The organism is Mesorhizobium sp. M4B.F.Ca.ET.214.01.1.1 (assembly GCF_004791545.1).
Classification (GTDB): domain Bacteria; phylum Pseudomonadota; class Alphaproteobacteria; order Rhizobiales; family Rhizobiaceae; genus Mesorhizobium; species Mesorhizobium abyssinicae.
Genome location: NZ_SRUX01000005.1, coordinates 61,439 through 119,109 on the forward strand (window position 1 = coordinate 61,439; position 57,671 = coordinate 119,109).

44 protein-coding genes (2 of these 44 running past the window's edge) are annotated in these 57,671 nt (G+C 65.6%); 19 read left to right on the forward strand and 25 right to left on the reverse strand.

Translation table 11 applies throughout. The annotated features are described in order from the left end of the window. The 4 genes in view from EN857_RS11925 to EN857_RS11940 are tightly spaced (at most 29 nt apart) and all read left to right on the forward strand, a layout consistent with a single transcriptional unit that may run on beyond the window. Nucleotides 1–624: the 3' portion of an ABC transporter substrate-binding protein gene (locus EN857_RS11925; RefSeq protein WP_127310480.1), read on the forward strand. The gene continues 438 nt to the left of window position 1, outside the view; only the last 624 of its 1,062 coding nucleotides appear in the window; its start codon lies beyond the left edge, outside the window; it ends in the stop codon at nucleotides 622–624. 29 nt (nucleotides 625–653) lie between these two features. Further along, nucleotides 654–1,523 (forward strand): ABC transporter permease, encoded by an 870-nt coding sequence (locus EN857_RS11930; protein WP_127310479.1) that lies wholly within the window; start codon nucleotides 654–656, stop codon nucleotides 1,521–1,523. Continuing rightward, nucleotides 1,523–2,311 (forward strand): ABC transporter permease, encoded by a 789-nt coding sequence (locus EN857_RS11935; RefSeq protein ID WP_127310478.1) that lies wholly within the window; start codon nucleotides 1,523–1,525, stop codon nucleotides 2,309–2,311. The genes EN857_RS11930 and EN857_RS11935 overlap by 1 nt, the downstream gene beginning before the upstream one ends. Then, entirely contained in the window at nucleotides 2,311–3,378 is a 1,068-nt protein-coding gene (locus tag EN857_RS11940) for an ABC transporter ATP-binding protein (protein ID WP_127390968.1), read from the forward strand. Before EN857_RS11935 ends, EN857_RS11940 begins: the two co-directional genes overlap by 1 nt. A 75-nt stretch (nucleotides 3,379–3,453) precedes the next feature. Here EN857_RS11940 and hutH read toward each other — a convergent pair whose 3' ends face one another. Both hutH and EN857_RS11950 read right to left on the reverse strand, forming a co-directional pair. Next, complete coding sequence (gene hutH, locus EN857_RS11945) at nucleotides 3,454–4,935, reverse strand: histidine ammonia-lyase (protein ID WP_127390969.1); 1,482 nt, start codon at nucleotides 4,933–4,935, stop codon at nucleotides 3,454–3,456. Continuing rightward, a complete protein-coding gene (locus EN857_RS11950; RefSeq protein WP_127390970.1) occupies nucleotides 4,932–5,933 on the reverse strand; it encodes an ornithine cyclodeaminase family protein in 1,002 nt (333 codons plus the stop codon). The genes hutH and EN857_RS11950 overlap by 4 nt, the downstream gene beginning before the upstream one ends. Nucleotides 5,934–6,045: 112 nt before the next feature. Here EN857_RS11950 and EN857_RS11955 point away from each other — a divergent pair, with 112 nt between their 5' ends. Beyond that, complete coding sequence (locus EN857_RS11955; protein WP_127390971.1) at nucleotides 6,046–7,494, forward strand: DHA2 family efflux MFS transporter permease subunit; 1,449 nt, start codon at nucleotides 6,046–6,048, stop codon at nucleotides 7,492–7,494. A 64-nt stretch (nucleotides 7,495–7,558) separates the two neighbouring features. Here EN857_RS11955 and EN857_RS11960 read toward each other — a convergent pair whose 3' ends face one another. The 11 genes from EN857_RS11960 to EN857_RS12010 form a co-directional block, all read right to left on the reverse strand. Further along, nucleotides 7,559–8,446, reverse strand: a complete 888-nt coding sequence (locus EN857_RS11960) for an amidohydrolase (RefSeq protein ID WP_187331267.1) — start codon at nucleotides 8,444–8,446, stop codon at nucleotides 7,559–7,561. Next, the gene (locus EN857_RS11965) at nucleotides 8,446–9,624 is read right to left on the reverse strand and encodes a VWA domain-containing protein (protein WP_127390973.1); all 1,179 of its coding nucleotides are present in this window, start codon (nucleotides 9,622–9,624) and stop codon (nucleotides 8,446–8,448) included. The genes EN857_RS11960 and EN857_RS11965 overlap by 1 nt, the downstream gene beginning before the upstream one ends. Before the next feature lie 89 nt (nucleotides 9,625–9,713). After that, a complete protein-coding gene (locus EN857_RS11970; RefSeq protein ID WP_127390974.1) occupies nucleotides 9,714–10,595 on the reverse strand; it encodes a MoxR family ATPase in 882 nt (293 codons plus the stop codon). 7 nt (nucleotides 10,596–10,602) lie between these two features. Continuing rightward, nucleotides 10,603–11,607 carry a molybdopterin cofactor-binding domain-containing protein gene (locus tag EN857_RS36145; RefSeq protein WP_127390975.1) on the reverse strand — a complete coding sequence of 335 codons (1,005 nt, stop codon included), beginning with the start codon at nucleotides 11,605–11,607 and terminating at the stop codon, nucleotides 10,603–10,605. Between the two features lies 1 nt (nucleotide 11,608). Further along, nucleotides 11,609–12,976, reverse strand: coding sequence for a xanthine dehydrogenase family protein molybdopterin-binding subunit (locus tag EN857_RS36150; RefSeq protein WP_127390976.1), 1,368 nt, complete (start codon nucleotides 12,974–12,976; stop codon nucleotides 11,609–11,611). A gap of 13 nt (nucleotides 12,977–12,989) precedes the next feature. Then, entirely contained in the window at nucleotides 12,990–13,472 is a 483-nt protein-coding gene (locus EN857_RS11985) for a (2Fe-2S)-binding protein (protein ID WP_135858667.1), read from the reverse strand. 114 nt (nucleotides 13,473–13,586) lie between these two features. Beyond that, nucleotides 13,587–14,381 carry an FAD binding domain-containing protein gene (locus EN857_RS11990; protein ID WP_128346635.1) on the reverse strand — a complete coding sequence of 265 codons (795 nt, stop codon included), beginning with the start codon at nucleotides 14,379–14,381 and terminating at the stop codon, nucleotides 13,587–13,589. A 15-nt stretch (nucleotides 14,382–14,396) separates the two neighbouring features. Continuing rightward, the gene (locus EN857_RS11995; RefSeq protein WP_127286803.1) at nucleotides 14,397–14,840 is read right to left on the reverse strand and encodes an SRPBCC family protein; all 444 of its coding nucleotides are present in this window, start codon (nucleotides 14,838–14,840) and stop codon (nucleotides 14,397–14,399) included. Between the two features lie 124 nt (nucleotides 14,841–14,964). Then, nucleotides 14,965–15,792, reverse strand: a complete 828-nt coding sequence (locus EN857_RS12000) for an AraC family transcriptional regulator (protein ID WP_127286804.1) — start codon at nucleotides 15,790–15,792, stop codon at nucleotides 14,965–14,967. 161 nt (nucleotides 15,793–15,953) lie between these two features. Next, entirely contained in the window at nucleotides 15,954–16,952 is a 999-nt protein-coding gene (locus EN857_RS12005; protein ID WP_127286805.1) for an ABC transporter permease, read from the reverse strand. Nucleotides 16,953–17,007: 55 nt separating this feature from the next. After that, nucleotides 17,008–17,751 carry an ATP-binding cassette domain-containing protein gene (locus tag EN857_RS12010; RefSeq protein ID WP_127390979.1) on the reverse strand — a complete coding sequence of 248 codons (744 nt, stop codon included), beginning with the start codon at nucleotides 17,749–17,751 and terminating at the stop codon, nucleotides 17,008–17,010. Between the two features lie 448 nt (nucleotides 17,752–18,199). On the opposite strand from EN857_RS12010, the gene EN857_RS12015 reads away from it, so the two are divergent. Next, complete coding sequence (locus EN857_RS12015; protein ID WP_126059019.1) at nucleotides 18,200–19,189, forward strand: sugar-binding protein; 990 nt, start codon at nucleotides 18,200–18,202, stop codon at nucleotides 19,187–19,189. A gap of 208 nt (nucleotides 19,190–19,397) precedes the next feature. Then, a complete protein-coding gene (locus EN857_RS12020; RefSeq protein WP_128347023.1) occupies nucleotides 19,398–20,177 on the forward strand; it encodes a FadR/GntR family transcriptional regulator in 780 nt (259 codons plus the stop codon). A gap of 117 nt (nucleotides 20,178–20,294) precedes the next feature. On the opposite strand, the gene EN857_RS12025 is transcribed toward EN857_RS12020, so the two are convergent. Next, nucleotides 20,295–21,233 (reverse strand): NAD(P)-dependent oxidoreductase, encoded by a 939-nt coding sequence (locus tag EN857_RS12025; protein WP_127310860.1) that lies wholly within the window; start codon nucleotides 21,231–21,233, stop codon nucleotides 20,295–20,297. A gap of 118 nt (nucleotides 21,234–21,351) precedes the next feature. Here EN857_RS12025 and EN857_RS12030 point away from each other — a divergent pair, with 118 nt between their 5' ends. Continuing rightward, nucleotides 21,352–22,248 carry an NAD(P)-dependent oxidoreductase gene (locus EN857_RS12030; protein WP_127394020.1) on the forward strand — a complete coding sequence of 299 codons (897 nt, stop codon included), beginning with the start codon at nucleotides 21,352–21,354 and terminating at the stop codon, nucleotides 22,246–22,248. Between the two features lie 102 nt (nucleotides 22,249–22,350). Beyond that, entirely contained in the window at nucleotides 22,351–23,127 is a 777-nt protein-coding gene (locus EN857_RS12035; protein ID WP_126059023.1) for a FadR/GntR family transcriptional regulator, read from the forward strand. Between the two features lie 20 nt (nucleotides 23,128–23,147). Here the strand turns inward: EN857_RS12035 and EN857_RS12040 are convergent, their stop codons facing one another. After that, nucleotides 23,148–23,435: a DUF3175 domain-containing protein gene (locus EN857_RS12040; protein ID WP_127285462.1), complete on the reverse strand. Its 288-nt coding sequence runs from the start codon at nucleotides 23,433–23,435 to the stop codon at nucleotides 23,148–23,150. A gap of 170 nt (nucleotides 23,436–23,605) precedes the next feature. Between EN857_RS12040 and EN857_RS12045 the strand changes: the two genes are divergently transcribed. The 7 genes from EN857_RS12045 to EN857_RS12075 all read left to right on the forward strand — a co-directional run bounded on the left by EN857_RS12045 (nucleotide 23,606) and on the right by EN857_RS12075 (nucleotide 31,618). Beyond that, a complete protein-coding gene (locus EN857_RS12045; RefSeq protein WP_127392708.1) occupies nucleotides 23,606–24,838 on the forward strand; it encodes an MFS transporter in 1,233 nt (410 codons plus the stop codon). A gap of 149 nt (nucleotides 24,839–24,987) precedes the next feature. Then, nucleotides 24,988–26,016, forward strand: a complete 1,029-nt coding sequence (locus tag EN857_RS12050) for a LacI family DNA-binding transcriptional regulator (RefSeq protein ID WP_127392707.1) — start codon at nucleotides 24,988–24,990, stop codon at nucleotides 26,014–26,016. Between the two features lie 305 nt (nucleotides 26,017–26,321). Continuing rightward, nucleotides 26,322–27,446 (forward strand): sugar ABC transporter substrate-binding protein, encoded by a 1,125-nt coding sequence (locus EN857_RS12055; RefSeq protein WP_127285459.1) that lies wholly within the window; start codon nucleotides 26,322–26,324, stop codon nucleotides 27,444–27,446. Nucleotides 27,447–27,527: 81 nt separating this feature from the next. After that, on the forward strand, nucleotides 27,528–29,072 hold the full coding sequence (locus EN857_RS12060) for a sugar ABC transporter ATP-binding protein (RefSeq protein ID WP_127285458.1): 1,545 nt from the start codon (nucleotides 27,528–27,530) through the stop codon (nucleotides 29,070–29,072). A gap of 13 nt (nucleotides 29,073–29,085) precedes the next feature. Continuing rightward, a complete protein-coding gene (locus EN857_RS12065) occupies nucleotides 29,086–30,066 on the forward strand; it encodes an ABC transporter permease (protein WP_127285457.1) in 981 nt (326 codons plus the stop codon). Continuing rightward, nucleotides 30,063–31,052 (forward strand): ABC transporter permease, encoded by a 990-nt coding sequence (locus EN857_RS12070; protein WP_127285456.1) that lies wholly within the window; start codon nucleotides 30,063–30,065, stop codon nucleotides 31,050–31,052. The genes EN857_RS12065 and EN857_RS12070 overlap by 4 nt, the downstream gene beginning before the upstream one ends. Before the next feature lie 77 nt (nucleotides 31,053–31,129). Continuing rightward, complete coding sequence (locus tag EN857_RS12075; RefSeq protein ID WP_127392709.1) at nucleotides 31,130–31,618, forward strand: gluconokinase; 489 nt, start codon at nucleotides 31,130–31,132, stop codon at nucleotides 31,616–31,618. Here EN857_RS12075 and EN857_RS12080 read toward each other — a convergent pair. The 10 genes from EN857_RS12080 to EN857_RS12130 form a co-directional block, all read right to left on the reverse strand. Continuing rightward, on the reverse strand, nucleotides 31,613–32,761 hold the full coding sequence (locus tag EN857_RS12080) for a hypothetical protein (protein WP_127392706.1): 1,149 nt from the start codon (nucleotides 32,759–32,761) through the stop codon (nucleotides 31,613–31,615). The genes EN857_RS12075 and EN857_RS12080 overlap by 6 nt on opposite strands. Before the next feature lie 224 nt (nucleotides 32,762–32,985). Beyond that, on the reverse strand, nucleotides 32,986–33,435 hold the full coding sequence (locus EN857_RS12085; RefSeq protein WP_013530871.1) for an Rrf2 family transcriptional regulator: 450 nt from the start codon (nucleotides 33,433–33,435) through the stop codon (nucleotides 32,986–32,988). Nucleotides 33,436–33,698: 263 nt separating this feature from the next. Next, entirely contained in the window at nucleotides 33,699–34,685 is a 987-nt protein-coding gene (locus tag EN857_RS12090; RefSeq protein ID WP_135858669.1) for a sulfate ABC transporter substrate-binding protein, read from the reverse strand. Nucleotides 34,686–34,834: 149 nt separating this feature from the next. Then, nucleotides 34,835–35,893 (reverse strand): sulfate/molybdate ABC transporter ATP-binding protein, encoded by a 1,059-nt coding sequence (locus tag EN857_RS12095; RefSeq protein ID WP_128346254.1) that lies wholly within the window; start codon nucleotides 35,891–35,893, stop codon nucleotides 34,835–34,837. A 66-nt stretch (nucleotides 35,894–35,959) separates the two neighbouring features. Continuing rightward, complete coding sequence (cysW, locus tag EN857_RS12100; RefSeq protein WP_127394232.1) at nucleotides 35,960–36,844, reverse strand: sulfate ABC transporter permease subunit CysW; 885 nt, start codon at nucleotides 36,842–36,844, stop codon at nucleotides 35,960–35,962. Next, on the reverse strand, nucleotides 36,837–37,688 hold the full coding sequence (cysT, locus tag EN857_RS12105) for a sulfate ABC transporter permease subunit CysT (protein ID WP_127311280.1): 852 nt from the start codon (nucleotides 37,686–37,688) through the stop codon (nucleotides 36,837–36,839). The genes cysW and cysT overlap by 8 nt, the downstream gene beginning before the upstream one ends. Before the next feature lie 75 nt (nucleotides 37,689–37,763). Continuing rightward, nucleotides 37,764–38,792, reverse strand: coding sequence for a sulfate ABC transporter substrate-binding protein (locus tag EN857_RS12110; RefSeq protein WP_126056369.1), 1,029 nt, complete (start codon nucleotides 38,790–38,792; stop codon nucleotides 37,764–37,766). Between the two features lie 230 nt (nucleotides 38,793–39,022). Further along, a complete protein-coding gene (locus EN857_RS12115; RefSeq protein ID WP_245518723.1) occupies nucleotides 39,023–39,802 on the reverse strand; it encodes a M15 family metallopeptidase in 780 nt (259 codons plus the stop codon). Nucleotides 39,803–39,962: 160 nt separating this feature from the next. Next, nucleotides 39,963–42,068 carry a penicillin-binding protein 1C gene (gene pbpC, locus EN857_RS12120; RefSeq protein ID WP_189521644.1) on the reverse strand — a complete coding sequence of 702 codons (2,106 nt, stop codon included), beginning with the start codon at nucleotides 42,066–42,068 and terminating at the stop codon, nucleotides 39,963–39,965. 198 nt (nucleotides 42,069–42,266) lie between these two features. Next, a complete protein-coding gene (locus tag EN857_RS12130; protein WP_135858671.1) occupies nucleotides 42,267–47,747 on the reverse strand; it encodes an alpha-2-macroglobulin family protein in 5,481 nt (1,826 codons plus the stop codon). A 279-nt stretch (nucleotides 47,748–48,026) separates the two neighbouring features. Here EN857_RS12130 and EN857_RS12135 point away from each other — a divergent pair, with 279 nt between their 5' ends. The 3 genes from EN857_RS12135 to EN857_RS12145 form a co-directional block, all read left to right on the forward strand. Then, nucleotides 48,027–49,955 carry an autotransporter assembly complex family protein gene (locus EN857_RS12135; protein WP_135858673.1) on the forward strand — a complete coding sequence of 643 codons (1,929 nt, stop codon included), beginning with the start codon at nucleotides 48,027–48,029 and terminating at the stop codon, nucleotides 49,953–49,955. Then, on the forward strand, nucleotides 49,955–56,005 hold the full coding sequence (locus EN857_RS12140) for a translocation/assembly module TamB domain-containing protein (RefSeq protein ID WP_135858675.1): 6,051 nt from the start codon (nucleotides 49,955–49,957) through the stop codon (nucleotides 56,003–56,005). Before EN857_RS12135 ends, EN857_RS12140 begins: the two co-directional genes overlap by 1 nt. A gap of 272 nt (nucleotides 56,006–56,277) precedes the next feature. After that, nucleotides 56,278–57,671 carry the 5' portion of an ABC transporter substrate-binding protein gene (locus EN857_RS12145; protein WP_127391206.1) on the forward strand. It continues 259 nt past the right edge of the window, so 1,394 of the gene's 1,653 nt are visible here — the first part of the coding sequence; it begins with the start codon at nucleotides 56,278–56,280; the stop codon falls past the right edge of the window.

Sequence of the window (57,671 nt, forward strand, 5' to 3'; positions counted from 1 at the left end):
CCCAAGCCACCGACAAGCATCGCCGAAATGTGGGATCCAGCGCATAAGGGCCGCGTCATCATCCGCGACGATGCCGTCGAGGCGGTGCAGTTCGGCGCCATTGCCAGTGGCCAGAACATCAACGACATCAAGGATATGGAAGCGGTCAAGGCGAAGCTCACCTCGCTGATGCCGCAGATCAAGACGTTCTGGAGCTCGGAGAACGACTGGAACCAGATGGTCGCCTCCAACCAGATCGACATCGGCACCTACTGGAGCGGCTCGGCCGACCGCGCCAAGACGCATTTCAAGCTGCCAGTTTCGCTGGTCATCCCGCAGGAAGGCGCCGTCGCCTGGCTCGACGCCTTCTCGATCCCGGCCGGCTCCAAGAATGTCGAGGGCGCCGAAGCCTTCATCAACTACATGATCGACCCGAAATTCTACGTCGAATGGGTCACCAAGGTCGGCGCGCCGGTGTCGGCAAACACCAAGGCGGTCGAGGCGCTGCCTGAGGATGCCTTCAACCGCAAGGTCATGGGCGATCCGGAGGTCGCCAAGCGCATCCAGTTCCAGGCGCCGGTCACCGACGAGCAGCGCGAGAAGTACCTGGCGCTCTGGCAGGAGCTGAAGGTCAACGTGAAGTAGTCGGCGTCTTTCGGGGAGGAGAGGCATCCATGGCTGACCAGCATGCGATCGGTTCGCGGCGCGGGCTGAAGCCGGCCCTGCCGCTTCTCCTTCCGGCCTATCTGTGGCTGACGGTGGCGATCTTCCTGCCGCTGTCGGCCATGGTCTTCTTCTCGTTCATGACCGACCTGCCGCTGGCCGGGAGGGAATGGGCGTTCACACTCGACAATTACGCGGCCTTCTTCTCGCAGAGCCTCTATCTGACGCTTCTGCTTGCCTCGCTGCGGCTCGGCCTCGAGGTCACCCTTTGGTGCGTGGTGATCGGTTATCCGGCAGCCTATGTGCTGGCCAAGGTGCTGAAGGGACGCAGCCGCGAGGCGATCTTCCTGCTCGTCATCCTGCCGTTCTGGTCGAACGGGCTGGTGCGCATCTTCTCCTGGGCGATGGTGCTGCGCGAGGGCGGCATCCTCGACACGGCGCTCAACGCCGTGCTGCCGTTCAAGATCAACATCGATCTGATGTATTCCTATCCGGCCGTCATCATCGGCCTGGTGCACTCCTATGTGCCCTACATGGTGCTGACCTGCTACCTGACGCTGCAGGCGATCGACGATTCGCTGATCGAGGCCGGCCGCTCGCTCGGCGCGTCGCGGCGGCAGGTTCTTTGGCGCGTGATCATCCCGCTGTCGATGCCTGGCCTGATCGCCGGGGCAGCGCTGATCTTCGTGCCCGTCGTCGGCTCCTTCATGGAGCCGCGCATCCTCGGCGGCCGCACCGGTACCTTCTACGGCACCGTCATCGAGGACCAGTTCGTCGCGGTCTTCAACTGGCCGCTGGGCGCGGCGCTGTCCTTCATCCTGCTCGCCGTCGTGCTGGTGATCCTGGCGGTGGCGTCGCCGATGCTGAAAAGGGCCGCCTGATGGCGACGACGCGCATCCTCGAATGGCTTGGGCGCTGCTACATCGTGCTGCTGCTCGGCTTCCTCTATCTGCCGATCATCATCATGGCGCTGATGTCGTTCAACGCCTCGCCCTTCTACCAATTGCCGCTCGAGTGGACGACGGACTGGTATGCCTCGCTCTGGCAGAACGACCAGCTGATTGCGGCGACCTGGAACAGCATCGAGATCGCGGTGATCACCACCGTCATCGCGACCGTGCTCGGCTCGGCCGCCTCGCTGGCGCTCTACCGCTGCGACTTCCCGGGCAAGAAAGTCCTGCAGGCGCTGCTCTTCCCGCCGATCGCCATTCCGTGGCTGATCACCGGCACGGCGATGCTGATCTTCTTCTTCGGCATCGGCATCGGCCGCGGGCTGGTGGCGATCCTGCTCGGCCATGTCGCGCTGGCGCTGCCTTACGTCATCGTGGTCGTGTCGGCCCGGCTGCAGACCTTCGCGCCCGAGCTGGAGGAGGCGGCGCGCTCGCTCGGCGCCAATCAGTGGCAAGTGACGAACCGCGTCACCTTGCCGTGGATCATGCCCGGCGTCATCGCCGGCGGGCTGTTCGCCTTCGCAGTGTCGTTCGACCAGTTCGTGGTTTCCTACTTCCTGTCGACGCCCGGCCAGACGACGCTGCCGGTCGAGATCTATGCCGCGATCCGCAAGGGCTTCACGCCCGAGATCAACGCGGTTTCCACCATCATCATCGTGGTCTCGATGGCGCTGATGCTGCTCACGGCGCGCTTCTTCAAATTCGGCGGAGAGAAATAATGGCAGGCGTTCAGGTCGCGAATGTCTCCCGCAGTTTCGGCGCGCACAGGGCGCTGGATAACGTCTCGATCGATTTTGCCGATGGCGGCTTCTATGCGCTGCTCGGGCCGTCGGGCAGCGGCAAGACCACCCTATTGCGGCAGATCGCCGGTTTCGATTTTCCCGACACCGGCCGCATCGCCATCGGCGGCGAAAGCGTCGAGCGCGTGCCGGTCGAGAAGCGGCGGATCGGCATGGTGTTCCAGAATTATGCGCTGTTTCCCAATATGAGCGTCGCCGACAACGTCGCCTTCGGCCTGTCGGTGCGCGGCGAGCCGAAGGCGTCGATCGCTGCCGAAGTGCAGCGCGCGCTCGACCTCGTGCAGCTCGGCAAGCTCGGCGGCCGTCGGCCGCACCAGCTCTCCGGCGGCCAGCGCCAGCGTGTGGCGTTGGCGCGCGCCATCGTCACCAAGCCGCGCGTGCTGTTGCTCGACGAGCCGCTCGGCGCGCTCGACAAGGCGCTGCGCGTCGACATGCAGATCGAGTTGAAGCGCATCCAGCGCGAGATCGGCATCACCACCATCTTCGTCACGCACGACCAGGAAGAGGCGCTGACGATGAGCGACCGCATCGGCATCCTGCGCGATGGCAGGCTGGTGCAGGAGGGGCCGCCGGAGGAGATCTACGACCGGCCGCAAAGCGAGTTCGCCGCGACCTTCCTCGGCGACGCCAACATCTTTCGCGGCGACGCGACCGGCAATGGGATCAGGCTGCCCGACGGCACGACGATCGCCGCTGCCTCTGGGCCTTCGCTGGCAGCCGGCGCCAGGGCGAGCTGCGCGGTGCGGCCGGAGCGGATCCAGATCTCGACCGGCGCGGCGAAGCCCGATGCGGACAATGCCAATACGCTCAAGGGACAGGTGTCCAAGCGTATCTTCGCCGGCAACAACAGCACCTATTTTGTCGACCGCGACGGCCAGACGCTGAAGGTGATCGTGCAGAACACCGGCGCCGAAAGGTTGGCTGAAGGTCAGCCGGTGGTGCTCAGCTGGTCGCCGGACAGTACTGTGCTGATCGCGGCGGGCTAATCGACGCCGTCGGGCGGTCATCTGAAGCGTGTCGCGCTGACGCCGATTCAAGAAACGCGGCTAACTCTTTGTTTTTCAGGCCCGCCAAGAGCCGTCGGCGAGCGCTGCGTAGAGCACGTTGGCGTTGGCCCCGAGCGGCCTGTCCTCCTTGAGCGCGGGGACATGCGTGCGGACAGAAGCGTGGATGACAGCGGTTGCCGGCGCCAGCGTGATCCCTTCACGCAGGTCAACGGCCTGGGCCGCCGCCATCAGTTCCATGGCGATCAGGCGTCGCCACAGTACGATCATGTCGGCGCATTTCGAAACCGCCAGAAGCGTTTGCGTGGCGTGATCCTCCACGCCTTCCGAGACCGGCAGGTAATCGAGCATCACGGGGTTGGCCTTATGGCGGATCGCGGCCAGGATCGCCGTAACGGTCTTCTGCAGAGGCACGAAGCCGGCGGAGGCGCCGCCGAGCGGCGACAGGTATTTGGGCAGGCTGTTGCGGCCCGAGCCGGTGAGCTGGATGAAGCGAGCGGCGCAAGCCCCCGCGCATTGCGCGATTGCCAGGCCAAGCGTCTCGAAGGCCAGCGCGAGTGACGCGGTGTGAAAGTTGCCGGTCGACAGCACTAACGCGTCTTCGACCAGCACCAGCGGATTGTCGGCGGCGGCGTTGAGCTCGATCTCGACCGCCAGCCTGGCATGATCGATCGCCTGGATCAGCGCCCCGTGGATCGAGGGCATGCAGCGGATCGACAGCGGATCCTGCAAGCTCGTCTGCGTCGTTTCATGATCGCGCGCGAGCAGGTCGCGCAGCGTCCTTGCCGCCAGCAATTGGCAGGCCGCGGGCCGCGCGACATGCAGGCGCGGATCGAGAATGGTGCGGTTGGCCGCAAGCGCTTCCATGGTCAGCGCGCCGGCCTGCTGCTGCTGTTCCATCGCCGACAGCGCGTCGACAAGTGCCAGTGCGCCGGCGCCGGTGGAGACCGCCGAAGCATTGATCAGCGACAAGCCGTCCTTCGGCGCCAGGCTGACCGGAGGGAGGCGCGCCATCATAAGCGCCTTGGCCGAAGGCATGCGCCGGCTTTGGTAGTCGGCGTCGCCTTCGCCGATCAGCGTGTGGGCGATCGCCGTCATCATCACCAGGTCGCCGGCGCCGATCGAGCCGAGCGCCGGCATCACCGGATGCACGCCCGCGTTCAGCATTTCGACCAGCGCGCTGAACACATGCGGCGACAGGCCCGAGCCGCCGGCTGAAAGCATGGCGATGCGGGCAAACATCGCTGCCCGCACGAGCTGGATGGGCAACGCGTCACCCACGGCGGCGCCGCGCCCATCGAGAAGCTGGCGCTGGAAGGCGCTGGCGTCGCCCTCGACTGCGGTGCCGAGATTGGCGCCGAGCCCGGTGTTCAGGCCGTAGATCTGCTGGCCGGCGGCGGCAGCTTCATCGAGGACTTTGCGCGCCTTGGCCAGGTGTTCCATGACGGAGGGCGTGACCTCCACCTTGGCCGCATTGCGCGCGGCAGCGGCGACATCCTCCATGCTGACGCCGGCGCCGGTGAGGACGAGCGGGGTCATGCGAAACGCAGCCTCTGGCCGACGCCTTGCGTGCCGGCCTTGGCCAGCATCGCCTTGCCGAGCGCGATGTCTGAGAGCGACAGGCCGCGATGCCAGAACAGGATGGTCTCGTCGTCGCCCTGGCGGCCAGGCTTCAGGCCGGCGGCGATCTGGCCGAGTTCGGCATGCAACGTCGCCTCGCTCAGCCGCCCGGTTTCGACATGGGCGCGCAGCGAGCCGAACTTGCCGCTCTTGCACTGGCCCCAATCGTCGACGACAATCTTGCCCATGATGTCGGTCAAGGACAGCTCCACCGCGCTCATCGTGCCATAGGGCACCACCAGCGCGCCCGGCTTGATCCATTCGGTCTTGAGCAGCGGCTGCGGTTCGTTGAGCCGCGAGGCCTCGACGACGATGTCGGCTCCGTGGACGCAGCTTTTCCAGTCGGCGACCGCGGTGACTTTCTTGCCGAGGTCGGCCGACAGTTTCGCCGCGAAAGCATCGCGGCTTTCCGGCCGGCGCGAATGGACGCGGATCTCGTCGAAGTCGAAGAGATGGTCGAGCAGGCGGACGTTCCAGTAGGCGGTGCCGCGCGCGCCGATATGGCCGAGCACCTTGGATGTCTTCTTCGCCAGGTGCTTGGCGCCGATGGCGGTGACGGCGCCGGTGCGCATGTCGGTGATGACGGTGGCGTCGAGGATGGCGCGCGGCGTGCCGGTGCGTGGATCGAACAAATTGAGGATGCCGAATTCCGAAGGCAGGCCGTGCAGATAGTTGTCGACGTAGTCGCCGACGATCTTGACGCCGGCGGCGTCGAGCGGCGCCACGTAGCCGCGCAAGACATTGAAATGGCCGTGGAATGACGGGTCCGGCTCGAGATGGACGCGCGGTTCGATCACCGTCTGGCCCTTGCCTTGCGCGACAAGGCCGGCCTCGACCGCGCCGATGATCTCGGCATCGGTCATCGCCAGCGCTTCGATATCGAGAGCGTTGAGATAGTCGATATAGATGGGCTTCATCCCATTTCCCCTCTTAGGCCCACTTTCCCATAACAGGCGGCGAGGCACCACAAAAGTTTGTTGGATAACCACTGGACTAGGCTGGTCCAATGCTGTTCAAACCAGGTCCGTCATGAGCAGCATCCCCGACAATCCGATGTTGTCCCAGCCGTCGACAGCCATGCCGGCGCGCCAGGCACGGCGCGTGGCGCTGATCGTCGCCGTCGCCTTCTTCATGCAGCTCCTGGATTCGACGATCATCTCGACGTCGCTGCCGCAAATGGGCCAGTCCTTCGGCGTGCCGGCGGTGGCGATGAGCATCGGCATCACCGTTTACATGCTGGCCATGGCCGTGTTCGTGCCGCTGTCCGGCTGGCTTGCCGACCGTTTCGGCGCGCGCAACGTCTTCCTGGTCGCCATCGCCCTGTTCACCCTGGCCTCGATCGCCTGCGGCTTCTCACATAACCTTTCGCAATTTGTCGCCGCCCGCGTCGTGCAGGGTCTTGGCAGCGCGCTGATGACGCCGGTCGGCCGCATCCTGGTGCTGCGCAATGCGTCGAAGTCGGAGCTGATCGCCGCCACCGCGCTGATCACCTGGCCGGCGCTGTTCGCGCCGGTGGTCGGACCGGTGCTTGGCGGCTTCATCACCACCTATCTCTCCTGGCACTGGAATTTCTTCATCAACATCCCGCTCGGCCTGGCCGGCCTGCTGCTGGTCGCCCGCTTCGTTCCGGGCGACCGCGAAGCCGAGACCAGGCCGCTCGACTGGCCGGGGTTCGTGCTCACCTCGCTCGGGCTCGCCGCGATGCTCTACGGGCTGGAGCGCATCGCGCATCCTGAGGACGGCGTCTTGCCGACCGTGGCGCTGATTGCCGCCGGCGTGCTGATCGGCTGGCTGGCGGTGCGGCACCTCGCGCGCACGCCGCATCCGCTGCTCGACCTCAGGGCGTTCAAGGTCCTGACCTTCGCCATCTCGACGCTGTCGGCCGGAACGATTTTCCGAGTGTCGATCAATGCCACCCCGTTCCTGCTGCCGCTGCTGTTCCAGGTCGGCTTCGGCTTGCGGCCGGTCGATGCCGGCTTGCTCGTCCTGGCCTATTTCCTCGGCAATCTCGGCATGAAGGCGGTGACGACGCCGACGCTGAGGCGTTTCGGCTTCCGTAGCGTGCTGGTCGTCAACGGCCTGATCGCCTCGCTCGCGGTGATGGCCTGCGCGGCGATCTCGCCTGAAACGCCGCAGGCGCTGGTGGTGGCGCTGATGCTGGTCGCCGGCCTGTCGCGTTCGATGCAGTTCACCGCGCTCAACACGCTGGCTTTCGCCGATATCTCGGGCGCGCAGCGCAGTTCGGCGGCGACGCTGTCCAGCATGCTGCAGCAGATATCGATGCTGTTCGGCGTGGCGGTCGCGGCGGCGGTCCTCAATCTGTCGCAGATCGCGAGGGGCGGGGCAGCACTCGATCTGATCGATTTCCGCATCGCCTTCCTGGTGGTCGGCGGAATCGGCCTTGCGGCCGCCTTCCGCTTCCTGGTGCTGCCGCCGGCGGCGGGCGCCGAGGTTTCAGGCCATTCGCCGCGGAATTGACATTCGGATTTTGGGCCGATCGCCGAGATAAACTTCGCTCCGCCTTTGGTCGCGCCCTCATCTCTCACGTCGGTCGATAAACCCTTTCAGCAGTGTTCCAGAAGATATCCGCCTGCGCCCCCGCGCCGTGCCTGGCCACCGCCGCGCGGTGCGCCTTGATCAGCTCGGCGTGGCTGGTCCACAGCTTCTCGATCGGGAAGTTCGAGCCGAACATCAGATGGTCCGAGCCGAGGATATCGATCGCGTTGTCGACGATGTAGGCGATCAGCGCCGGATCGTTGCGGTGGACGAAGGTGCCCAGGCCGGACAGCTTGGCGTAGACATTGGGCGCGGCGGAGAGCGTGCGCAGGCCGGTCTTCCATGCCTCGGTGGTTTCCGGTTCCATGCCGGTCAGCATGCCGGCATGGGTGAGGATGAAGTTGGTCTGAAGGTTCTCGCCGACCAGCGTCAGGCCGTCCTTCATCTGCGCCGGGAAAAGCTGGAGGTCGAAGGACAGGCCGTAGTCCTTCAGCCGCGCCACATTCTTCCGCACTGTGGGATCGATGACCTGGTCTGCCGAGGCGGCGAAGCGGAAAGCCGGCGTCTCGTGCCAGTGCAACTGCATGCGCACGCCGCGCAGCAGCTTGTATTTCATTAACCGGTCGATCTGCGGCCGGACATCGTCGACGGTCATGTCGGTATAGCCGACGATGGCGTGCGGCCAGCCGGTTTCGTCGGCGGTCTTCTGCAGGAAGGCGACTTCCTTCTCGAAATCCTCCTTGGCCCAGTTGGTCTGGACATAGACGGTCTTTTCGACGCCAGACCCCCTCTGGTCTTCGAGGAATTCCTCGATTGGATAGTCGCGGCGGATCGGCTCGTAGGGGCCGAAGATGCGCGGCACCATCGGTCCGACCAGCCAGGGCTGGTCCTTCTGGCGCCAGATGTGGAAATGCGAGTCGATCGCCTTCTGCATCACGATACCCTTTTCCAGATGGCCTCGGCCGACGGAGCGGGCCGGGCGAGCGACAGGATGAAATCCGTGAGGCTCTTCAGCGACGAGCCGTCGACCAGATCGTCGAGCACCGGCAGGATGGCGCGCAGCGCCGCCGTCGCCGGCCGGAAACGCGGATCGCCGGCGAGCGGCGTCGCCAGCGACAATCGGAAGGCGCGGGCGCTCAGGCGGCGCATCGCGGTCTCGAGATCGGCGTGGTCGCCACGCTCCAGCGCATCCGAAAGGATGACCACCGCCGCGCCGCGGGCGAAGGCGGAAAACCGTGGCACCGAAAGGAAGGCGAGCAGCGTCGGCCCCATGCGAGTGCCGCCGTCCCAGTCGTCGACCAAAACCGCCGCCCGGGCGAGCGCCTGGTCGCGATCGCGGATACGCAGCGCCGAGGTGATGCGCGTGAGCCTCGTGCCGAAGGTGAAGACTTCGGCACGGTCGGCGCTCTGCACGGCGGCGTGCGCCAACTTCAGGTAATCGGAGGTGTGGAGCTTCATCGAGCCGGAGACGTCGATGAGCAGGAGCAGCTTGCGCGGCACGGTCTGACGGCGGCGGAGCTGCGGCGAAGGAATGTCGCCGTCGGCGCTGACGATTTCGCTGAGCGAACGCCTGAGATCGAGCGTGCCGCGCGAGCGGGTGCGGATGGTGCGGAAGGAGCGACGGGCGGGCAGGGCGGAGGCGACCCTGCGGCGGAATGCGCCAAGACCGTCGGCGTCGCGCTGGAAATCGCGGCTGCTCAACTGCTCGCGCGCCGAGGACAGCTCGCCGCCCTTCTCCTGGCGAGGGTCCTGGCTTTCTTCCTCGCGGGTGCCACGATCGTCCTTGATGCGGGTTTCCTCGTCTTCTTCGCCTGCGATCGAGGGTCTGGCGTCGGCGTAGAAATGGGCGCGGAAATGCGCCTCGAATTCGATGCGACGGTCGGGCGAAGGCGCGAGCGTCGCCAGCGCGGCCTCGCGGATGTCGGACATGGAACGAGGACCGAGGAGGGTAACCGCTTGCATGAAGCTGGTAGTCTGCTCCGGTGCGATGGCGAAGGCATGACGGCGCAACAGGCGGGCAAAGCCAAGGAAGGGCGCGGCGGCGCGGGGCAAGCTTTCCTCGCCCCGTTCACGGGGAGAGGATGCCGGCAGGCAGGTGAGGGGCAGCGCCATCGTCTGCCCATGTTGGCGCCGCCCCTCATCCGCCCCTTCGGGGCACCTTCTCCCCGTGAACGGGGAGAAGGGATTGTTGAGGTCGCGGCTCACGCCAGTGACTCCTCGACGATCCTCCCAAGTTCCGGCGCGATCGCGGACAGATCCTCCTCGTCCTTGATCAGCAAGCCGATGGCGCGGCGAAAGGCTTCCGGCCACGGGTTGCCGCCCTTTTCGAGAATGGTGGCGGCATTCGCCCATTCCACCGCCTCGGCGATGCCCGGCGGCTTTGCCAGCGGACGGGCGCGGATCTGCTGCACGGCATTGGCCACCGCGCGCGCCGTAGCCTCGGCGACATCGCCCGCGCGCAGCATGATGATCTCGGCTTCGCGCGCGGCGTCGGGATAGCCGATCCAGTGGTAGACGCAGCGCCGGCGCAGCGCCTCGGCCAACTCGCGGGTGCGGTTGGAGGTCAGGATGACAATCGGCTGCGTTGCGGCGCGGATCGTGCCGCGTTCCGGGATGCTGATCTGGAAATCGGAGAGGAATTCAAGCAGCAGGGCTTCAAACTCATGGTCGGAGCGGTCGATCTCGTCGACGAGAAGCACACGATGCTCAGGCGCGCGCAGCACCTGCAGCAGCGGCCGCGCGATCAGGAAGCGGTCGTCATAGATGTCGATTTCGTGCTCGCCGGCATGGCGGATGGCGAGCAGCTGGCGCTGGTAGTTCCATTCATAGAGCGCATGCGCGGCGTCGATGCCTTCATAGCATTGCAGGCGCACCAGCTCGCGGCCGAGCAGTTCGGCCACTGCCTTGGCGGCTTCGGTCTTGCCGACGCCCGGCGCGCCTTCGAGCAGCAGCGGTTTTCCCAGCCGGATCGCCAGGAAGATTGCGGTCGCCAGGCCGTCGTCGGCGAGATAGCGCGAGGCGGCAAGGCGCGCCGCCACCGCTTCCGGCGAAGCCGCGATCTGTTCGGCGTCGGCGCGGGTCATTGTCGGCTCAACCCGCGGCTTGCGCCTTCAGCGCGCGCAGGATGCGCTCGGGCGTGATCGGTAAAGTGTCGATGCGCACGCCAACGGCGTCGAAGACGGCATTGGCGACCGCCGGGATCTGCGGGTTGGCGCACATCTCGCCCGGCCCCTTGGCGCCGAACGGACCGTCCGCTGACGGCCGTTCCAGCACGATGATCTCGGTCTCGGCGAGATCGCCGGGCCCCGGCATCAGATATTGGTTGAAGTCGGTGCCGCCATGGTCGCGGTTCGGATAGTAGGGCTCGGTCGTCTCGTAGAGCGCGTGGCTGATGCCCATCCAGGAACCACCGACGAGCTGCTGCTCGACCATCTTGGGGTTCAGCGCGCGGCCGATCTCGAAGACGTTCTTGACGTTGAGCACCGTCACCTCGCCGGTTTCGTCGTCGACCTCGACCTCGGCCACCGTACAGGCATGCGCGTAGCAGGTCGACGGCTTCATCGCGCCGGTCTCCTTCTCCGGATAGGAGCGCGGGATCAAAAACATGCCGCGGCCGGAGATCGAGCGGCCGCGCTTGAAATGCGCCGACAGCGCGACGTCGAAGATCGAGATCGATTTCTGCGGCGCGCCCTTCACCAATATGTTGCCCTGGCCGTCGGTCTCGAGGTCCGAGGCGTTGACTTCCAGCTCTTCCGCCGCCACTTCCAGCATCACCTGGCGGGCTTCCCTAGCCGCCTGAATGACGGCGTTGCCGGCGCGGTGCGTGCCGCGCGAGGCGAAGGTGCCCATGCAGTGCGGGCCGGTGTCGGTGTCGGCGGTGTCGACGATGACGCGGTCGGTCGGCACGCCGATGGTCTCGGCGCAGATCTGCGCCATGATCTGCTTCATGCCCTGGCCGAGGTCGACGCTGGAGAGCGTGACCATGAAATTGCCGGTCGGGGTCGAATGGACCAGCGCCTGGGTGGGGTCGCCACCGAGGTTCATGCCGGTCGGATAGTTGATCGCGGCGACGCCGCGTCCGCGCCGGATCGCCATCTCAGCCTCCCTTCCTGTAGGACGACATCGCCATGAATTTCTCCGCCACAGGCCAGTTGGCGGCGCGCGAGGCTTCCTGCATGCACTCGATCAGCGCCGCGCCCTCGGTCGGCTGGCGATGCGCCTTCATGTCGCCGTCGCGGTAGGCGTTGATGAAGCGGAACTCGAGCGGGTCCATGCCGATCAGCCGCGCCAGCTTGTCCATCTGCACCTCCAGCGCGAAGTCGCCGATGGTGACGCCGAAGCCGCGCATGGCGGAGGAGGGGGTGCGGTTGGTGTAGACGCAATAGGTGTCGATCCAAACATTTGGGATCGTGTAGGGCCCTGGATAGTGCGCCGCACCCTTCTGCGCGCCATAGGGCGAATGGCGCGAATAGGCGCCGGCGTCGGTGTAGCCGGTCACCTTGCGGGCGACGATGCGGCCGTCGTTCATGACGCCGTCCTTGATCACCACCTTTTCGGCCGCGCGGGGCGACGAAATCTGCATCTCCTCCTCGCGGCTGTAGATGAAACAGACCGGTCGCCCGGTTAATTTTGCGCCGAGGATGGCGATCGGCTCGACGATGACGTCGACCTTGCCGCCGAAACCGCCGCCGACGGTGCCGCCGACGAAATGCAGCTTCGAGCCCGGCATCTGCAGGATGATCGAGGCGTTGTCGAGGGTGAAGAACATCGCCTGCGTGTTGGTGTAGCAGGTGAAGCGGTCGTTGCCCTCGGGTGCTACCACACAGCCGGTCGTCTCGGTCGGCGCATGCTCGATCGGCGAGGACTGGTAGGTTTGCTCGAGGATGTGGTCGGCCTCGGCAAAGCCCGCCTCGACATCGCCGAAGCGGACCTTGCGGCACTCGCCGCTGTCATACAGGTAGTGGTTCTGGCCGTGGTATTCGTTGACGAGCGGCGCGCCGGGCTTCAGCGCTTCCTCCATGTCGAAGACGGCGGGCAGCACCTCGTAGTCGACCTTGACCTTGGCCGCTGCCTCCTGCGCCGCGCGCTCGGTCTCGGCCAGCACCGCCACCACCGCCTCGCCCTTCCAGCGCACCTTGCCGTCGGCGAGCACTGTTTCGTCCTCCGGCCCGATCTGGATCAGGATCAGGATGGTGTAGACATTGTGCGGCACGTCCTTGGCCGTCAGCACCTTCACCACGCCGGGGTGCTTCTCGGCTTCCGAGGTGTCGATCGCGCGGATGCGGGCGTGATGGTGCGGGCTGCGCACCATCTTCAAATGCAACATGCCCGGAAAATTGCGGTCGGCGAAATAGGCGGTCTTGCCGGTGACATGGCCGGGCGAATCGAGCCGCGGCCTCGGCTGTCCGATCTCGTTGAGGCCGTCCTTGCGCTGATCGGCGAAATAGCTCTTGCGCAGTTCCATTCTCTTGGTCCCCTCAGGCCACGTTCTGCGAATTGGAACGCGGGGCACTCAGCACCGCCTGGATGATCGGCTCATAGCCGGTGCAGCGGCAGATGTTGCCGGACAGCGCCTCGACCACCTCTTCGCGGCTGGGACTGGGCGTGCGGTCGAGCAACACCTTGGCGGCCATGATCATGCCCGGCGTGCAGAAGCCGCATTGGGTGGCGAAGGCATCGAGGAAGGCGCGCTGCAGCGGATGCAGCACGCCGCCCTCGGCGAGACCTGCCGTGGTCCTGATGACGGCGCCGTTGCAGGTCTCGGCCAGCGTCAGGCAGGAGAGCCTCAGCTCACCGTCGACGATGACCGAGCAGGCGCCGCAGGTGCCCTGGTGGCAGCCGCCTTTCGGCGAGGTGTCGCCGATCTTGTCGCGGAGCGCGTGGAGCAGCGTCGTGCCGCTGTCGATGAACTCGGCTTTTTCCGAGCCATTGAGCGTGAACTGGACCGGGACCTTCGCCATGTCTTTCCTCCCAGCGCGCCTGCCCGGATATCCGGACAGACGCGCGCCCCCGACGTGTGAGACTTCCTGCCTGTCGCAATTCCAAAGCCGCTACGCGCTTTTGGGCGACAGGCATCATGCGAGCAGCAGCCGGCCGAGATGAACCGGCAGCACTTCGGCGCGATACCAGGCGCTGGCGACCGGATCGGTGATCGGCGCTATGCCCTCGTTTGCCACGGCCAGCGCCGGCGCGATCTCCCCGCGCGTCAGCCGGCAGCCGAGCAGCGCCTTCTCGGCCGCCCGGGCGCGCATCGGCCGGTCGGCCATGCAGCCAAGCCCAATGCGCGCGGAAGTGATCGTGCCGTCGTCCGCCCGTTCCAGCAACGCGGCGATGCTGAGCACCGAAATGCCCTTGGGCTTGATCCGCGACACTTTGAGAAAGCGGAAGCTCTCCTGGCGGGGCAAGGCGAAGGTGACGGAGGTGACGATGGAACGGCTGGCGTCGCGTCCGGCCAGGAAGGTCTCGATCGGCACTTCGCCATCCTCGGCGGCGACGCTCGCGTCCAGCGCAAGCAGCGCGACGGCGAAGTCGCCGTAGGGCGCAGGCGCGAAGAGATTGCCGCCGACGCTTGCCATGTTGCGGATCGCCGGGCCGCCGACGGCGCGCGCGGCGGGCGCAAGCCATGCGAGCTCCGGGTGGCGGGCGATCGCAGCCATGGTGACGGAGGCGCCGAGGCGAACCTTGCCGCCGGAAACGGTGATCGCCGACAGTGACGGTTCGGTGGCGCGGACGAGGCTGGAGACAGAGACATCGCCTTGATTGGCGGCGCGCACGACCAACGTGCCGCCGCCGAGATAGCGCGTGCCGGCGGCCTGCAGTGCCGCGTTCGCGTCCTTCACCGTCGGGAATGTCTGGAGGGCAAGCGCCATGGCACGCTCCTTGGCTCAGCTTTGGCCGGCGAAATGGCTCTTCAGCGCGTTGAAGCCGCCCTGGAAGACATTGGCGCCCATGCCTTCGGCGAGCTTGTCGGCTTCCTCGGGAGCGGCGTCGAAGCTCGCGCTCCATTCGGCAAAGGTGCGGTCGCCGTCGGTGACACGCCGCAACTGCAGCGTCGCCTTGTGATTGGTGATCGGCTGCGGGGTCTCGAGGATGGAGTAGCTGACCAGAAACTTCTCGTCGGAGAAGTCGAGCAGCTTTTCGCGCAGGCGGGCGCCGCTGACGAGCTGGAAGTTGCGCACGCAGCCAACCGTGCTTGCGTCCTTGCCGTCCTCGATATGGCTTTCGACCATGCGCGGGTGCCAGCCCGGCAGGCCGTTGAAGTCGCGTATCCGCGCCCAGACCTGTTCGACCGGCGCGTCGATGACGCTGGAGATGGTGACTTTCGCCATGGAGCCGTTCCCTTGCGGATGCGTATGGCGGGAAGGGTAGGGCGCACAGGCAGTCGGCGCTTATCAATGCGTCTTGAGTGCCTATCAATCAGTCTGAAAATAGAGCCGCTGCAGCCAGGGCCGCTCAAGCCATCGCTCGCGCGGCCTCGCGATAGAGCGTCGGCGGCACGCCGACATGGTCGCGGAAGAAGCGCGAGAAATTGCCCTGGGTGGTGAAGCCGAGATTGCAGGCGACCGAGATCAGCGGTTCCTGCGACCATTGCAGCTGGCGCACGGCTTCCTCCATCCGCAGCGTGTTCCAATAGACGTTCGGCGTCAGATTGGTCTGCTCCTTGAACAGGGCGAAGAAATGCGGCCTCGACAGGCCGACGCTGCGGGCCACGTCGTCGAAGGAGATGCGTTCGCAGACATTGGCCTTCATCAGCTGGATCGCCTTGCGGACGCGGAAATCCTGCATGGTGTTGACGCGGCCGCGCGCCACATGCGGCGCCGAGGCGTCGGCGGCGTCGAGCACGCTGTCGATGAAGCGCTCGATCTCGTAATTGGCGATGTCGTCGATGCTCTCATTGTCGCTGAGATGATCGAGCAGGTGCGCCGCCGCCTGGTGCAGCCACGGCTCCAGCGTGATCGCCGCCTGCGCGAACAGCGGCGCCGACGAGGGCAGGTCACGGCGCCGGCGAGCCCAGTCGGGATCGATGTAAAAGGCGAGGAACAGGCCCGGCCTGCCATCGTGCGACAAGGCATGGCTGTGCGGCTGGAAGGAGTTGATGCCGGCGGCGGTGTCTGGTCCGAGCCGCACCGTCTCGCGGCCGATGGTCATCTCGCCGGCCGTGCCGTCCAGCCAGATGATCAGATGCGCCTCGACATGGGCATGGGTGACGAAGTCGTTGGCGACATTCAGGACAGAAACATGTCCGAACCGGCCCCAGTAGAGCCTGATCGCTTCCGTCATGGGTATATCCTCCCGCGGGCGACTGGCCTCCCTTCGCCCGCCCAGCGATTGTGCGGCGGGCGTCGGGCGCTCGTCAAGGCGCGTGCGCCAGGCCTCACAGGCGCCTTGCGCCGCACGGGCGGATTTTCAGACTGAGCGATAGGAGCCGGATCCGGTCCGGCCTAGTCGCTGCGCCGGAAGTTGCGGATACGGTCGAACAGCACTGCGAGCAGGATGGCGCCGCCGATGAAGGTGCCTTGCCAGAAGGCGTTGATGCCGAGCAGGCCGAGGCTGTTGCGGATCACCTCGATCAGCGCCGCACCGACAATGGCGCCGAAGGCGGTGCCGACGCCGCCCGCGAGGTTGGCGCCGCCGATGACGGTGGCGGCAATCACCTGCAATTCCATGCCGGTGCCGATGTTGGTGGTGACGGCGCCCAGCCAGCCGGTCTCGATGATGCCGGCAATGCCGGCGGAGAGCGCCGAGATCATGTAGACCGCGACCTTGATCTGCTTGACGGGAACACCGGTCAGCGTCGCCGCGTGCTCGTTGCCGCCGATGGCGAAGATGTGCCGGCCGAACTTGGTCCAGCGCAGCGTGAAGCCGGTGATCAGCGCCAGAAGGATCATGTAGAGCACCGGATTGGCGATGCCGAACACCCAGGCGCCGCCGCCCAGCGCCAGCAGCTTGTCGTGGTCCGGACCGAACTGGAAGACGACCGTGTTGTTGGAGGCGACCATGGCGAGGCTGCGCGCGATGGACAGCATGCCGAGCGTCACCACGAATGGCGGAAAGCCGAGATACGCGATCAGAATGCCGTTGAAAGCGCCGATGACGAGCGCTGTCAGGATGGTGGCGAGGATGCCGACTTCGATGCCGTAGCCGGCATGCATTGTGACGGCCAGCACCATCGAGCACAGGCAAAGCACCGAGCCGACCGACAGGTCGATGCCGCCGGTGATGATGACGAAGGTCATGCCGAGCGCGACGATGGCGACGAAGGTGATGTTGCGGGTGATGTTGTAGAGGTTCTTCTGCGTGGCGAAGGCGTCGGTGGCGAAGGACAGGAACAGGCAGGCGAGGATCACCGCGATCACCACCCAAAAAGTCTGGCTGCCAAGCAGCCGCGACATGAAGGTGTGCTGCTTCTGCGCGATCGTCTGGTCAAGGGTGACAGCCATTATCGACCTTTCCTGCCGGGCCGCGCCAGCACCGTAAATTCCAGGGTTGCCGTGCTCATGCGACCTGCTCGATGGCGCCGGTGATCAGACCGGTTACCTCCTCGGGCGAGCTGGACGCGATGGTCTTGTCGGCCACTTTCCTGCCGCGCCGCATGACGATGACGCGGTCGGCGACGTCGAAGACATCGGGCATGCGGTGGCTGATCAGCACCACCGCGATGCCCTGGTCGCGCAAATGGCGGATCAGGTTCAGGACTTCGGCGACCTGGCGCACGGAGATCGCCGCGGTCGGCTCGTCCATCAGCACGATCTTGGCCTGCGACAGCATGGTGCGGGCGATCGCCACCGCCTGGCGCTGGCCGCCCGACATCTGCTTGACGAGATCGCGCGGGCGGGTCTCGGACTTCAGTTCGGCGAAGAGCTGGCCGGCGCGCTTGTACATGGCGGCATAGTCGAGGATGCGGAACGGACCGACGCCCCTGCGCAGCTCACGGCCGAGATAGACATTGGCAGCGGCGGTCAGGTTGTTGCACAGCGCCAGGTCCTGATGGACGATCTCGATGCCGTGCTGGCGGGCCTCCGCCGGCTTGTGCAGGACAAGCTCCCTGCCGTCCAGCTGCATGTTGCCATGGCTCGGGCGGAAATTGCCGGCGATCATCTTGACCAGCGTCGACTTGCCGGCGCCGTTGTCGCCCATCAGGCCGACGACCTGGCCGGGCTCGATCGACAATGACACGTCGTTGACCGCCTGGATGGCGCCGAAATGCTTCGAGATGTTGGTGAGTTCGAGAACCGCCACCAGCCTAATGCCTCCCTGTTGCGGCCTGCGGTTCTGCCGCGGCCCCGCTCTCCCCGGCTCCCCCCGGGAACGGCGATTTGGCGCATTTACGCAAATGCTCATGCAGGCGTCAATCAATTGTCGGACGAATTGAAGGAATGTTTTTGCAAAAATCCGTTTTGTAGGACAAATAGCAATTGACGTTGGCCGCAAGCCGATATTACCTAAGCATCGGAGGAAGATTATGCCGATCTTTCGACCCGGCTGGGCGGGCGGAATCGGCGGGCGCGATACCGGTCCGGGACTTGGCGGCAGTTCTCGTCAGCGCGGTTCGGCATTGCATCTGGAAATGCTTATCGACCTGGACTGGCGGGGCACGAGCGCTCGTGAAACGATGCTCTGTTTTCGCGCACCGGGTTGATCTGCGTGGCGGGCACGCCGTGCCCGTCTGTTTCAAGGGAGGACTGATATGAGGAAATCACTTTTGCTCGCCGCTGCCGCCGTCATGGCGTTGGGCGCCGGGCCGGCACTGGCCAAGAAACAGCTCGTCATTGTGGTGAAGGGGCTCGACAACCCATTCTTCGAAGCCATCCACCAGGGCTGCGAGAAGTGGAACAAGGAAAACGCCAGCTCAGAATATGAATGCTTCTACACCGGCCCGGCATCGACTTCGGACGAGGCCGGCGAGGCCCAGATCGTGCAGGACATGCTGAGCAAGCCCGACACGGTGGCGATGGCGATTTCGCCTTCGAATGCGCCGCTGATCGCGCAGACGATCAAGACCGCCAATCCCTCGATCCCGATCATGACGGTCGATGCCGACCTTGCCAAGGAAGATGCGGGCCTTCGCAAGACCTATCTCGGCACCGACAACTATCTGATGGGCAAGAAGATCGGTGAATACATCAAGAAGGCCAAGCCCAATGGCGGCAAGATCTGCACCATCGAGGGCAATCCGGCGGCCGACAACATCCTGCGCCGCGCGCAAGGCATGCGCGACGCGCTGTCGGGCAAGGACGGTCTCGCCGCGCTTGCCGGCGAAGGCGGCTGGACGGAAGTCGCCGGCTGCCCGGTGTTCACCAATGACGACGGCGCCAAGGGCGTGCAGGCGATGACCGACATCCTCGCCGCAAATCCCGACCTCGACGCCTTCGGCATCATGGGCGGCTGGCCGCTGTTCGGCGCGCCGCAGCCCTACCGCGACCTGTTCAAGCCGATGGCCGACAAGATCGCCAGCAACGCCTTCGTCATCGGCGCCGCCGACACGATCGGCGACGAGGTGGCGATCGCCAGGGATGGTCTGGTGACCGCGCTGGTCGGCCAGCGGCCGTTCGAAATGGGCTACAAGGCGCCGTCGGTGATGATCGACCTCATCGAAGGCAAGAAGGTCGACGATCCGGTCTTCACCGGCCTCGACGAATGCACCAAGGATACGGTCGACACCTGCATCCAGAAGTAGTCCGCGATAGCGGGGCGTCCTTTCGAGGACGCCCCGTCACTTCCCTCAGGGACAAGGACAGGCAGCATTGTCGGGGCGGCAGGCTCCGGCTTTGACGCGCCCATGCGTCTTGCTTTCGACGAGACATTGGTTTTTCGACGAAGACATCGGCGGGTGCGGACAATCCCGGACAGTTTCCCAACGACAGCGCGCCGACGCCGGAACGCCGATGCCGGACGACAGATCAAGAAAGCGCGCCGCCAGTACCGGGACGATAGCCGGCCCTGCCGTTACCGCTCGACGGCCAGAGATGGCCTGGACCCCGGGGTCCAGCGTGCATGCCTCGCTGGCCAGCGAGATCGGCCTCAGGATCGTGCGCGGCGACTATCCGCCCGGCACCATCCTGCCCAACGAAGCCAAATGGTCGGAGACCTTCAACGTCAGCCGCTCGGCGGTGCGCGAAGCGATCAAGATGCTGATGGCGAAGAGCCTTTTGGCGTCGCGCCCCAAGATCGGCAGCTGGGTCGAACCGAAAGAGCGCTGGAACCTGCTCGATCGCGATGTGCTAGCCTGGTATGCGACGGCGCCGGATCGCGAGCTGTTCCTGAAGACGGTGCAGGAGTTCCGCCACATCATCGAACCGGAAGCCAGCGCCTTCGCCGCCATGCGCAGGAGCGAGGAGCAGATGGCGGAGATCAGCCAGGCCTGCCGCGAGATGGGGGCCGCCACCAACCTGCAGGAGCGCACGCGCGCCGACACGCGCTTCCACCTCGCCATCCTGCGCGCCTCCGGCAACGAGCTTCTGGTGCCGCTCGGCGTGCTGATCGAATCGGCGCTCGACCATCTGTTCGTCTTCGTCACGCGCGAGCACAGCGACCAGCGGCGGGCGCAGTCGCTGCACGAGGCGATCGAGAAGAGCATCCGCCTCAAACGCCCGGCCGCCGCCAGGAACGCCGTGCACAGGCTGCTCGCCAACACCGACGAGGTCATCCAGCGGTCGCGGCGGTGACGCGACGTCCGTCTTCCATGGCCCGAAGCCGTTCAGCTGCAGAATCAGCGTCCCGCTCTAAGCATTTGTTTTACCGCGGCCGGACGGACGACCGGTACCGCTTTTCCTGGGTCGCGCTCAGATCTTTTGCTTCACGCCATCCTTCGACGGCATCAGGTCGACGCCGTTGACCTTGCCGATATGGGTCGCCAGCATCGGCACGAACTGCTCGGCCGGGCCGGCGGCATAGGCGCCGGCGAAGGAGTTTTTGGTGGCGTTGCCGAGGGGATTGGCGATGCCGGCGGCGCCCGCCATGGACTCCAGATAGGTGAGGTCCTTGAAAGCGTTGGCGATGGAGAATTTATGCGCGTCGCGGTCGCCCTCCAGCGTCCAGCGCATGAAGGTCTGATAGAAGGGGCAGTCCATGCGGCCGTTGCGGATGACGCTGTCGAAGCGCGACGGCGAGATGCCGACCTTCTCGGCCAGCGCCAGTGCCTCGGAATAGATCGCGGCGTAGCCCAGCGAGATGAAATTGTTGAGCAATTTCATGCGGTGGCCGTCGCCGGTGTCGCCGATATGGACGATACGGCCGGCCCAGGTCTCGATCACCGGCTTCACCCTGTTGAAAACCGGGTCGGGCGCGCCGACCATGGCATCCAGCGTGCCTTCCCAGGCCTCCTTCGGCGTGCGGCTGAGCGGCGCGTCGACATAGTCGACGCCAAGCGCCTTGAGTTCGGCCGCCAGCGCCACCGTCGAGACCGGGTCGGAGGTCGAGCAATCGACGACCACGGCGCCTTGCTTCAGGCCTTCCTTCAGGCCGCCGGGGCCGCGAATGATGGCTTCGACCTCGCGCGAGCCGGTGACGCAGATGAAGACGATGTCGGATGATGTCGCCACCTCGCGTGACGTCGCCGCTTCGGTGGCGCCGCGGCCAGCCAGGTCCTCCGCCGGTTTGCGGTTCTTGCGACCGAGAAAGGTCAACGGATAGCCCTTGTCGACGATGTTCTTGGCGATGCCGTGCCCCATGAGGCCCAGGCCGATGAAGCCGATTTTTTCGCGCGCAGCGGTGGTGGTCATGTCGTTCCGTCCTGTCTGGGGATTATCGATAATTTCGCCGTTGTTCTTGCCGCATATGGTTGCGGAATGCAATATTGTCTGACAATACACGGCAATATCGAGCGATGTGGAGAGCGAAATGACGAAGCGGATCATGTTCACCGGCGGCAGCGGCAAGGCAGGGCGGCACGTCGTGCAGTATCTGGTCGATCATGACTGCCAGGTGCTCAACATCGACACCAAGCCGCTCGACAATCCGAAAGTGCGCACGTTGATCACCGACATCACCGACAGCGGCCAGGTGTTCAATGCGCTGTCGAGCTATATGGGCCTGCACGAGTTCGATCCGTCGCTGCGTCCGCAGCCGGTCGACGCCGTTGTGCATTTCGCCGCCATCCCGCGCATCATGATCACGCCCGACAACGAGGTGTTCCGTATCAACGCGATGGGCACCTACAATGTCATCGAGGCGGCGGTGAAACTCGGCATCCGCAAGGTGGTGGTTGCGTCCAGCGAGACGACCTACGGCCTGGTCTTCGCCAACGAGCCGCGCGATCCCAAATATTTCCCGCTCGACGAGGAGTACGACGTCGATCCAATGGACAGCTACGCGCTGTCCAAGATCGTCAACGAAAAGACGGCGCGCGCCTTCGCGCAGCGCAACGGCACCGACATCTACGCCTTGCGCATCGGCAACGTCATCGAGCCGCATGAGTATTCGCTGTTCCCGAAATGGTTCGCCGATCCGGGCTTCCGCAAGCGGATCGCCTGGAGCTATGTCGACGCCCGCGACCTTGGCCAGATCACGCTCCGCGCCATCGAGAAGGACGGGCTCGGCTATCAGGTGTTCAACGCCGCCAACGACGACACCTCGTCCGACCTGCCGACAGCGGAACTCCTGAAGCGGTTCTATCCGAACGTGCCGGTCAAGGCGGAGCTCGGCGAATACGAGACGCTGCTCTCCAACCGCAAGGCGCGCGACCTGCTCGGCTTCCGTCCGGAGCACAGCTGGCGCAAATACGTCAAAACGGCCTGATGGGGCGCAAAGCCGTGGCTGATCTGTGCACAGCCGCCGGCTTTGCGCTCCATCAGCCTTGCCGTGCTTGACAGGGTCCGAAATCCGGACTTTCTGGGGCAGATGCGGAACGGGAAGCCGAACAAGGAAAAATCACCGGAGCAGGCGGCGTCCGCCGAGCGCCAGGCCGCCATTCGCCGAGCCGATGCGCCGCGCATTCCGGGATCGAGCGTGCATGCTTCGCTGGCCAGCGAGATCGGCCTTCGGATTGTGCGCGGCGACTATCCGCCGGGCACCATCCTGCCCAACGAGGCCAAATGGTCGGAGACCTTCGACGTCAGCCGTTCGGCCGTGCGCGAGGCGATCAAGATGCTGATGGCCAAGAGCCTTTTGGCATCGCGCCCGAAGATCGGCAGCTGGGTGGAGCCGAAAGAGCGCTGGAACCTGCTCGACCGCGACGTGCTTGCCTGGTACGCGACCTCGCCCGACCGCGAGGTCTTCCTGAAGACGGTGCAGGAATTCCGCCATATCATCGAGCCGGAGGCGACGGCTTTCGCCGCGATGCGGCGTACCGAAGAACAGATGGCCGAGATCAGCCAGGCCTGCCGCGAGATGGGCGAGGCGCCGACGCTGCAGGAGCGGACGCGCGCCGACACGCGCTTCCACCTCGCCATTCTCAGGGCATCGGGCAACGACTTGCTGGTGCCGCTCGGCGTGCTGATCGAATCCGCGTTCGACCATCTGTTCAGCTACACGACGCGAGAGGTCGACGACCTGCAGCATGCGCAGAAGCTGCATGAGGCGATCGAGAAGAACATCCGGCTGCAGCGGCCGGACGCGGCGCGCGCCGCGGTGCGCAAGCTGCTCGCCAACACCGACGACGTCATCAAATCGAGATAGACGACGCGACCCGAGCGAAATCAATCGTCTTGCTCGCGGCCGAAAGCGGCGCGCAGCTCGTCCTTGGCCTTCTCCAGCACTCGCTTGCGTTCCGCCGGCAGGTTGCTGCCGGCACGGTTGATGTAGAAGTTCAGCATCGACATGGCGGACTGGAACGGCTCGGCCTTGCGCCGGTCGCTGTGCTCGGCCGATCGCTTGAGCGAGGCGGCGATCTTCCTGGCATCGTCGGATTCGAAGACATGCTCCTCGAGATCCATCGCGTTGCTGTGCCCGGTCACTTCGGCCGACCATTTTCGTTTCGCGGTCATGGCAGCACTCCTTTCATAACGGAAACTCAACGCGGAGATGTCTGTTCCCGCCGGATCCTTGCTTCTGGAGCGACGGATTTGCCTGTCGTGGCGCTGCTCGATGCCCGCCGATGCGCCGAATAGTGGAGCCGAACCGCTCGATCCAAAGAACACCGCGGACAGGAAACGCCTTGGCCACCACCTTCTCCAGCAGCGCCCAGAGCCCAGGCATCGACAGCGCCTATGCCTGGATCCGGCTCGCCATCTCGGTGGTTCTGGCGACGATCGGCGGTGTCGGCATGTGGGCGGTGGTCGTGGTGCTGCCGGCGGTGCAGGCGGAGTTCGGCGTCGATCGCGCCGCGGCCTCGATGCCTTATACCGCGACCATGGTCGGCTTTGCCGCCGGCAATGTGCTGGTCGGCCGCGCCATCGACCGGGTGGGCTACTGGATTCCGGCGCTGGTTTCCGCGACGGCGCTCGGCGCCGGTTTCCTGCTCGCCTCGCTCACCAGTTCGATCCTCGGCTTCACCCTGGTCCAGGGACTTCTGATCGGCGTCGGGACGTCGGCAATCTTCGGCCCGCTGATCGCCGACATCTCGCATTGGTTCAACCGGCGCCGCGGCGTCGCGGTGACGGTGGCGGCATCGGGCAATTACCTCGCCGGGGCGGTCTGGCCCTTCGTCATGCCGACGATCATGAGGGCGGAAGGCTGGCGCTTCACCTATGCGGCGATCGGCGTCGTCTGCCTGCTCACAATGGTGCCGCTGGTGCTGATGCTGCGGCGCGGCGCTCCGCACGAAGCGATGGCCGGCACTGCCGGCGGCCGTCCGGTGCGGCCGATCTCGCTTTCGCCGTCGGCGCTGCAGCTTCTGCTGGTCGTCGCCGGCTTCGGCTGCTGCATGGCGATGTCGATGCCGCAGGTGCACATCGTCGCCTACTGCATGGACCTCGGTTACGGCATGGCGCATGGCGCCGACATGCTGTCGATCATGCTGGCGGCGGGCGTCGCCAGCCGCATCGGCTCGGGCTTCCTTGCCGATCGCATCGGCGCGGTGAGGACGCTGCTGATCGGCTCGGTGCTGCAATGCCTGTCGCTGCTGTTCTACATCCCCTTCGACGGGCTTGCCTCGCTCTATGTCGTGTCGCTGGTCTTCGGCCTGTCGCAAGGCGGCATCGTGCCCTGCTATGCGATCATCATACGCGACTACATGCCGGCAAGGGAGGCCGGCCAGCGCGTCGGCATCGTCATGATGGCGACCATCTTCGGCATGGCGGTCGGCGGCTGGATGTCGGGCTGGATCTATGACCTCACCGGCTCCTATGCCGCCGCCTTCCTCAACGGCATCGCCTGGAACCTGGTGAATCTGGCGGCCATCCTCCTGCTGATGTGGAAGGCGCGGCGCAGCGCCATGGCGATGGCCTGACGGCGGGCCGCGAGGTCCCGCCTGCTTGACAAGGGCGGCATGCTGCGCGACGCCAGAATGGCGCGGCGAGGGATTGGCATGGCGATACCGACAAAGACCATCGTTTCGCGGCCCAGCCTGGATGATGGCGGGGCATCGAGGGCAGGGCGGTGATCAAGCCGCGCTCGCGCCGCGGCGGCGGCCGCCCGACCATCGCCGACGTGGCGCGCAAGGCCGGCGTCGGCGCGATCACCGTATCGCGGGCGCTGCGCGAACCGGGGCGGGTTTCGGAAGAGCTGCGCCGCCAAATCCAGGCCGCCGTCGACGAGCTCGGCTACGTTCCCGATCCGAACGCAAGGGCGCTGGCCTCGGCCCGCGCCGAGGTGTTCGGCGTACTGGTGCCGTCGCTCACCAACAACGTCTTCGCCGAGGTCGTGCGCGGCATCTATGACAGCCTGTCGGACAGTCCCTTCCGGATCCAGCTCGGCAACACCCATTATTCCGGCCTCGAAGAGGAGCGCCTCCTGCAGGTGTTCGCGCCGCAACGTCCGGCGGCTTTGATCGTGGCCGGCATTGACCAGACGCCAACCTCGCGCCGCCTGCTGGAGACGGCCGGCTGCCCGGTGGTTCAGGTCATGGAGACCGGTCCCGATCCGGTCGACATGCTGGTCGGGTTTTCGCATTTCGACGGCGGCCGGGCGGCGACCGAGCACCTGATCGAGGCGGGCTACCGGCGGGTCGGCTTCATCGGCGCCCGCATGGACCCGCGCTCGCAGCGGCGCCTGGCCGGCTATCGCGCCGCCATGGAAGCGGCGGGCCTGTTCGACCCGCGGCTGGTGACCACCACGCCACTGCTGTCCAGCGTGACGCTCGGTCGAGAGCTTCTTCGCGATGCGTTGGCCAAGATGCCGTCGCTCGACGCGGTTTTCTGCAACAACGACGATATCGCGCTTGGCGTCCTGTTCGAATGCCATCGCGCTGCTATCGAAGTTCCCAAGACCATCGGCATCGTCGGCTTCAACGATCTCGACATGATGCAGGCGGCATTTCCGTCGGTCACCAGCATCCGCACCCATCGCTATGAAATCGGCCGCCAGGCAGTCGCCATGGCGCTGGCGGCGATCGCGGGGGAGAGGCCGCGACAGCGCGTTGTCGACCTCGGTTTCGAGCTGATGAGGCGCGAGAGCACAGCACGTTGAAACACGCAGAAGCGACTGTGCAAATGCCGGTTTACACTGCGTCATGGTAGCGCTACCAGTTGTTTCGCGCGAAAATTCAAAGCAAGACCAGGGTCTGTTTATTATATATAAGCGACAGCTCATGCTTGTTTATTATATATAATATGCTAGCTTTGTTTTCTCCTTGAGGGAGATGGAGGAGGGGCATCGGGTGGCAAGCCGCCACCCTGAAAGGCGTCATGGGCAAGGCTGGAGGGCCTTCCCAGATGTGGATAGGCGCCAGAACCACGCAGCATCAAGCAGAACTGCAACCGGGAGGAATATCAATGATCAAGTCACTTGTTGGTGGCATCGTTGCCGCCACTGCATTCGTCATGCTGAGCTCATCGGCGATCGCCGAGCCGGAAGTCGTCAAGGGGCCGGCAGCCGAGCCGGATTGCTTCGCGCCGTGGGCGGCCGACACCCAGTTCTTCAAATTCCCCAAGAAGGATGGCCCGTACCGCATCGCGCTCGCCAACGGCTATATCGCCAACACCTGGCGCATCCAAATGATCCAGACGGCCAAGGCCTATGCCGCGCAGAAGGACGTCGCGGCAAAGCTGAAGGAATTCAAGGTCGTATCGACCGGCGAGGATGTCCCGGCGCAGATTTCGGCGATCAACAACTTCATCGATTCCGGCTTTGACGCGATCGTCGTCAATGCCCAGAACCCGACAGCCTTCGGGCCGGTGATCAAGCGCGCCAAGGAAGCCGGCGTCGTCCTTGTCGCCTTCGACAACATCCTCGACACCAAGGATGCCATCAACGTCAATGTCGACCAGAAGGGCCTCGGGGAACTGTGGGCCAAGTGGCTGATCAGCCATATACCCGATGGCGGCAAGATCCTGGAAGTACGCGGTGTTGCCGGCACCTCGGTCGACACCGATCGCCACAATGGCATCCATGAGGTCCTGGACGCTTCGGGCAAGAAGTGGGACGTCACCGAAGTCGCCGGCAAATGGGATGATCCGACAGCGCAGAAGGTCACCGCCGACGCCATCGCCACCAACGGTCCGTTCGTCGGCATCACCGGCCAGGGCGGCGACACCGGCATCGTACAGGCGATGATCGATGCAAAGCATGCTTTCGTGCCGTTCGGCGGCGAGACCGAAAATGGCTTCCGCAAGTTCTGCGCGGCGCACGCCGCCGATGGCCTGAAGTGCTCGTCGGCCGGCACCGGCCCCGCCCAGGTGGCGGTCGCCATCAAGACGGCGATCTCCGCGCTCGAGGGCAACGTCGTGCCGCAATCGGTGAAACTGCCGCTGGCGATCGTCGAGGATCCGAATTTCAAGGAAGGCCAGGATTACTTCCCCGATCAGTCCGACAATTTCTTCGTCGGCAATTCCTTCCCGACCTGCGGGATCAATTTCACCGCGCAGGAAATCATGGGCCAGACCAAGGAAAACAAGTAGTCTGACCGGCCGGAGCGGCGGGCATCTCCCGCGGCTCCGGCTGCTTGCCACCTATCGACAGCAAATTGCCTCGGAGGGCTGATGGACGGCGCGGTTCCGCTCTTTAGCATGCAAGGCATATCCAAACGCTATGGCGGCGTGCGGGCCCTGGAAAAGGCGGAGCTGTCCGTCACGGCGGGTAGCATCCATGCCATTCTCGGCGAAAACGGCGCCGGCAAGTCGACATTGATCAAGGTGATGGCCGGCGTCGTGGCGCCCGATGAGGGCCGCATGCTACTCGATGGAAGCGAGGTGAGTTTCGCCTCGCCGGCGGCGGCCAACCGGGCGGGCATCGTCTGCATTTTCCAGGAGCTGTCGCTGATCCCCGAGCTCAGCGTGGCCGACAACATCGTCATTTCCGATCCGCCGAAGCGTTTCGGCCTGATCGACCGAAAGGCGCAGCGCCGTATCGCCGAAGAGGCGCTCGCCCGCGCCGGTGCTTCCGACATCCACCCGCTGGCGCTGGTCAAGGACCTTCCACTTTCAAGAAGGCAGATGGTCGAGATCGCCAAGGCGCTGGCCCGCAAGCCGCGCATCCTGATCCTCGACGAGGCCACCTCGGCGCTGACCGCGACCGACGTCGCCAAGATCTTCGGCGTGCTGAAGCGGCTGCGGGAAGAGGGGCTGGCGCTGCTCTACATCTCGCACCGGATGAACGAGATCGCCGAGCTTGCCGACCAGTGCACCGTCTTCCGCAACGGCCGCAATGTCGCCAGCTACGCTGCCGGCTCGAAGAGCGACAGCGAGGTCGTCGAACTGATGATCGGACGCGAATACAGCCACATATTCCCGCCGAAGCCGGCCCGGCACGGTGCCGCCGTCCCGGTGCTGGAGGCGCGCAACCTGTGCTGGACCGACCGGCTGGACAATGTCTCGCTCACCGTCGGGGCGGGCGAGGTCGTCGGCCTCGGCGGCCTCGACGGCCAGGGCCAGCGGGAGTTGCTGCTTGCCTTCTTCGGCGTGCTGCGCGGCCTTGCCGGCGAGATACTGGTCGATGGCAAGGCGGTTTCCATCGCCAGTCCCTCAGCCGCGCGCGACGGCCGCATCGGCATGGCGCTCATCCCCGAGGACCGCAAGACCGAGGGGCTCATGCTGCCTATGACGGTGCGCGAGAACCTTTCCTTCGCGGCGCTCGACCGGCTGTCGAAGGCCGGCGTCATCGACCGCGCGACCGAGCAGCGGCTGATCGACGACATGGTGGAGCTGCTTGCCATTAAGACCGCCGGCCTCGACATTCCGGTCGGCGCGCTGTCGGGCGGCAACCAGCAGAAGGTCGTCATCGCCAAATGGCTGATGCGGCAGCCGCGCATCGTCTTGCTCAACGACCCGACACGCGGCATCGATGTCGGCACCAAGCAGGAACTCTACCAACTGATGCGCAAGCTCGCCGACGCCGGGGCCGCGATCCTGTTCTATTCGACCGACTATGACGAACTGATCGGCTGCTGCGACCGGGTACTGGTGCTCTATGACGGTGCGGTCAAGCGCGAGCTGGTCGGTGCCGAGATCACCGAGCATGCGCTGATCGCCAGCGCGCTCAATATCCACGGCGAGGGCGCCGGTCCGCTGCAGGGAGAGGGCGCATGAAGAGGATCGTAGCGTGAAGGATTGGCGTTACTGGCTGGCCGAGCAACGCGGAACGTTGCTCGCACTCGGTATCTTCGTCGCCATGTTCGCGATCTACAGCGCGAACCATCCGGCCGGCTTTACCGCCAATGTCGTGCAGACGGCCGCCAACAAAGGCGTGCTGCTTGCCTTCGTCGCCATGGCGCAGACTCTGGTGGTGATCACCGCCGGCATCGACCTTTCGGTCGGCATGATCTTCACGCTGACCAATTGCCTGGCTTCCTGGCTGGTGATCGGCACCGGGCTCGAGACCGCTTTCGGCGTCATCGCCGTGCTCGGCACCGGGCTCGTCTGCGGCGCCATCAACGGCGCCATCGTCATCTATGGACGGCTGCAGCCGATCGTCGCCACCATCGCCACCGGTGCCGTCTATTTCGGCCTCGCGCTGCTGCTGCGGCCGTTTCCCGGCGGTTCGGTCAATGAAGATCTTGCCGACGCCCTCACCGGGCGGCTGTTCGGCCTGGTCCCGGCGAGCCTGGTCGCGCTGGCAGTCGTTGTGCTGATCGTGTGGGTGCCGTTCAGCCGCTCGGAGCTTGGCCGCGCGGCCTACGCCGCCGGCTCCTCGGAGACCGCCGCCTATATGTCGGGCGTGCCGATCCGGCGCGGAAAATTTGTCGCCTACACGCTTGCCGGGCTGCTGGCCGCGATCGGCGGGCTGTTCCTGACCTTCTTCACCTATACGGGCGACGCCGCCTATGCCAGCGGCAACGCCTACACGCTGTTTTCGATCGCCGCCGTAGTGCTCGGCGGCGTCTCGCTGTTCGGCGGCAAGGGCAGCGCGCTCGGCGCGATCTTCGGCGCGCTCGCCTTCCGCACCATCGGCGACCTGCTCTTCGTCTTCGACCTCGACCCGCTCTGGCAGCCGCTGTTCCAGGGCGTTATCCTGCTGATCGCGGTCAGCCTCGGCGCCTTCGCCCTGTTCAGGGTCCGCAACCGGCTGGAGTGGTTCCTGTGAGCGATACGACCCTCATCGGCGGCATTGCCGGGCGCATGCCGAAATTCCTTCGCCGCGCCGATCCGGCCGTCGTCACCGCCTTCGCCTGCATCGTGCTGCTGCTGCTTGTCGGCAGCCTCTATTCGCGCAGCTTCCTGTCGCCGGAATATCTGCTGCAGCAGCTCAAGGTGGCATCGTTCCTCGGCGTCATCGCCACCGGCATGATGCTGGTCATCCTGCTCGGCCAGATCGACCTGTCGGTGCCATGGTCGGTGGCGGTCGGCGCCATGATGGCGTGCGCGGCCGCGGCTTACGGGCCGCTCGGGTCGGTGCTCGCCATCCCGTTCGGCATTGTCTGCGGCATCGCGATCGGCGTCGTCAACGGCATCGGCGTCGCGTATCTGCGTATCCCCTCGATGATCATCACGCTGGCCACCAATGCCGTCGCGCAAGGGCTGATGGTGGTCTACACGGGAGGCTTCTCACCGCAGGATTCGGCAACGCCGGCGATGCGCTATCTGGCGACCGGCTTTGCCATTCCGGCGGTGCCCAACGCCGTCATCATCTGGGCGCTGATCGGCGCGGCCATGGTCTTCCTGCTGACCCGCACCGGCTTCGGCCGCGCCGTCTACGGCATCGGCAACCGGGAGCGCGCCGCCTATCTTTCGGGCATCGACACACGCCGCGTGGTGATGGTCGCCTTCGCGGTTTCGGGCGGGCTCTCGGCCTTTGGCGGCGTGCTTTTGGCCGGTTACGCTTCGAAGGCGGCGCAGTCGATGGGCGATGCCTATCTGTTGCCGTCGATCGCTGCTGTTGTGCTCGGCGGCACCTCGATCCTTGGGGGACGCGGTTCCTATCTGGGCACCGTCGCAGGCGTCATCCTGATCACGCTTCTGCAGTCCATCCTCTCGGTCATGCAGATGCCGGAGGCGGGGCGGCAGATCGTCTACGGCGTGGTCATTGTGGTCATGCTTCTGCTCTACGGCCGGGCGCCGGCGAGCCGCTGACCGTGACCGAAAAAGCTGGACCGCTGCCGAGCGAGGCACGGACGAGCGACGCCCAACCGCCACTGGCCATAGTGGCGATGGGGGTGGCCGGCTGTGGCAAGTCCGCGGTCGGCGAGGCGCTGGCGGCGGCGCTGGGTGCGGCATTCGTCGAGGGCGACAGGCTGCATCCGCCCGAGAACGTGGCGCGCATGGCAAGCGGTGAGCCGCTCACCGACGAATTGCGCGCCGGCTGGCTGGATGCGATCGGGGGGCGCATCGCGGCCGCGATCGCCGACGGGCAGAGCGTGATCGCCGCCTGCTCGGCGCTGAAGCGCGGCTACCGCGCGCGACTGCGCGGCTTTTGCCCGGAGCTGTGCTTCGTCTATCTGGAAATCGATGCTGAAACCGCCAGGCGCCGTGTCGCCAGCCGCAAGGGGCATTTCATGCCGGCGAGCCTTGTCGACAGCCAGTTCGCCACGCTCGAAGCGCCGACGGCGGATGAACCGGCGTTGACCGTGGACGGCACCGGCCCGATCTCCGACATCGTCGCCGGCGTGCTTGACGAATTCAGGACAAAGACCTCATGAGGATATGTCGGCGCCCGCGTCCGTCGTGTCGCCCGACCGCTCGGTGAACCTCTGGGCGCCTGCCCATACCATCATCTGTTCCGGGTACAATTTCATCGCCTCCAGGAGGCGATCGCGCTTGAGCAGGATGTAGCGCGCCTGCATTTCGAGGTTCTTCGCCGCCATGTCCCTTGTCGCGGCGGATGCCGGCCTTGCCGGCGGCGCCAGTTCGGGGCTGATGACCGCGCGGTATTCGCGAAAGGGCACGGTCTCGAAGGTCGACATGGCAAACAGCGCCGTTCCGCCTCGCGCGGCGAAGTTTGCCGGAGCCGAGGCCAGCTGGGTCCAGCCACTTTCCCCGATGCCGACTTCTGTGAAGGTGGTGCCGGCGTGGGTCGTGTTGGTCATCAGGACGATGCCGTTTTCCCTCAGCATGCGTTGCATGCGCACCGTCACCTGGTAGGCATCGCCGCGCTCGAAGACGACCCGGCTTTTGAGGTAGCGGTTCTCCACCGCGATCAGCGGCCGGTTGAGGAAACGCAGGCCGAAAACCGAGTCTGAAAAGCCGTGGAAGTTGACGCTGACCTGGTGCGTTTCGAGGCCGGCGGCATGCAGGGCCCGCTTGCCGATGATGGTCTGGGCGGTGAACTGATCGCACCAGATGATGGCGCCGCGGCCGCGCCGCAGCGCATCGCGCAGGCCCTCAAGCCCTTCCAGCCGGATTTCCGGCGACCAGCCGTGGCCGGTGAGGTGCGCGGCAAGCAGCAATTGCCGGCGATGAACAGCGGCGAGCAATTGCCTGAACAGCGCTTGCGCATCGACGTGGTCGCCAAGGACGGTGCGGACCGCTGCGGCGTAGCGTGGAAAATCCTTGCGGAGATGGCGCTTCAGCCGAAGCTTCGAACTCCAGGCGCAGATCGGCGCCCACCAGACGACCGGCAGTGTCGCGGCGACGACGAGAAGGAAAGAAAAGAGCAGGCTTTCGCGAAGATCGCGGTTCGAGAAGCGGCGCAGCCGGCCGGGTCCGACCAGCCTGCGGCTGAAGAAGCGCACCGCTTCGCCACGCTCCGGCACCGGCACGTCGGCGATGATCTCGGTGTGATGGACGGGGGACGATCTCCTGCGGTCGGCCCTGCGGGATTTTCCGAACCACGGCAGCCTCATCGGATCGGTGTCCCGCCTGTTCCTGGTTGCGTCCGAAAGGCCGCTCTACTGCGTCCATGGCCGCTGCGCAATCGGGCACGAGCATTCGAGCGCCCAGGGGACGGGCGCAGGCCTTGATGCGGAGCTTCAGGTCCGGGCTAATAATTTGTTTCCAGGCAATTCCGGACGGAAGGCTACGGCGAAGTCGCCGAGCCTAACCGTTACACGCTTTTCCTGGAATTGCTCTAGATCTGCGACGTCAGCTCGACGGGGAAATCGTCATTGTCGGCGTCGCGCATGGCGGCGAGGCTGCGGTTGTCGAGCACTTCGGCGATCGCCTGGCGCACTTCCAGCATCATGTGCCGGACCTGGCAGGTCGCCTCGTCGCAGTCCTCGCAGCGCTGGTACTGCGTGCGGCTGGCGCAGGGGATCGGCGCCAGCGGCCCGTCGAGGACGCGCACGACATGGCCGATCTTAATCTCGGAGGCCGGGCGGGCAAGGCGATAGCCGCCTTCCTTGCCCTTGCGGCTCTGGACGAAGCCGGCATTGCGCAACTCGCCCAGAATGGCGTCGAGGAATTTCTTCGGAATGTTGTTGGCGACGGCGATGTCGTTGACGAATGCAAGCTGGCCGGCCGGCAGGCCGGAAAGATGCACGAGGGCCTTGAGGCCGTATTTGCCTTTTTTGGTAAGCATGCCCGATTCAGTTCACGAAAAACCCCAATCGCCTGCATCTGGCGGTTGTTTGTGTGCAAATCATGACGTCTCGGATCGCGTATTGCCGTTTCGCGCAAAACAAGCCGCCCGACGGCACGTTAGGCACAAACGCGTTGATTCTTTGTAACGTTTCTCACAGATGAGGTCGGGATTTTGCCAGGCATCGGCCTGCTGGCGCATGAAATAGGAAAGCCGGCGAAGCCGGCTTTCCTGTTCAGGTCGACGCCGAGGCGTTGGAGCCGTCAGCGGCTGCCATAGGCCTGCTCGAGCAGGCCGCCGGCGGCGAAATGCTCGGCCCGCACCTTGGACCAGCCGCCGAAGGCGTCGTCCACCGTCAGCAGGCGGACATCGGGGAACTGGTCCTTGTACTTCGCCGCGACCGCCGCATCGCGGACGCGGTTGCCGTTGCGGGCAAGGATGTCCTGGCCTTCGGGCGTATAGAGGAAGTCGAGGTATGTCTTGGCGAGATCGCGCGTGCCATGCTCGTCGGCAACCTTGCCGACGATGGCGACGGGGAATTCCGCCAGCAGGCTGACCGAGGGCGTGACCTGCTCGAACTTGTCGTTGCCATACTCCTTGCGGATGCCGCGCGTCTCCGATTCGAAGGTGATCAGCACGTCGCCGATCTCGCGCTGCACGAAGGTCGTTGTGGCGGCACGGCCGCCGGTGTCGAAGACCGGCACGTTGTTGAACAGCTTGGTGATGAACTCCTTCACCTTGGCGTCGTCGCCCTTGAAGGCCTCCTTGGCGTAAGCGGTGGCGGCGAGATAGGTGTAGCGCGCGTTGCCCGATGTCTTCGGCTTGGGGAAGATCACCTGCACGTCGTCGCGCACCAGATCGTTCCAGTCCTTGATGTGCTTGGGGTTGCCGGCGCGCACCAGGAAGGACGGCAGCGAATAGAAGGGCGAGGCGTTGTCTGGGAAATCCTTCTGCCAGTCGGCGGAGACGAGCCCCTTCTTGACCAGGAAATCGACATCGATGACCTGGTTCAAGGTGACGACATCGGCGCCGAGCCCTTCGGCGATGGCGCGCGCCTGAGCGGAGGACCCGGCATGCGACTGGTCGATCGTCACGCCCGGATGTTCGGCGACGAAGGCCTTGTTGACTTCGGCGAACAGCTCGCGGCCGACGTCGTAGGACGCGTTCAGCAACCTGTCGGCCGACCAGGCCCCGGAGGATGCGAGGAAGAGGGTGGCCAGTGCCGCCGCGCCAAGCAAAAATCGCTTCATGAAAACCGGCTCCTTGAGAGTTGCAACAAGGGCGCAGGATAATAGCACAAGGCCGGCCAGCGCCAGACATGCGAGCCGGCGCTATCGTGTCGTCGTCGGAAAAGATTCCGCCGAAACAAATGCTTGTTAGGATTTTCTTTCAGGCTGATTCAGCTGGCTTTTCCGGGCTCGGACGCCGGGAAAAGTTTCCAGCGCCGCGGCCTGAACGCCACCCGGCTCTTCTGCGCCGCCGGATGATCGACGGGCAGCTCGACCTCGACCCGCTGGCGCTCGCCGCCGATCTCGAGCTCCACCCGCCTGGTGCCGGCGACGCGGCGGCTCGCGGCGACAGTGCCGGCGATGCAGCCGCTGCAGCCGTCGAGCAGTTCGACGTCATGCGGGCGGAAATACAGCAGCGCGTCGCCAGAGGCCGCATGCGGGGCGGACAGGCCGATCGACCGGTCGGCGATCCAGACCTCGCCGCTCTCGACCTTGACCGGCAGGCAGCTCGATTCGCCGATGAAGCTATAGACGAAGGGCGAGTTCGGGGTGTCGTAGATCTCATCGGCGGAACCGACCTGCTCGATGCGGCCCTGGCTCATCACCACGACGCGGTCGGCGAGCTCCAGCGCCTCTTCCTGGTCGTGGGTGACGAAGACCGTGGTGTGGCCGGTGCGGTCGTGGATCTCGCGCAACCAGCGGCGAAGCTCACGGCGCACCTGGGCGTCGAGCGCGCCGAACGGCTCGTCGAGCAACAGCACCTTGGGTTCGATCGCCATGGCGCGGGCAAGCGCGACGCGCTGGCGCTGGCCGCCCGAGAGCTGCGCCGGGTAGCGCTTCTCCAGGCCCGAGAGCTGGACGAGGTCGAGAAGCTCCGAGGCGCGGCGACGGATCTCCTGCGCCGGCGGGCGTGCCGCGCCGTGCCGGACCTTGAGGCCGAAGCCGATATTGTCGGCGACGGTCATGTGGCGGAACAGCGCGTAGTGCTGGAAGACAAAGCCGACATTGCGATCCTGTATCGACTTCTGCGAGGCGTCCTCGTCGCCGAAGAAGATTGTGCCCTTGGTCGGCCGCTCCAGCCCGGCGATCAGGCGCAGAAGCGTCGTCTTGCCGGAGCCGGACGGGCCCAGCAGCGCGATCAGCTCGCCCGACTTGATGTCGAGCGAGACGTCGTGGAGGGCAGGAAACCGCTCAAACTCCTTGCGCACGTTGGCAACGCGAACTTCCATAAACCGTCCCTTTGTCGGTGCCTGCCGTTATCCCAAAACCGGTTCGCGCTTTTGGGCGATATGCATTCAGTGTCCGCGCGTGGCGGCGATCTCGGCGCCGTAGCGCATCTCGAGAAGTGTTTTCAAGACCAACGTCACCAGCGCCAGGCCGGCAAGCAGCGAAGCGACGGCGAAGGCGCCGACGGCATTGTACTCGTTGTAGAGGATTTCGACATGCAGCGGCATGGTGTTGGTGAGGCCGCGTATGTGCCCCGACACCACCGACACCGCGCCGAACTCGCCCATGGCGCGGGCGTTGCAGAGCAGGACGCCGTAGAGCAGGCCCCATTTGATGTTGGGCAGCGTCACGTACCAGAAGGTCTGCCAGCCATTGGCGCCGAGCGAAAGTGCGGCCTCCTCGTCGCCATTGCCCTGTTCCTGCATCAGCGGGATCAGTTCGCGGGCAACGAAGGGGAAGGTGACGAAGACGGTGGCGAGCACGATGCCCGGCACGGCGAACAGGATGACGACGCCATGCGCCTTCAACCAGGCGCCGAGCACGCCCTGGGCGCCGAACAGCAGCACGTAGACCAGGCCGGAAATCACCGGCGAGACCGAGAACGGCAGGTCGATGAGGGTGGTCAGGAAGGCCTTGCCCTTGAACTCGAACTTGGCGATCGCCCAGGCGGCGGAAATGCCGAAGACGAGGTTGAGCGGCACCGAGATCGCCGCCACCAGCAGCGTCAGCCGGATGGCCGAGCGCGTGTCGGAACTGGCCAGCGCCTCCGAATAGGCACCGATGCCCTTTGCCAGCGCTTCGTGGAAGACGACGATCAGCGGCATGAGCAGGAAGATGGCGAGGAAGGCGAAGGCCACGGCCATCGCCACGATGCGCACCGGCCGGCTTTCGGTGACCGCCGCCGACTGGCTTTCGTGGTGAGGTTCGTAGGATTTGATTTCGGGGTCAGCCATAGCGTTTGCGGCTCCATGACTGTGCCAGGTTGACGACCAGCAGCATCAGGAACGACAGCGCCAGCATGATGGCTGCGATCGCGGTGGCGGCCGGATAGTTGTACTCCTCCAGCCTGATCACGATCAGCAGCGGCGCGATCTCCGACTTGAACGGCAGGTTGCCGGCGATGAAGATGACCGAGCCGTATTCGCCGACGCCGCGCGCGAAGGCGAGCGAGAAGCCGGTGATGATCGCCGGCGCCAGGCCCGGGAACAGGATGCGGGTGATGATCTGGAAACGGTTGGCGCCGAGCGTGGCGGCCGCTTCCTCGACCTCCTTGTCGAGCTCTTCCATGATCGGCTGCACGGTGCGCACGACGAAGGGCAGGCCGATGAACACCAGCGCGATGACGATGCCGAGCGGCGTATAGGCGACCTTGATGCCGAGCGGCATCAGCAATTTGCCGATCCAGCCGTTCGGCGCGTAGAGCGTGGTGAGCGCGATGCCGGCGACGGCGGTCGGCAGCGCGAAGGGCAGATCGACCATGGCATCGACGATGCGACGGCCGGGAAAGCGGTAGCGCACCAGCACCCAGGCGACGATGGTGCCGAAGACGACGTTGACGCCGGCGGCGATGAAGGCGGTGCCGAAGCTGATTTCAAGCGCGTTGATGGTGCGGCGGTCGGCAGCGATCGCCCAGAAATCGGTCCAGCCGAGTGCCGCCGAGCGCCAGACCAGCCCGGAGAGCGGGATGAGGATGATGAGCGTGAGGTAGGCAAGCGAGAAGCCGAGCGTCAGTCCGAAACCCGGAATGACACTCGGCTGCTTGAATCGCCACCCCGCCGGCGCGGGTGCTGTGGTCATGGAATTCTGGTTCGTCCCTTCTTATTCAGACCAGACTGCCGTCGGTGAATGTCTCGGCCGCGAGGCCGTCGCGCCTCACTGGGCCGGCTTGTAGATCTGGTCGAATATACCACCATCGCCGAAATGATAAGGTTGCGCCTTCTTCCAGCCGCCGAAAAGCGGATCGTCGATGGTGATCAGCTTGATCTCGGGCAGTTTGGCGAGGTCCTCGGCGGGCACCAGATCGGGCTTTGCCGGACGATAGTGGTTCTTGGCGATCAGCGTCTGGCCCTCCTTGGAGTAGAGGTAGCCGAGATAGGCCTCGGCGACCTTGCGCGTGCCCTTGGCGTCGACATTGGCGTCGACCACCGCGACAGGCGGTTCGGCCAGGATCGAGGTCGGCGGATAGACGATGTCGAAATTGTCGGCGCCGAATTCGTCGAGCGCGAGATAGGCCTCGTTTTCCCAGGCCAGCAGCACGTCGCCCAGGCCCTTTTGCGCGAAGGTCACGGTCGAGCCACGCGCGCCGGTGTCGAGGACCGGCACCTGGGAGTAGAGCTTGGCGATGAATTCCTTGGTCTTGGCCTCGTCGCCGCCGTCATTGGCGTTGGCATAGGCCCAGGCGGCGAGATAGTTCCAGCGCGCGCCGCCGGAGGTCTTCGGGTTGGGCGTGATCACCTGGACGCCGTCCTTGATCAGGTCGTTCCAGTCATGGATGCCCTTCGGGTTGCCCTTGCGGACCAGGAAGATGATGGTCGAGGTGTAAGGGGCCGAATTGTTCTCGAACTTCTTGCGCCAGTCCGGATTGATCTTCTTCGCCTTCGAGACGATGGCGTTGATGTCGCCTTCGAGCGCCAGCGTCACGACATCGGCGTCGAGGCCGTCGATCACGGCGCGAGCCTGCGCGCCCGATCCGCCATGCGACTGCTGGATGGTCACGGTCTCGCCGGTCTCGGCCTTCCAGTGCGCGGCGAAGGCCTCGTCATAGGCCTTGTAGAGTTCACGCGTCGGATCGTAGGACACGTTGAGAAGGGTCGTATCGGCGAACGCCAAACCGAGCGTGCCGAACTGGACAGATGAGGCGACCAGCGCGCCAAGCAGTTTCTTGAAATGAGGTTTGGTCATTTCCGCCTCCGTTGATGACGGCCGAACTCTAGCGAATTGATAGAATTTAGATGCATTCAATGTTGCCTTTTTTGGCCTATCGGAGAAATTTTTCGCCGATCGCCTGCCCCTCAGGGAAATGGTTTCCTCATATTAAATAGACCGCCTCCTCGCCGGCCCGACGCTATCTAGAAGCGGGGCGCGTCCAGGCAAGGCTGCGCGGCGACAGGTCGGCCTTCGCGGCCGGACCTCTAAGGCGCGGTGACGGGAAAGTCGAAGCGTTGCTTCGGGAACGGCTCGTCCGTCAGCGTGAAGTGCCACCATTCGCGAGTGTAGTTGCGGAAACCGGCGACGCGCATGGCCTCGACCAGTCGCTTGCGGTTTGCCGCCGCGTTGCCGGGGAGCGGATGGTGGTCGGTTTCGCTGGCCTGGTCGAAACAATCGAAGCCGGTGCCGAAATCGAGCGTTTCGGCATCGGGCGCGCCGCAGGCAGGGTGAGGTGCGGCCGCGCCAGCAACGGGCGCAATGGCGAGATCCACGGTCGAGCCGCGCGAATGGTTGGAGAGCTCGCCGATATACCCCTTGGCGATGAGGTCGCCGCGTTTTACGGAGGGGTACCATTGCGGGTCCGGAGGTCCGCCCGATCGCGTCCACTCGACCATGTCGGCGACGGCCCTCGCCGGGCGATAGCAGTCGAAGACGACCAGAGTCTGGCCCTTTTGTGCGATCGCTTTCTGGACGCTTGAAAGCGCCTTTGCCGCCTGCCTAGTCAGGATGCAGACCGGCGCCTCATAGCCGTCGACCTGGCGGCGCAGGAAGTTTTTGTTCCCGGCATAGCGGATGTCCTGGCGAATGGTCGCATCGACATCGGCGAGCCTGACGAAGCCGAAGGGCGGGGCATCTGCGTAAGCCGAGAGAGGGCTCGCGATTGCTAGCGCAAGCGCTGCGAAGAATGCTCCCCACAGAGGTCGGCGCGAGGCCCCCCTCTCTGCCCTGCCGGCCATCTCCCCCTCAAGGGGGGAGATTGGCATTTTCGGCGCGGCTCCCGCCTTTCTAAGGTCGAAAATTGGCGAAGGTGACGAAGCGAATAATCTCCCCCCTTGAGGAAGAGATGGCCGGCAGGCCAGAGAGGGGGGCCTCGCGCCAGACATCAGGCCAAGAAGCGCAATCCGCTGAATCGGTTGCGGCATCCTATTCAACGAAAACCTTCACGCTTGCCGCGCGGCCGGCGGCGTCGATCACGGTGAGCGTCGAATAGCCGGCGCCGTCGGGCAGCCAGGTGGCGGTGCGGCGCCGGTCGATGCCGGACAACGGCTTGCCGTTGGCCAGCCAGCGGAAGGGCGCGCGGCCGCCCTGCAGCTTCAGCACCAGCGGCGAGGCGTCGGCCGAATTGGCGGCGAGGTCGACGCGCGCGCCGTCGGGCGGAAAGACGATCGTCGGCGCGGGCTCGGCCGGCGTTGCCTGCACCAGCCCGTCCGATCCGGCGCCGAAGCGCGCCAGCGTCACCGGCAACTCGTCGCGTTTCGGGCGGCGGACGCCGGCCGGCTGGCCGGGAAGCGGAACGGTGGCGAGGCCGGAGCGGACGAAGCCCTCGAACAGGATCGGCGCGGCCGAGACGTATCCGGACAGACCAGGCACGGCGCCGGCATCGGCGCGGCCGACCCAGACGCCCAGCACATAGCGGCCGTCGAAACCGACCGACCAGGCGTCGCGGTAGCCATAGGAGGTGCCGGTCTTGTAGGCGATGCCGCGCTGCAAAGCGCCCTCCGGCGGCTTCACGCCCGACAATATGTCGGTGATCTGCCAGTTGGCCTGGTCGTCGAGGATGGTTGCGGTGGTGCGTTCGGCGTTGGCCGGCTCGGTGCCGTCATGCAGCGTGTGCGCCTTGCCGCCATTGGCGAGGCCCGTATAGAGTTGGACGAGATCGCGCAAGGTCACACCGACGCCGCCGAGGCCGATCGCCAGGCCCGGCGCCTCGTTGACCGGCAGCACCGGGTTGACGCCGGCCTGGCGGAAGCGCGCCGTCAGCCTGGCCGGTCCGACCGCGTCGAGCACCCGGATCGCCGGCACGTTGAGCGAGAGCTGCAGCGCCTGCCTGATGCTGACGTCGCCCTGATAGCCCATGTCGAAATTCTTCGGCCGGTAGCCGGCGAAATCCGCCGGGCTGTCCTCGATGATGGTCTCCTGTGCGACCAGGCCCTGCTCGAAGGCGAGCCCGTAGATGAACGGTTTCAGCGTCGACCCCGGCGAGCGGACGATCCTGGTCATGTCGATCCAGCCGGAGCGGCTGGCGTCGAAGAAATCGGCCGAGCCGACCTCGCCGAGGATGTCGCCGGTGCGGGCATCGCCCAGCACCATGGCGACGGACAGTCTTGGGCCGAGCCGGGCGGCGGCTTCCTTCGCCACCTGTTCCAGTCCTTGCTGGACGCTCCTGCGGATGGTGAGTTGCAGCGGCTTGCCGGGCACGGCCTTGGGAAGCATGGCATAGGCGGCATGGGCGGCGAGTGCCGGCAGCTTGCGGCGCAGGCCGGAGACATCGTCCAGCGCAGCGCGCGCGGCTTCCCGGTCGCCGAGCAGGCCGGCGGAAACCATGCGCGTCAGCACGCGGTCGCGCGCGGCATGCGCGATGTCGAGGTTGCGGTCGGGCCGCCGCCTCTCCGGCAGTTGCGGCAGGGCGACGAGCAAAGCGGCTTCCGAGACCGTCAGCCGCTTCGGCTCCTTGCCGAAATAGGCGAGAGAGGCGGCGCGAACGCCTTCGAGATTGCCACCATAGGGGGCCAGCGTCAGATAGCGTTCGAGGATCTCGCGTTTGGAAAGTCGCCGCTCGATCTGGATGGCGCGCAGCATCTGCTTGATCTTGGAGCCGAGGCTGCGGCTGTCGCGCGGCTCGATCAGCCGGGCGAGCTGCATCGACAGGGTCGAGCCGCCGGAGACGATGTGGCCGTTGCTGACGAACTGGCCGGCGGCCCGGCATAGGGCCAGCACATCGACACCGTCATGGTCCCAGAAGCGCTTGTCCTCATAGGCGACCAGCATGTCGACGAACTGCTTGTCGACCTGGTCGAGACGGGTTTCGAGACGCCAGTAGCCGTCGGGCGTGGCGAAGGCGCGCAGCAACTGGCCGTCGCGGTCCTGCACCTCGGTGGAGACCGCCAGTTTTTCTGGCAGCGGCGGCGGATAGGCGCGGTCGAGCTGCCAGAGGGTGGCTGTGGAAATGGCGAGGAGCCCGGCGCCAGCGGCAGCGGCGATGCCGGCTCGGCGCAGGAATTTATTTGAGAGCGTGGCGCCGCCCCTCATTGCCCTGCCGGGCATTTCTCCCCGTATAGAGACGGGGAGAAAGGAGCCTGCGCAGAGGCTTTCGCCAATTTCCAACGCTGCAGAACGGGCGCCGACGATTGCGACAGTTCCCTTCTCCCCGTCACTATACGGGGAAAAGGTGCCGGCAGGCGGATGAGGGGCAGCGCCGTCGTCCTGTTCATGTTCGTCTGTAGCACCTTACGGCGCCTTGACCTCCATCATGCCAGTGGCGGTGCGGGCCGAATATTGCGGCCGGTACATATCCTCCACCGTTGCCGCCGGATGGGCATAGGTGCCGGGCGTTACCGCGCGCACGACGTAGGCCAGCGTGATGTTGCGGTCGCCGTCGCCATCGTTCGGGTTGAAGGCCGCGACGAAGCGGTCGTCGCGGAACTCTAGATGAGCGGCGTCGGTCTGCGCCAGCCAGGAGAAGTTCGACAGCTGGGCGCTGGACACCAGGCCAGGATTGTCGATCTCGAAGCCGGCCGGCAGCAGGTCGGTGATCAGCAGCCGCGAGGGCCAGCTGTTCTGCTCGTAGACCTTGAGCACGACGACATAGCGTTCGTTCTGCTTGACCTCGGTGACGTTGGCCTCGGTGCCATCGAGCCTGTAGTAGGTGCGGTCGATGGTGAAGCCGTCGCCGTCGGCCGGCAGCGTCTCGACCGGCGAGGCCACCGTGGTGACCACCGCCTGCAGCGGCGTCTTGCCGGTGTTGGCGATGGTGAGCGGGCTGTCGGCGATGTCGCTGCCGCTGAAGCGGTCGGAATAGCCACCGGCATGCGGCGCGCCGTTGACGGAGAGCGTGATGGAATCATTGCCCTCCTTCAGCGCCCGCGCCGCCAGGAGCATCCAGGACTCGTCCTGCGTGCTCGTCCAGCGGGCATCGGCGCGCGCCCTGGCCACCAGCTTGATCAGCGCCGGCACGATGGTTGGCACCGGCTTCGATTCGGCGGCCAGCGCCAGGATCGCCGCACCGTCGCGGAGCGGCGAGCCATAGTCGGAGCGGTAGTAGTCGTACTCGGTGCTCGCCTGAGCCAGACGCAGCGCGGTCTGGAAGGTAGCTTCCGAGCGCTGCGCGTCGCCATAGAGCGCAAGGCTCGCCGCAAGCTGCGCGACGGCCATCGGGCTGGTGAAGGCTTCGAGCTGGGTGTCGGCGTAATATCGCAGATCGCCGATCGAAGCCTTCTTGTTGCGGGCAAGCACATAGAGCGCGTAGGCGATCTCGCTGCCGCGGTCCTGGACGTCCTGGTCATAGCCGAGCGAGTTCTGCAGGTTGCTCAGCGCCTGGTTCATCGCCAGCGCCGGCACGTCGTATTTCTGCTCGCGCGCCCGGGTCAGGAAGTCGCTGACATAGGCGTCGAGCCAGAGATCGCCGGAGCCGGGACCCCACAGGCCGAAGCTGCCGGCCGAGGCCTGGTAGCTTAGCACCTTGTAGATGGCATCCTGGATGCGGCCATGCAGGTCCGGATCGCTGGCCATGCCGATGCCCGAAGCCAACTCATTGACATAGAGCAGCGGCAGGGCGCGGCTGGTCGTCTGCTCGGCGCAGCCATAGGGGTAGCGGTCGAGCGTCATAAGCAGCGACGGCACGTCGAAGGCGGCCGCCTGCGAAACGCCGACGCTGACCGAAGCGCCGTCGAGCAAGCTTGCCGCCAGCAGTTCCTTGTCGACGCGCAAGGCGCCGACATTGGGCTTGAGGTCGACCACCAGCCGGGTGGTGACCGGCAATTGCGCCGGCCGCACCGGCACATAGAGCGTCTGCTCGACCTCGGTGCCGTCGGCATGAGCGAGCTTGACGGTGATCGAGGCGTTGCCGGCGGTTTTGGCAACCAGCGGCACGGTCAGCGTCTGGCGCTTGCCCAGGGCAAGCGTCAGTTTCTCCGGCAGCGGCTTGTCGCCGGTCGACAGGTCGCCTGTCGTGTCGATCGACAGCGCGTAGTCGCCGGCCGGGCCGTCGGTATCGGCGACGTCAAGGCGCATGACAGCGTTGTCGCCGGGCGCCAGGAAGCGCGGCAGGCCGGCGGTGATGACCACTGGATCGCGCACGATAACATCGGCCTGAGCGTGGCCGACCGCTTCCCTGGTCCAGGCAACAGTCATGACGCGCACGGTGCCGTTGAACTGCGGGATGTCGAAATCGATCCTGGCCTTGCCGTCGGCGTCGAGCTGGACGGGACCGGAGAAGAAGGCGACCAGCTTTTCGGTCGGCGGGCTGCCCTGCGCCTGCAAGGCGGCGCCGTCGCCGCCGGTGCGCAGCTTGCCGGTGGTGCCGAGCGAGCCGTCGATCAGGCGGCCGTAGAGGTCGCGGATCTCAAGCCCCAGCATGCGCTGGCCGAAGAACCAGTTTTCCGGATCGGGCGCCTTGTAGTTGGTCAGGTTGAGGATGCCGACATCGACGGCGGCAACCATCACATAGGCATTGCTGCCAGGCTGGACGCCCGCCACCGCGACCGGGATCGACAGTTGCTGGCGCGGCATTGCCTTCTCGGGCGGCGTCAAGGTGACGGCGAGCTTCTTCGAGCCCGGGTCGACCGTCAGCCATTTCACGCCGATGGCGCGGGCCGGCATGCGCGTCTCCTGCGCGTCGCCCGGCCGGAACAGCGTCGCCGTGACATAGGCGCCGGCGCCCCAGTCGTCGCCGACCGGGATGTCGACGGTGCCGCCGCCGGCCGGCACGCTTGCGGTGACGGTCTTCAGCAATTTGTCGGCGCCGATGGTGACCAGCAATTCGCCGGCAAAATGCGGCGAGACCTTGAGCTTGGCCACTTCGCCGGCGGCGTAGGTGTCCTTGTCGAGGGCGACCTCGAGGCCGTCGGGCGTTTCGGTGGTGGTGGAACTGACATACCAGCCGCCATCGAATTCGTAGCTGGTCGCGGGACCCTCGGGATCAGCCGTCTCGACCTCGAGCCGGTAGCGGCCCCAGTCGACCGGCAGCGACACGGTCGCCTCGCCATCGGCGGCAAGATCGACCTGACCGTTGGCCACCGATTTGGTGAAGGTGACCGGCTCGTAATTCCATGAGTTGTTTGAGCGGTACCACTGGTAATTGCGCTCGACCTTTACAAGCGACCACAGCGCGCCCTTCAGCGCCTCGCGCTTGCCGTCGGGGTCGACGGCGATCAGGCTGAACTTCGCCGTGCCGCCCTGCGGCACCTCGTCGTTCTCGAAATCCGGACGGATGCCGATCATGTGGCCCTGCGGGCGGATGCCGATGTTGAGCGAGCGCTCGACGGCGCGGCCGCCGGTTTCACGCATGCGGACGGTGACCTTGGCGTCGACCAGCTTGGTGGTCGAGGGCAGCTGGTCGACGGCGACCGGGAAGGTCGCCTTGCCATCGTCGCCGACCACGGGCAGGCCGGCGAGCGGCGTCACCGAAGGTGCGGCCGACTGCTCGTCGGCGAGGCCGAAGGAATAGCCCTTGAAGCGGTCCCAGTCGCGGGCGGTCGACAGCGTCAATTCGCCTTCGAGCGCCAGTCCGGCGGCCGGCGCGCCATAAAGGAAGCGGCCGTCGACGGTGACGTTGGCGGTTTCGCCCTGCGCGATCTCCTTCTTGTCGGCGGAGAGGTCGAACTCGATGCGATCCGGCACGAAGTCTTCGACCAGGAACATCTGGCTGGCGACGGCCGCCTGCTTGGGATCGGTATGGATCGACACCGTCCAGGTGCCGCGCATGGCGTTGGGCTCGAGCGGCAGGTCGACGGCATGGCCGCCGGCGGAGGCGCCGTCGCTGACGATGCGGCGGTCCTCGACGCCGTCGGGGCGGGTGAAGATGAAGGTCAGCGGCAGGTTCTCGACCGCCTTGGCGGCGCCGTCGCGGGCAAGGGCCGCGACATGCACGTCCTCGCCGACGCGGTAGATGCCGCGCTCGGTCCAGGCATAGACGTCGAGCGCGCCGGGCGACGGACGTCCGGTGACGCCACGGTCGGACAGGTCGAAGCCGGCCCGGCCCATGTCGAGGAAGACGAAGTCGTTGTCGCCCTGCTTGGCCATCAGCACGGCCGGCACCATGCCGCCTTCACCGCGCGTGAGGCCGGGATTGAAGACGGCGCGGCCCTCGGCGTCGGTGGTGGCGGTGCCGAGGATCTCGTTGTTGCGCGCGAGCAGCGTCAGTTCGGCGCCGGCGATCGGCTTGGCGCTTCCAAGCGAACGGGCAAAGACGTTCAGCCCGTCCTGGCCGGTATAGGTGGAGAGCCCAATGTCGGAGACGACGAACCACTGCGTCGCACGCGAATCATACTCATCGCTGTGGTCGTCGACAGCCTGGGCGGTCAGCACATAGACGCCGGGCTTGCGCTGCGGCAGCGCCTCGTCGACCGGGAAGGAGGTGGTGACCTCCTTGTTGAGGTCGTTGGCGATGTCGAGCTGGCCTTCCCAGACCGGCGAACCCATCTGGTCGGAAATGTTGGAAAGATCGTAGCCGTCGAGCTGCTTCAGGAACTGGTAGCCGGACAGAAGCTGCGCCAGCGAACGGTCGCCGATGCGGTAAAGCTTCATCTTGGCGGCGTTCATGTTGACGGTGACGACCGGTATGCCGCGGCGCGCGCCCGCCGGCAGCACGAAGCTGTCGCCGGTGAAGCGGGCGGAAGGCGCGCGATCCTGGACATAGATCGACAGCACCACAGGCGCGCTGGTCACCTCGCCGATAGCGGCCGGCAGGCCGGCGCGGAAGGTCACCTCATAGTGCTGGCCATGCTCCAGCCCTTCGACGCAGATCTGCTTGTCCTTGGCTTCGACGCCCTTGGGGGCGGCGTTGTCGACGGTGACGAACTGCGAATAGTCGACCCCGGTCTTGACCAGATCCTCGGAGAATTGCGCGCAGATGCGCGGCGCGCTGGTGTCGGCATCGACGGTGTGATCGATGACGCGGAAGCCCTTGCGGGCCTTGAGGTCGGCATAATCGGCCTGCACCGACGGTGAGCTGACCAGCGCGAGGCTTGCTTCATAAGCCTGCAGCGACGGCCGGTAGAGATCGCGGCGGTCGAGACCGGCGCCGAGCAGCGCGAGCGCTTCGGCGCGCGTCTTGGTGGTGCGCAGCAGCTTGTAGGCGTTGAAGGCGGCGGACGTGCCGTTTGTCGGCAAGGTCGACGATTCGGAGGTGTTGGAGGCCGGCTGCACGGCAAGCGTCTCGCGCGCCAGCTCGAGCCACAGATGGCCGTCATCGGGCAGCACCGTAGCCGCGGCCTCGTATTTCTGCATGGCCAGGCGATGGTCGCCGGTAAGCTGCGCCTGCTCGGCCGCGGCCTGCAGCGCCGCCAGCCCTTCGGTCGGCTTGTCATAGGCCGGATCGGTCAGCTTGTTGCGGTACTGCTGCGCCTGGTCGGCCATCCAGCTGGGGAAAAAGGCCAGTTCCGGCGGTGCGCCGATATCGGGATCGCCATCGACATTGGCGACCTTGCCGGCAATGGCGCCGTTGAAGGGTTTAAGCTGGTTATAGTCGGATTTGAGAAAGCACCATTTGGCCTTGGTGTTGTAGGTGAAGGCGCGGCAGGCGGGGTCGCCGAGACATGTCGTCTTGCATTGGTCGAGGCTGACATTCTGGTCGGACCTGAGGTCGAACCCGAAATAGTCGGAATTGTCCGTCGTCACGATCCGCCGGGCTTCCGCCGCTTGCGCGACGCCGCTGAAGGCGAAAAAGAGAAGGACCAGGAACGAGATACCACGAGCCGCGCGCATTGCCACATCACCCTCCAGACATCGCCAGCGTTCCGGCATGATCAAGCTTCAGTCGAGCTTGTCAACGCCGGAGCTCGGCAGGTTTGCACCCGCCAACGGTTTCCATGCCGGCCAAAGGCCGGTATTTCGACAGAACCTCCATAGGACAAGGGATCACGCAATCTTGCGAAGACGCAAAAGGTGTGAATTCCAAGCCCTGTCTATTTCAGACAATTGGATTGTGGCCCCTTTACGAGCGTTTCAGAACTTCATTCCAATTTTAGTTTTGTCGACTAGGTTGTCTTAATGCCGGCGCATGAAAAGCAGATGTCAGGGGGGATCGCGCCAGGGCGCGGGCTTCCGCGCGCCCTGCTTCTGGCCGCGCTTTGCTCTGCTGTTTTCATTGTCGAATCGCGGCCGGCGACGGCCTTCGAGTTCTTCGGCATCAAGCTCTGGGGCTCTGCCAGCGACGAAGACGCCGATATTGTCGATCCGCTGCGCTATTCCGTGACCATCGAGGCGCCCGATGCGGACAAGGACTTGGTCAAGAATCTGGAAAATGCCTCGACGCTGAAGGCGGACGAGGAGCGCCCGGTCTCCGGCTCGCTCGGCCTGCTGGCCAAGGCGCGGGCTGACCGCGAGGGGCTGGTCGCCGCCCTCTATGCCGACGCCCGCTACGAAGGCGTCGTCACCATAACCATCGAAGGCAAGCCGCTCGACGACCTGCCGCCCGACGCCGAGTTCAAGGGGCCGCAACCGATCCCGGTGGCCATTTCCATCGTCGCCGGGCCGAAATTCACGCTCGGCAACATCAGGCTCGAAGGTGACGCCGCGGGGCTCGCCAGCGCCGATTTCGGCCTGATCGCCGGCGGCGATGCCGGGTCGGGCGCCGTGCTCAAGGCCGAAGCGCTGATCGTGCGGGCACTCAAGCAGGAGGGGCGGCCGCTGGCGACGATCACGGACCGCCAGATCGTCGCCGAGCACGCCACCTCGACGCTCGACGTGACGCTGACGGTCGCGGCCGGCCCGGTCGCCGGCTATGGCGACACGACGGTCGAAGGCACCGAGAAGGTCGATCGCGACTTCACCGAATACATGACCGGGCTGAAGCGCGGCCGCCAATATTCGCCCGACGAGATCGACGACGCGCGCGACCGGCTGCTCGGGCTGGAAGTGTTCAACAGCGTGACGATGAAGGAAGGCGAAAGCCTCGACGCCGAGGGCAATATCCCGATCAACGTCCAGGTCAGCGAGCGCAAACCGCGTTATTTCGGGCTTGGCGGCACCGTCTCCAACACGGAAGGGCTTGGGTTGGAGGGCTATTGGGGCCACCGCAACCTGTTTGGCCGCGCCGAAAAGCTGCGCATCGAGGGCGCCATCAGCGGCATCGGCAGCAACGATCTCGGCGAGCTCAACTACAATGCCGGCATCATGTTCGAGAAACCGGGCGTGCTCGGGCCGTCATCGAAATTCTTCACTGGCGTGAAGACGGTGTTCGAGCATCCCGACGCCTACGACCATTTCTCGGTCAAGGGCAACATGGGCGTCTCCTATGACCTGGACAAGAAGCAGAGGGTATCGGCGGAATTCGCCCTCGACTATTCACGGATCACCGACACCTTCGGCAAGCACACCTATCTGATCGCCAGCGTTCCCTTGCAATATGTCTATGACGGCAGGGACAACCGGCTCAACCCGACCAGCGGCTTCCGCGTGCTGGCCTATGCCGAGCCCAGCTACGACCTATTGAACGGCGCGACGTTCCTCAAACTGAAGGGCGAAGGGTCGGCCTATCAGTCGCTCGACACGGCGAGCAAATTCGTTCTCGCCGAACGCGCCACCATCGGTTCCATCGTCGGCACCGGCCTGCAAAACGTTCCGGCCGACCGGCGCTTCTATTCCGGCGGCGGCGGCTCGGTGCGCGGCTATGCCTATCAGGGCATCGGCCCCAAGGACATCGACGGACAGCCGATCGGCGGGCTGTCATTCTTCGAGACTTCGGTCGAGATGCGCATCGCCGTCACCGACACGATCGGCATCGTGCCGTTCGTCGACGCCGGCACCGTTTCGACGAAGTCGTTTCCGGACTTTTCCGGTATGAAGGTCGGCGCCGGCGTCGGCGTGCGCTATCTTACACCGTTCGGGCCGCTGCGTGTCGATGCGGCGGTGCCGCTCAACCGCGGTCCGGGCGACCCGCATTTCGGCATCTATGCCGGCATCGGTCAGGCCTTCTGATGAAGACGTTCCGGCGCATCCTTCGCATTGTTCTCTACACGCTGCTCGTCGTGGTGGCGGCGGTGGTCGGCGCGCTGGTCGTGCTGACCAAGACCGAGCGCGGGCGCGACAATCTCGCCGGCATGATCTCGAATCTGGCGTCGAGCGACGAGCGCAAAGTCACCGTCAGCGGCATAGACGGCATCTGGTCCGGCGCGCTCAGGCTCGACCACGTCGTGGTCGAAGACCGCGGCGGGCCCTGGCTGGTGGCGCGCAAGGTGGCGCTCGACTGGTCGCCGCTGGCGCTGCTGTCGAAGAATTTCAGCGCCGAGCGCCTCGCTGCCGGGCGGATCGAGTTGGCGCGGCTGCCAGTGGCAAGCAATCAGCCGGCGGAGAGCGGCACGACATCGCTGCCGGTTTCGATCGACGTGAAGCAGATAGACCTGCCGGAGATCGCGCTGGGCGAGGCGCTGGCTGGAAGCGGCATCGCCGAACTTGCCGCCAAGGGATCCGTCAAGGCCGACGCCGCGCCGCTCTCGGTCGATACGGTTCTCAACGTCATCCGCCACGACGGCAAGCAAGGCAATGTCGACGCCAAGCTGCATTTCGCCCCCGCCGACAACAAGCTCGACCTCGATCTCAAGGCATCGGAGCCGGCCGGCGGTATCATCGCCAATCTGCTCCAGCTGCCGGGCCAACCGCCGGTCGAGATCGTCGTCTCCGGCACAGGACCGCTGGCCAACTGGAGCGGCATCGGCACTTTCGTCGTCGACGGCCAGATCGTCACCCAGCTCACCGGACGCCACCAGCTCACCGACAAGGGCCATATGGTGGAGGCCAAGGGCGACGGCGATTTCGAGCGCTTCCTGCCCGAAAAGCTGAAGCCGTTGTTTGCCGGCAAGACCAGCTTTGATCTTGCCGGCATCGCGACCCCCAGCGGCGGCGTCGACATCGAGCGGGCGGTCGTCGAGAGCGGCTCCGTGCACAGCGCCGCCGCCGGTTCCGTCGATCCCAAGGGCGCCAGCGACCTGTCGGTCGAATTCGCCGCCAAGGGCGAGCCCGTGGTGCTCGACGTCGGCACCAAGGCGCAGCCGGTCACGGTGGCGGTCAGGAACGCCACCGTCCGCGCCTTCGGCGACGGCAAGGCGCCGATGGTCGATATCGGCGCGTCGCTGGTGTCGGTGGCGGCGGGCGGCACGCAGCTCAACGACCTCACCGCCGCGATCCATTCCGACGGCTTCGATATAGAGGATCGCAGCGGCCCGATATCCATCAAACTCGCGGCCGGCGGCCTCAAGACCGACGTGGCGACACTGGAGCCGCTGGTGACCGGCAAGCTCGTCGCCGATCTCGCCGGCAAGATCAGCAAGCAGGAGATTTCCCTCGACGAGGGCACATTGCGCAGCGATGCGCTGAATGCCTCGCTGACGGCCACGGTTTCGCTCACCGACCTGGCGATGAAGCTGAAGATGAATGCCGACGCGGTGTCGAGCGCGTTGCCGCCGCAGATCCGCTCGGTGCTGGGCGAGCGCGTCACGTTCTCGGCGGCCGCCACCCGCGATCCGCAAGGGGCGTTTGCCGCCAATTCGCTGTCGCTGACCTCCGGCTCGCTCAGCGCCAGCGGCACCGCCAGCGCGCAAGGCTCGGACATCCAGGCCGACGTCAAGGGAACGCTGGGCGACGTCTCGACGCTGTCGCCGCTGGCCGGCACGCCACTCGCCGGCGGGATCAATTTCACCCTGACCGCGAGCGGTCCGCGCTTTGCCCCGGACTTTTCGGTCTCGGCCGACAGCGCCAGCCTGACGGCGGCCGGGCGCACGGTGAAGGACGTCAAGCTTTCGGCGAAGGGCAAGGCCGACATCGCCAGCCCCCAGGCCGACATCGCGCTTACCGGCGCCGTCGAGGAGCAGGCGCTGGACATAAGGGCGTCGCTGGTGACCAGCGAGGGCAAACGCTCGATTAAGGGGCTCAGCCTGGCGCTCGGCGACAACAAGATCTCCGGCGACCTTGCGCTGGATGATCATTTGCTGCCGCAAGGAACGCTGACGCTGGCGGTGCAAGACATTGCGCCGCTGGCGGCGCTTGGCGGTCAAACGGTGACCGGCGACATCAATGGCACCATCGTCCTCGCCAAGGAAGGCGAGGCGCCGACCGTCACCATCAACGCCGCCAGCGGCTCGATCGCGCGCGGCGACGTGGCGGCGAAGACGATCACGGTCAACGCGCTGATCGCCAACTATCTCAAGAGCCCGGCGATCTCGGGTACGATCAAGGCCAACAGCGTGACATCGGGGACCACCGTCGTCAGCGGCATCGGCGTCGACCTGAAGCGCGACGGCGACTGGACCAATTTCAGCGGCGGTGCCACGATTGCCGGCATTCCGGCCACCGCCGCCGGCCGGGTCAAGATCGCGAACGGCACCACCAATGTCGAGATCGCCTCGGGCGAAGCCACCGTTCGCGGCATCAAGGCGGCGATCGCCGGGTCGTCGAACCTCACCATCGCCAATGGCGTGACCAGCATCGAAAGGCTGGTGCTCGATCTTGGTGGCGGTTCGGTGACGCTTTCCGGCAAGGCTGGCCAGACGCTCGACCTCGCGGCCACGGTCTCGGCGCTGCCGGCCGCCCTTGCCAACGATTTCTCGCCCGGCCTCGACGCCGCGGGCACGCTCGACGGCACGGCCGAAGTCACGGGCCCGGCGGCAAATCCGGACGTCCGCTTCAATGCCAAGTTGACCGGCGGCGAGACCAGCCAGACCCGCCAGGCGGGGCTTGGGCCGCTCAGCCTCAATGCGATGGGAAGCTTCACCACCGCGGGCGGTATCGTCCTCGATCAGGCGACGCTTTCGGGCGACAAGATTTCCGGTAAGGCTTCCGGCACCATCAATCCGAACGGCGCCAGCGATTTCGCCCTCGACCTTGTCTCGACGGGTCCCAGCCTGCCGCTGTCGTTCGGGAGTGCGGAAAGCCCGATCAAGCTTGGATTGCAGGCGCTGTCGGTGAAGGCGGCCGGGCAGGGCACCCAGCCGAAGCTCGACATCTCGGCCGTGCTGCCTTCGGTCACGACGAATTTCACCAAGTCGGAAGGCATCACGCTGGCGCTGCATTCCGATGCCTTCGATGTGAAGAGCCGCACGGGACCGATTTCCGGCACGGTGACGGTGGAGACGATCGGGCTCGACAATCCGACGATCGCGCCGCTGATCGCGGGCAAGATCACCGCCAAGGTCGCCGGCACCCTTGCCGCCGACGCGATCACGATCGACAGCGGCTCGGTGCAGGGCGCGGCGCTGGACAGCGCCTTCAACGGCCGGGTGTCGTTCGCGGATGGCGCCATCGACCTCAACCTCAAGGCGGACGCCCTCTCGGCGGCTTTGCCGGCGGCCGCGCGCGGCGTGCTGGCCGAGCGGACGCAGCTCAGCGCCACGCTGAAGCGTGATACCCATGGCGGCGTCACCATCAGTCCGGTCAAGCTTGCCTCCGGCGCGTTGACGGCCGACGGGCAAGCCAGCCTCGCCGACAACAAGCTCAGCGCCGACATCAAGGGCGCGCTGGCCGATATCTCGCTGCTGTCGAAGGACGCCAAGGGCGCGATTGCCTTCGCGCTCAATGCGCAAGGGCCAAGCCTGGCGCCGGACCTGTCGTTGACGGTGGACAGCGACCGGCTTTCGGTAGCGGCGCGCGAGATCACCGGGCTGAAGCTGACCGCCACCGGCAAGGCCGATGCCGCCAACCCGGCCGCGAATGTGCAACTGACCGGCAATGTCGCCGGACAGGCACTGCAAGGCAGCGCGGTGCTGGCGACAACCGACGGCAAGAGCGCGATCAACGGGCTGCTCCTGTCGCTCGGCAAGAACAGGATCTCCGGCGACCTCGCGCTTGACGAGGCCTTCGTGCCCGCCGGCACCATCGCGCTCGACCTGCCCGATATCGGCCCGCTGGCGGCGCTGGCGCTGGAAAAGGCCGAAGGCGACGTGCGCGGCACCATCGCCTTCACCAAGACGGCCAACGGCCCCAACGTCACCGTCAAGGCGACGACCGCCGCAATTTCGCGTGGCGATCTCTCCGCCCGCAACGTGGCGATCGACGCGCTGGTCGCCAACTACCTGGCCGCCCCGGCGATCTCCGGCAAGGTCCGCGCCGACAGCGTCACTTCGGGCGGCACCGTGGTCAGCGGCATCAATGTCGACCTGAAGCGCGACGGCGACTGGACCGGCTTTTCCGGCGGCGCCACCGTCAAGGATATTCCGGCCAAGGCCGCCGGGCGGGTGAGGGTGGCGAATGGCACCACGACCATCGAGCTCGCCTCGGGTCAGGCGACCGTGCAAGGCATCAAGGCGGCGATCGCGCAGGCCTCGACGGTCAGTATCGCCAACGGCACGACGAGCCTGGACAGGCTGGTGCTCAATCTCGGCGGCGGCACAGCGACTGTGACCGGCAAGGTCGGACAGGCGCTCGATATCAATGCAGCGCTGGCCAAGGTGCCGGCTTCGCTCGCCAACAGTTTTTCGCGCGGCCTCGATGCTGCAGGTTCCATCTCCGGCACGGTCAAGGTGACCGGCGCGCCGGGCAATCCGTCGGTTGCCTTCAAGATCGACGCCGGCGGCGTGCAGATCGCGCAGACGCGGAGCGCCGGCCTCGGCGGCATGAACATTTCCTCGTCGGGAACATTCGCCGGCAAGAAACTCACCTTCGACGCCAACATCAGCGACGGCGCAGGGCTTGGCCTGAAGGGCGGCGGCTCGGTGACGACGGCGGGAACGCCGGCGCTGGTGCTCGACTTCTCCGGCAAGGTGCCGTTCTCCTTCCTTGCCGCCAAGCTCGCCGCGCAGGGCCTGTCGCTGAGCGGCACCGCCAACGTCAATGTCCAGGTGCGCGGCCCGGCGACGTCGCCGGTCATCGGCGGCACGGTCAGCACGTCGGGCGCCCGGCTGGTCGACGCGCGCTCCGGCCTTGCCGTCAACGATATCGCCGCCGACGTCTCGATCGGCTCCGGCGTGGCCAGGATCAATCGCCTGACCGGCACGCTGTCGACGCGCGGCAGCCTGTCGGCCAGCGGCACGGTCGGCATCAATCCGGCGCAAGGGTTCCCGGCCGATCTTTCGGTCAAGCTCACCGACGGCCGCTACACGGACGGCCGGGTGGTGACCGCCAATCTCGGTGGCGACCTGACCATCAAGGGGCCGCTCGTCTCGGCGCCGGTGGTCGCGGGCACCGTCAACCTGGCCAAGACCGTCATCACCGTTCCCGAGAAGCTGCCGGGCTCGCTGGCGGCGCTCAACGTCAAGCACAAGGGCGCGCCGGCCGCGGTGCGCGCGCAGGACAAGGCGCTGCGCCCGGCGACGACGAGCGGCGGCGGAGGCGGCAGCGGCCTCGCCCTGGACGTCACCGTCAATGCGCCGAACCAGATCTTCATCCAGGGGCGGGGCGTCGACGCCGAGCTTGGCGGCTCGCTCAAGCTGACCGGTCCGGCATCCTCGCCGCATGCGGTCGGCACCTTCACCCTGCAGCGCGGGCGGCTGTCGATCCTCGCCAAGCGGCTGACCTTCACCGAAGGCACGGTCGGCTTCTCCGGTTCGCTGGTGCCTTATCTCAACCTGACGGCGACCACGACGACGAGCAGCGCCACCGTCACCATCGTCGTGTCGGGCGAGGCGACCAACCCGAAATTCACCTTCTCCTCGGTTCCGGCGCTGCCGGAGGACGAGGTGCTGGCGCAGCTGATCTTCGGCCGCTCGATGTCGAACCTGTCGCCGCTGCAGATCGCGCAGCTGGCGGAGGCCGCCGCGCAACTGGCCGGCGTCGGCGGCTCGACCTCGCTGCTCGAGAACCTGCGCAGCGCGATCGGCGTCGACGACCTCGACGTGACCACCGACGAGAAGGGCGGCACCGCCGTCTCGGCCGGCAAATACCTCAACGACCGCACCTATGTGACGATCCAGAAGGGCGACAAGCCGGGTTCCGGCAAGGCGGCGATCGACCTCAATGTCGGGCGCGGCGTCAAGCTGCGTGGCGAGGCCACCGATGCCGGCGAAGCCAAGGGCGGCATCTTCTACGAGCGCGAATACTGAAGCGGGAGCAGGAAGGGCAGCCTTTGGCGCTATCGCAGCAGGCGGCTGGCGCTGTCCTATGCCGCTTGAATGTCTCAGTTTATTCGTTTGCGCATATTCGAATGAAATCTGCGACGCAGTAGCAAATTTGCGTCAAGACTGTCGCTATCGCGCGAACCGCCCTCCTTCCAAAGTTGCACATTCGCCAACATGTTCCCAGTCCAGACCGTCTTTGACATCACGGTCCGGATGCGGAATGTTACAAGGCGGAAAGCCAACAATGGGAGTTAATCATGGCAATCTACAAATCTAACGGTGACCGCGTTCCGGATCTCATCCTGGCCATGGCCGAAGAAGCCAAGGCAGGCAAGGTGGACCGCCGCGAATTCCTGGCGCTCGCCAGCGTCTTCGGCGCCACCACGGCGATGGCCTACGGCATGCTCGGCCTCGCCGATCCGACACCGGCGAGGGCCGAGGACGTGCAGGGCAAGAAGGGCGGCACGCTGAAGGTCGCGCAGTGGATCAAGGATCCGAAGGATCCGCGCAAGTCCGACTGGTCGGAAATCGCCAATGCCGAGCGCCAGGCGCTCGAGCCGCTGGTCAAGTACACCACCGAATACACGTTCCGCCCCTATCTGCTGGAAAGCTGGGACGTGAACGACGACGCCACCGAATACACGCTGCATGTGCGCAAGGGCGTGACCTGGTCGAACGGCGATGCCTTCACCGCCGATGACGTCATCTTCAACCTGAAGCGCTGGGCCGACAAGAAGGCCGAAGGCAATTCGATGCCTGGCCGTCTCGGCACCCTGGTCAAGGACGACAAGCTGGACGAAAGCGCCGTCACCAAGGTCGACGACCTGACGATCAAGCTGAAGCTCGGCAAGCCCGACATCGCCCTGATCCCGAACATGTGCGACTATCCGGGCCTGATCGTCCACAAGACCTTCGACGAGAAGGGCGGCGACTTCAAGGCCTGCCCGATCGGCACCGGCCCGTTCGAGCTCGTGTCCTACGATGTCGGCCAGAAGGTGGTCTACAAGCGCCGCGAGGACAACAAGTGGTGGGACGGTGAAGTCTTCCTCGACGGCATCGAGTTCATCGACTACGGCACCGATCCGGCGGCCATGGTCAGCGCCTTCGAGGCGGGCGAAGTCCACACCAATTTCGAGACCTCGGCCGACTATGTGTCGATCCTCGACGGCATGGACCTGGTGAAGTCGGAAGTTGTGACGGCGTCGACGATCGTTTGCCGCACCAACGTCAACAACAAGCCTTACGACAACCAGAAGGTCCGCAACGCGCTGCAGCTCGCGGTCGACAACAATGTCGTCCTCCAGCTCGGCTACGGCAATGCGGGCACGGTCGCCGAGAACCATCACGTCTGCCAGATCCATCCGGAATACTTCGAGCTGGCAAAGGTGGCGCGCGATCCGGCCAAGGCCAAGGCACTGCTGGCGGAAGCCGGCCAGGCCGACTTCGAGCATGAGCTGATCACGGTCGACGAGGACTGGCACAAGAACACCGGCGATGCGATCGCCGCGCAGATGCGCGACGCCGGCATCAAGGTGAAGCGCACGGTGCTGCCGGGCTCGACCTTCTGGAACGACTGGACCAAGTATCCGCTGTCGATGACCAACTGGAACATGCGTCCGCTCGGCGTCCAGGTGCTCGCGATCGGCTACCG

Coding starts and splice junctions, on each gene's coding strand:
- EN857_RS11930 (WP_127310479.1), top strand. CDS start 654: ATGGCTGACCAGCATGCGATCGGTTCGCGGCGCGGGCTGAAGCCGGCC.
- EN857_RS11935 (WP_127310478.1), top strand. CDS start 1,523: ATGGCGACGACGCGCATCCTCGAATGGCTTGGGCGCTGCTACATCGTG.
- EN857_RS11940 (WP_127390968.1), top strand. CDS start 2,311: ATGGCAGGCGTTCAGGTCGCGAATGTCTCCCGCAGTTTCGGCGCGCAC.
- hutH (WP_127390969.1), bottom strand. CDS start 4,935: ATGACCCCGCTCGTCCTCACCGGCGCCGGCGTCAGCATGGAGGATGTC.
- EN857_RS11950 (WP_127390970.1), bottom strand. CDS start 5,933: ATGAAGCCCATCTATATCGACTATCTCAACGCTCTCGATATCGAAGCG.
- EN857_RS11955 (WP_127390971.1), top strand. CDS start 6,046: ATGAGCAGCATCCCCGACAATCCGATGTTGTCCCAGCCGTCGACAGCC.
- EN857_RS11960 (WP_187331267.1), bottom strand. CDS start 8,446: ATGCAGAAGGCGATCGACTCGCATTTCCACATCTGGCGCCAGAAGGAC.
- EN857_RS11965 (WP_127390973.1), bottom strand. CDS start 9,624: ATGGCGCTGCCCCTCACCTGCCTGCCGGCATCCTCTCCCCGTGAACGG.
- EN857_RS11970 (WP_127390974.1), bottom strand. CDS start 10,595: ATGACCCGCGCCGACGCCGAACAGATCGCGGCTTCGCCGGAAGCGGTG.
- EN857_RS36145 (WP_127390975.1), bottom strand. CDS start 11,607: ATGGCGATCCGGCGCGGACGCGGCGTCGCCGCGATCAACTATCCGACC.
- EN857_RS36150 (WP_127390976.1), bottom strand. CDS start 12,976: ATGGAACTGCGCAAGAGCTATTTCGCCGATCAGCGCAAGGACGGCCTC.
- EN857_RS11985 (WP_135858667.1), bottom strand. CDS start 13,472: ATGGCGAAGGTCCCGGTCCAGTTCACGCTCAATGGCTCGGAAAAAGCC.
- EN857_RS11990 (WP_128346635.1), bottom strand. CDS start 14,381: ATGGCGCTTGCCCTCCAGACATTCCCGACGGTGAAGGACGCGAACGCG.
- EN857_RS11995 (WP_127286803.1), bottom strand. CDS start 14,840: ATGGCGAAAGTCACCATCTCCAGCGTCATCGACGCGCCGGTCGAACAG.
- EN857_RS12000 (WP_127286804.1), bottom strand. CDS start 15,792: ATGACGGAAGCGATCAGGCTCTACTGGGGCCGGTTCGGACATGTTTCT.
- EN857_RS12005 (WP_127286805.1), bottom strand. CDS start 16,952: ATGGCTGTCACCCTTGACCAGACGATCGCGCAGAAGCAGCACACCTTC.
- EN857_RS12015 (WP_126059019.1), top strand. CDS start 18,200: ATGAGGAAATCACTTTTGCTCGCCGCTGCCGCCGTCATGGCGTTGGGC.
- EN857_RS12020 (WP_128347023.1), top strand. CDS start 19,398: ATGCCGGACGACAGATCAAGAAAGCGCGCCGCCAGTACCGGGACGATA.
- EN857_RS12025 (WP_127310860.1), bottom strand. CDS start 21,233: ATGACCACCACCGCTGCGCGCGAAAAAATCGGCTTCATCGGCCTGGGC.
- EN857_RS12030 (WP_127394020.1), top strand. CDS start 21,352: ATGACGAAGCGGATCATGTTCACCGGCGGCAGCGGCAAGGCAGGGCGG.
- EN857_RS12035 (WP_126059023.1), top strand. CDS start 22,351: ATGCGGAACGGGAAGCCGAACAAGGAAAAATCACCGGAGCAGGCGGCG.
- EN857_RS12040 (WP_127285462.1), bottom strand. CDS start 23,435: ATGACCGCGAAACGAAAATGGTCGGCCGAAGTGACCGGGCACAGCAAC.
- EN857_RS12055 (WP_127285459.1), top strand. CDS start 26,322: ATGATCAAGTCACTTGTTGGTGGCATCGTTGCCGCCACTGCATTCGTC.
- EN857_RS12060 (WP_127285458.1), top strand. CDS start 27,528: ATGGACGGCGCGGTTCCGCTCTTTAGCATGCAAGGCATATCCAAACGC.
- EN857_RS12075 (WP_127392709.1), top strand. CDS start 31,130: ATGGGGGTGGCCGGCTGTGGCAAGTCCGCGGTCGGCGAGGCGCTGGCG.
- EN857_RS12080 (WP_127392706.1), bottom strand. CDS start 32,761: ATGAGGCTGCCGTGGTTCGGAAAATCCCGCAGGGCCGACCGCAGGAGA.
- EN857_RS12085 (WP_013530871.1), bottom strand. CDS start 33,435: ATGCTTACCAAAAAAGGCAAATACGGCCTCAAGGCCCTCGTGCATCTT.
- EN857_RS12090 (WP_135858669.1), bottom strand. CDS start 34,685: ATGAAGCGATTTTTGCTTGGCGCGGCGGCACTGGCCACCCTCTTCCTC.
- EN857_RS12095 (WP_128346254.1), bottom strand. CDS start 35,893: ATGGAAGTTCGCGTTGCCAACGTGCGCAAGGAGTTTGAGCGGTTTCCT.
- cysW (WP_127394232.1), bottom strand. CDS start 36,844: ATGGCTGACCCCGAAATCAAATCCTACGAACCTCACCACGAAAGCCAG.
- cysT (WP_127311280.1), bottom strand. CDS start 37,688: ATGACCACAGCACCCGCGCCGGCGGGGTGGCGATTCAAGCAGCCGAGT.
- EN857_RS12110 (WP_126056369.1), bottom strand. CDS start 38,792: ATGACCAAACCTCATTTCAAGAAACTGCTTGGCGCGCTGGTCGCCTCA.
- EN857_RS12115 (WP_245518723.1), bottom strand. CDS start 39,802: ATGCCAATCTCCCCCCTTGAGGGGGAGATGGCCGGCAGGGCAGAGAGG.
- pbpC (WP_189521644.1), bottom strand. CDS start 42,068: ATGAGGGGCGGCGCCACGCTCTCAAATAAATTCCTGCGCCGAGCCGGC.
- EN857_RS12135 (WP_135858673.1), top strand. CDS start 48,027: ATGCCGGCGCATGAAAAGCAGATGTCAGGGGGGATCGCGCCAGGGCGC.
- EN857_RS12140 (WP_135858675.1), top strand. CDS start 49,955: ATGAAGACGTTCCGGCGCATCCTTCGCATTGTTCTCTACACGCTGCTC.